Source organism: Pseudoroseomonas sp. WGS1072 (genome assembly GCF_049340465.1).
Classification (GTDB): Bacteria; Pseudomonadota; Alphaproteobacteria; order Acetobacterales; family Acetobacteraceae; genus Pseudoroseomonas.
In genome coordinates this window covers 2,487,060-2,542,232 of sequence record NZ_JBMPSU010000001.1, presented here as the reverse complement: position 1 = coordinate 2,542,232, position 55,173 = coordinate 2,487,060, and the positions used below count along the sequence as shown (strand labels likewise).

The 55,173-nt window shown below is 73.5% G+C and carries 49 protein-coding genes (2 of these 49 running past the window's edge); 19 read left to right on the top strand and 30 right to left on the bottom strand.

The window, feature by feature from the left end:
• The 3 genes in view from ACF3NH_RS12040 to ACF3NH_RS12030 are tightly spaced (at most 50 nt apart) and all read right to left on the bottom strand, a layout consistent with a single transcriptional unit that may run on beyond the window.
• A protein-coding gene (locus ACF3NH_RS12040) for a hypothetical protein (protein ID WP_422923067.1) crosses the window boundary here: on the bottom strand, positions 1-661 show its 5' portion. It extends 311 nt beyond the left edge of the window; the window shows 661 of its 972 coding nt (coding positions 1-661); its start codon is at positions 659-661; its stop codon lies off the left edge, out of view.
• A complete protein-coding gene (locus ACF3NH_RS12035; protein ID WP_422923065.1) occupies positions 658-1,668 on the bottom strand; it encodes a hypothetical protein in 1,011 nt (336 codons plus the stop codon). The genes ACF3NH_RS12040 and ACF3NH_RS12035 overlap by 4 nt, the downstream gene beginning before the upstream one ends.
• A gap of 50 nt (positions 1,669-1,718) precedes the next feature.
• On the bottom strand, positions 1,719-2,549 hold the full coding sequence (locus ACF3NH_RS12030) for an aldo/keto reductase (RefSeq protein ID WP_422923063.1): 831 nt from the start codon (positions 2,547-2,549) through the stop codon (positions 1,719-1,721).
• A 35-nt stretch (positions 2,550-2,584) separates the two neighbouring features.
• Between ACF3NH_RS12030 and ACF3NH_RS12025 the strand changes: the two genes are divergently transcribed.
• Positions 2,585-3,229 carry a hypothetical protein gene (locus ACF3NH_RS12025; RefSeq protein WP_422923061.1) on the top strand — a complete coding sequence of 215 codons (645 nt, stop codon included), beginning with the start codon at positions 2,585-2,587 and terminating at the stop codon, positions 3,227-3,229.
• Between the two features lie 26 nt (positions 3,230-3,255).
• Here the strand turns inward: ACF3NH_RS12025 and ACF3NH_RS12020 are convergent, their stop codons facing one another.
• The 3 genes from ACF3NH_RS12020 to ACF3NH_RS12010 all read right to left on the bottom strand — a co-directional run bounded on the left by ACF3NH_RS12020 (position 3,256) and on the right by ACF3NH_RS12010 (position 6,162).
• Positions 3,256-3,432 (bottom strand): hypothetical protein, encoded by a 177-nt coding sequence (locus tag ACF3NH_RS12020; RefSeq protein ID WP_198366477.1) that lies wholly within the window; start codon positions 3,430-3,432, stop codon positions 3,256-3,258.
• A 65-nt stretch (positions 3,433-3,497) separates the two neighbouring features.
• Positions 3,498-4,661: a pyridoxal phosphate-dependent aminotransferase gene (locus ACF3NH_RS12015; protein WP_422923059.1), complete on the bottom strand. Its 1,164-nt coding sequence runs from the start codon at positions 4,659-4,661 to the stop codon at positions 3,498-3,500.
• A gap of 22 nt (positions 4,662-4,683) precedes the next feature.
• Entirely contained in the window at positions 4,684-6,162 is a 1,479-nt protein-coding gene (locus tag ACF3NH_RS12010) for a gamma-glutamyltransferase (RefSeq protein WP_422923057.1), read from the bottom strand.
• A gap of 257 nt (positions 6,163-6,419) precedes the next feature.
• Here ACF3NH_RS12010 and ACF3NH_RS12005 point away from each other — a divergent pair, with 257 nt between their 5' ends.
• The 5 genes from ACF3NH_RS12005 to ACF3NH_RS11985 all read left to right on the top strand — a co-directional run bounded on the left by ACF3NH_RS12005 (position 6,420) and on the right by ACF3NH_RS11985 (position 11,581).
• Positions 6,420-7,205: a DsbA family protein gene (locus ACF3NH_RS12005; RefSeq protein ID WP_422923055.1), complete on the top strand. Its 786-nt coding sequence runs from the start codon at positions 6,420-6,422 to the stop codon at positions 7,203-7,205.
• Positions 7,206-7,314: 109 nt separating this feature from the next.
• Positions 7,315-8,289 (top strand): M14 family metallopeptidase, encoded by a 975-nt coding sequence (locus ACF3NH_RS12000; protein ID WP_422924786.1) that lies wholly within the window; start codon positions 7,315-7,317, stop codon positions 8,287-8,289.
• A gap of 180 nt (positions 8,290-8,469) precedes the next feature.
• The gene (locus tag ACF3NH_RS11995; protein ID WP_422923053.1) at positions 8,470-9,567 is read left to right on the top strand and encodes an Ldh family oxidoreductase; all 1,098 of its coding nucleotides are present in this window, start codon (positions 8,470-8,472) and stop codon (positions 9,565-9,567) included.
• 123 nt (positions 9,568-9,690) lie between these two features.
• Entirely contained in the window at positions 9,691-10,674 is a 984-nt protein-coding gene (locus tag ACF3NH_RS11990; protein WP_422923051.1) for a Bug family tripartite tricarboxylate transporter substrate binding protein, read from the top strand.
• A 10-nt stretch (positions 10,675-10,684) separates the two neighbouring features.
• On the top strand, positions 10,685-11,581 hold the full coding sequence (locus tag ACF3NH_RS11985; RefSeq protein WP_198366470.1) for an NAD(P)-dependent oxidoreductase: 897 nt from the start codon (positions 10,685-10,687) through the stop codon (positions 11,579-11,581).
• A 12-nt stretch (positions 11,582-11,593) separates the two neighbouring features.
• Here the strand turns inward: ACF3NH_RS11985 and ACF3NH_RS11980 are convergent, their stop codons facing one another.
• From ACF3NH_RS11980 to ACF3NH_RS11970, 3 genes are all read right to left on the bottom strand, one after another.
• Positions 11,594-12,358 carry a competence/damage-inducible protein A gene (locus ACF3NH_RS11980; protein WP_198366469.1) on the bottom strand — a complete coding sequence of 255 codons (765 nt, stop codon included), beginning with the start codon at positions 12,356-12,358 and terminating at the stop codon, positions 11,594-11,596.
• Between the two features lie 159 nt (positions 12,359-12,517).
• Positions 12,518-13,522: a bifunctional GNAT family N-acetyltransferase/(deoxy)nucleoside triphosphate pyrophosphohydrolase gene (locus ACF3NH_RS11975; RefSeq protein ID WP_198366468.1), complete on the bottom strand. Its 1,005-nt coding sequence runs from the start codon at positions 13,520-13,522 to the stop codon at positions 12,518-12,520.
• Positions 13,523-13,583: 61 nt separating this feature from the next.
• Positions 13,584-16,685 carry an Rne/Rng family ribonuclease gene (locus tag ACF3NH_RS11970; protein WP_422923048.1) on the bottom strand — a complete coding sequence of 1,034 codons (3,102 nt, stop codon included), beginning with the start codon at positions 16,683-16,685 and terminating at the stop codon, positions 13,584-13,586.
• Between the two features lie 752 nt (positions 16,686-17,437).
• Here ACF3NH_RS11970 and ACF3NH_RS11965 point away from each other — a divergent pair.
• Positions 17,438-18,607, top strand: coding sequence for an N-acetylmuramoyl-L-alanine amidase (locus tag ACF3NH_RS11965; protein ID WP_422923046.1), 1,170 nt, complete (start codon positions 17,438-17,440; stop codon positions 18,605-18,607).
• A 19-nt stretch (positions 18,608-18,626) separates the two neighbouring features.
• On the opposite strand, the gene secA is transcribed toward ACF3NH_RS11965, so the two are convergent.
• Together secA and ACF3NH_RS11955 are read right to left on the bottom strand one after the other, a co-directional pair.
• The gene (gene secA, locus ACF3NH_RS11960; protein ID WP_422923044.1) at positions 18,627-21,383 is read right to left on the bottom strand and encodes a preprotein translocase subunit SecA; all 2,757 of its coding nucleotides are present in this window, start codon (positions 21,381-21,383) and stop codon (positions 18,627-18,629) included.
• A 264-nt stretch (positions 21,384-21,647) separates the two neighbouring features.
• The gene (locus ACF3NH_RS11955) at positions 21,648-22,652 is read right to left on the bottom strand and encodes an ATP-grasp domain-containing protein (RefSeq protein ID WP_422923042.1); all 1,005 of its coding nucleotides are present in this window, start codon (positions 22,650-22,652) and stop codon (positions 21,648-21,650) included.
• Between ACF3NH_RS11955 and ACF3NH_RS11950 the strand changes: the two genes are divergently transcribed.
• The 3 genes from ACF3NH_RS11950 to argJ all read left to right on the top strand — a co-directional run bounded on the left by ACF3NH_RS11950 (position 22,629) and on the right by argJ (position 25,182).
• Positions 22,629-22,856 (top strand): hypothetical protein, encoded by a 228-nt coding sequence (locus ACF3NH_RS11950; RefSeq protein WP_422923040.1) that lies wholly within the window; start codon positions 22,629-22,631, stop codon positions 22,854-22,856. The genes ACF3NH_RS11955 and ACF3NH_RS11950 overlap by 24 nt on opposite strands.
• Complete coding sequence (locus tag ACF3NH_RS11945) at positions 22,856-23,815, top strand: peptidylprolyl isomerase (RefSeq protein ID WP_422923038.1); 960 nt, start codon at positions 22,856-22,858, stop codon at positions 23,813-23,815. Before ACF3NH_RS11950 ends, ACF3NH_RS11945 begins: the two co-directional genes overlap by 1 nt.
• 131 nt (positions 23,816-23,946) lie before the next feature.
• Entirely contained in the window at positions 23,947-25,182 is a 1,236-nt protein-coding gene (gene argJ, locus ACF3NH_RS11940) for a bifunctional glutamate N-acetyltransferase/amino-acid acetyltransferase ArgJ (protein ID WP_422923036.1), read from the top strand.
• A 43-nt stretch (positions 25,183-25,225) separates the two neighbouring features.
• Here the strand turns inward: argJ and ACF3NH_RS11935 are convergent, their stop codons facing one another.
• Positions 25,226-25,999 (bottom strand): SDR family oxidoreductase, encoded by a 774-nt coding sequence (locus tag ACF3NH_RS11935; protein ID WP_422923034.1) that lies wholly within the window; start codon positions 25,997-25,999, stop codon positions 25,226-25,228.
• Between the two features lie 116 nt (positions 26,000-26,115).
• Between ACF3NH_RS11935 and ACF3NH_RS11930 the strand changes: the two genes are divergently transcribed.
• Complete coding sequence (locus ACF3NH_RS11930) at positions 26,116-27,036, top strand: LysR family transcriptional regulator (protein WP_422923032.1); 921 nt, start codon at positions 26,116-26,118, stop codon at positions 27,034-27,036.
• 36 nt (positions 27,037-27,072) lie between these two features.
• Here ACF3NH_RS11930 and ACF3NH_RS11925 read toward each other — a convergent pair whose 3' ends face one another.
• From ACF3NH_RS11925 to ACF3NH_RS11905, 5 genes are all read right to left on the bottom strand, one after another.
• The gene (locus ACF3NH_RS11925; protein ID WP_198366597.1) at positions 27,073-27,816 is read right to left on the bottom strand and encodes an ABC transporter ATP-binding protein; all 744 of its coding nucleotides are present in this window, start codon (positions 27,814-27,816) and stop codon (positions 27,073-27,075) included.
• 35 nt (positions 27,817-27,851) lie between these two features.
• On the bottom strand, positions 27,852-28,886 hold the full coding sequence (locus ACF3NH_RS11920; RefSeq protein WP_198366458.1) for an ABC transporter permease: 1,035 nt from the start codon (positions 28,884-28,886) through the stop codon (positions 27,852-27,854).
• Positions 28,886-29,965, bottom strand: a complete 1,080-nt coding sequence (locus ACF3NH_RS11915) for an ABC transporter substrate-binding protein (protein ID WP_198366457.1) — start codon at positions 29,963-29,965, stop codon at positions 28,886-28,888. Before ACF3NH_RS11915 ends, ACF3NH_RS11920 begins: the two co-directional genes overlap by 1 nt.
• Before the next feature lie 185 nt (positions 29,966-30,150).
• Positions 30,151-32,148, bottom strand: coding sequence for a DUF6212 domain-containing protein (locus ACF3NH_RS11910; protein WP_422923029.1), 1,998 nt, complete (start codon positions 32,146-32,148; stop codon positions 30,151-30,153).
• Positions 32,145-34,802, bottom strand: a complete 2,658-nt coding sequence (locus ACF3NH_RS11905) for a glycosyltransferase (protein WP_422923027.1) — start codon at positions 34,800-34,802, stop codon at positions 32,145-32,147. Before ACF3NH_RS11905 ends, ACF3NH_RS11910 begins: the two co-directional genes overlap by 4 nt.
• A 134-nt stretch (positions 34,803-34,936) precedes the next feature.
• Here ACF3NH_RS11905 and ACF3NH_RS11900 point away from each other — a divergent pair, with 134 nt between their 5' ends.
• Positions 34,937-36,148 carry a glycosyltransferase gene (locus ACF3NH_RS11900; protein WP_422923025.1) on the top strand — a complete coding sequence of 404 codons (1,212 nt, stop codon included), beginning with the start codon at positions 34,937-34,939 and terminating at the stop codon, positions 36,146-36,148.
• 45 nt (positions 36,149-36,193) lie between these two features.
• On the opposite strand, the gene ACF3NH_RS11895 is transcribed toward ACF3NH_RS11900, so the two are convergent.
• The 4 genes from ACF3NH_RS11895 to ACF3NH_RS11880 all read right to left on the bottom strand — a co-directional run bounded on the left by ACF3NH_RS11895 (position 36,194) and on the right by ACF3NH_RS11880 (position 38,888).
• Positions 36,194-37,150, bottom strand: a complete 957-nt coding sequence (locus ACF3NH_RS11895) for an acetyl-CoA carboxylase carboxyltransferase subunit alpha (RefSeq protein ID WP_198366452.1) — start codon at positions 37,148-37,150, stop codon at positions 36,194-36,196.
• A gap of 124 nt (positions 37,151-37,274) precedes the next feature.
• Positions 37,275-37,670: a GFA family protein gene (locus ACF3NH_RS11890; protein WP_198366450.1), complete on the bottom strand. Its 396-nt coding sequence runs from the start codon at positions 37,668-37,670 to the stop codon at positions 37,275-37,277.
• A 37-nt stretch (positions 37,671-37,707) separates the two neighbouring features.
• A complete protein-coding gene (locus ACF3NH_RS11885) occupies positions 37,708-38,598 on the bottom strand; it encodes a site-specific tyrosine recombinase XerD (protein ID WP_422923022.1) in 891 nt (296 codons plus the stop codon).
• A gap of 143 nt (positions 38,599-38,741) precedes the next feature.
• Positions 38,742-38,888: a hypothetical protein gene (locus ACF3NH_RS11880; RefSeq protein ID WP_198366448.1), complete on the bottom strand. Its 147-nt coding sequence runs from the start codon at positions 38,886-38,888 to the stop codon at positions 38,742-38,744.
• Positions 38,889-38,923: 35 nt separating this feature from the next.
• On the opposite strand from ACF3NH_RS11880, the gene aroB reads away from it, so the two are divergent.
• A complete protein-coding gene (gene aroB, locus ACF3NH_RS11875) occupies positions 38,924-40,672 on the top strand; it encodes a 3-dehydroquinate synthase (RefSeq protein ID WP_422923020.1) in 1,749 nt (582 codons plus the stop codon).
• Between the two features lie 55 nt (positions 40,673-40,727).
• Here the strand turns inward: aroB and ACF3NH_RS11870 are convergent, their stop codons facing one another.
• Positions 40,728-41,159, bottom strand: coding sequence for an organic hydroperoxide resistance protein (locus tag ACF3NH_RS11870; protein WP_198366446.1), 432 nt, complete (start codon positions 41,157-41,159; stop codon positions 40,728-40,730).
• A gap of 249 nt (positions 41,160-41,408) precedes the next feature.
• On the opposite strand from ACF3NH_RS11870, the gene ACF3NH_RS11865 reads away from it, so the two are divergent.
• Positions 41,409-41,969, top strand: a complete 561-nt coding sequence (locus ACF3NH_RS11865; protein ID WP_198366445.1) for a DUF2889 domain-containing protein — start codon at positions 41,409-41,411, stop codon at positions 41,967-41,969.
• A 10-nt stretch (positions 41,970-41,979) separates the two neighbouring features.
• Here ACF3NH_RS11865 and ACF3NH_RS11860 read toward each other — a convergent pair whose 3' ends face one another.
• Positions 41,980-43,671: a tetratricopeptide repeat protein gene (locus ACF3NH_RS11860; protein WP_422923017.1), complete on the bottom strand. Its 1,692-nt coding sequence runs from the start codon at positions 43,669-43,671 to the stop codon at positions 41,980-41,982.
• A gap of 21 nt (positions 43,672-43,692) precedes the next feature.
• Positions 43,693-43,977: a BolA family protein gene (locus ACF3NH_RS11855; RefSeq protein ID WP_198366442.1), complete on the bottom strand. Its 285-nt coding sequence runs from the start codon at positions 43,975-43,977 to the stop codon at positions 43,693-43,695.
• A gap of 97 nt (positions 43,978-44,074) precedes the next feature.
• Between ACF3NH_RS11855 and ACF3NH_RS11850 the strand changes: the two genes are divergently transcribed.
• The 4 genes from ACF3NH_RS11850 to ACF3NH_RS11835 all read left to right on the top strand — a co-directional run bounded on the left by ACF3NH_RS11850 (position 44,075) and on the right by ACF3NH_RS11835 (position 48,759).
• Complete coding sequence (locus ACF3NH_RS11850) at positions 44,075-44,704, top strand: J domain-containing protein (protein ID WP_198366441.1); 630 nt, start codon at positions 44,075-44,077, stop codon at positions 44,702-44,704.
• 84 nt (positions 44,705-44,788) lie between these two features.
• Positions 44,789-45,796 (top strand): cobaltochelatase subunit CobS, encoded by a 1,008-nt coding sequence (gene cobS, locus ACF3NH_RS11845; RefSeq protein ID WP_198366440.1) that lies wholly within the window; start codon positions 44,789-44,791, stop codon positions 45,794-45,796.
• Positions 45,797-45,874: 78 nt separating this feature from the next.
• Complete coding sequence (gene cobT / locus ACF3NH_RS11840) at positions 45,875-47,746, top strand: cobaltochelatase subunit CobT (protein ID WP_198366439.1); 1,872 nt, start codon at positions 45,875-45,877, stop codon at positions 47,744-47,746.
• Complete coding sequence (locus tag ACF3NH_RS11835; protein WP_422923014.1) at positions 47,743-48,759, top strand: esterase-like activity of phytase family protein; 1,017 nt, start codon at positions 47,743-47,745, stop codon at positions 48,757-48,759. Before cobT ends, ACF3NH_RS11835 begins: the two co-directional genes overlap by 4 nt.
• Here ACF3NH_RS11835 and ACF3NH_RS11830 read toward each other — a convergent pair.
• The 6 genes from ACF3NH_RS11830 to ACF3NH_RS11805 form a co-directional block, all read right to left on the bottom strand.
• The gene (locus ACF3NH_RS11830; protein ID WP_198366437.1) at positions 48,716-49,480 is read right to left on the bottom strand and encodes a sensor histidine kinase; all 765 of its coding nucleotides are present in this window, start codon (positions 49,478-49,480) and stop codon (positions 48,716-48,718) included. The genes ACF3NH_RS11835 and ACF3NH_RS11830 overlap by 44 nt on opposite strands.
• A 104-nt stretch (positions 49,481-49,584) precedes the next feature.
• Complete coding sequence (rpmB, locus tag ACF3NH_RS11825) at positions 49,585-49,890, bottom strand: 50S ribosomal protein L28 (RefSeq protein ID WP_198366436.1); 306 nt, start codon at positions 49,888-49,890, stop codon at positions 49,585-49,587.
• Between the two features lie 130 nt (positions 49,891-50,020).
• Entirely contained in the window at positions 50,021-50,284 is a 264-nt protein-coding gene (locus ACF3NH_RS11820) for a hypothetical protein (protein WP_198366435.1), read from the bottom strand.
• Between the two features lie 58 nt (positions 50,285-50,342).
• Positions 50,343-52,307: an ABCB family ABC transporter ATP-binding protein/permease gene (locus ACF3NH_RS11815; protein ID WP_422923011.1), complete on the bottom strand. Its 1,965-nt coding sequence runs from the start codon at positions 52,305-52,307 to the stop codon at positions 50,343-50,345.
• Positions 52,308-52,435: 128 nt separating this feature from the next.
• Entirely contained in the window at positions 52,436-53,590 is a 1,155-nt protein-coding gene (locus ACF3NH_RS11810) for a GGDEF domain-containing protein (RefSeq protein ID WP_198366434.1), read from the bottom strand.
• A 190-nt stretch (positions 53,591-53,780) separates the two neighbouring features.
• On the bottom strand, positions 53,781-54,995 hold the full coding sequence (locus ACF3NH_RS11805) for an aminotransferase class V-fold PLP-dependent enzyme (protein ID WP_422923009.1): 1,215 nt from the start codon (positions 54,993-54,995) through the stop codon (positions 53,781-53,783).
• On the opposite strand from ACF3NH_RS11805, the gene ACF3NH_RS11800 reads away from it, so the two are divergent.
• Positions 54,994-55,173, top strand: partial view of an NUDIX hydrolase gene (locus tag ACF3NH_RS11800; RefSeq protein WP_422923007.1) — the beginning only. It continues 687 nt past the right edge of the window; 180 of the gene's 867 nt are visible here — the first part of the coding sequence; it begins with the start codon at positions 54,994-54,996; its stop codon lies off the right edge, out of view. The two genes, ACF3NH_RS11805 and ACF3NH_RS11800, sit on opposite strands and share 2 nt — an antisense overlap.

The following is a 55,173-nucleotide window of genomic DNA, read 5'->3' as shown; positions in this document are numbered from 1 at the left end:
GGCCGGCCTCATCCGCCATCTCGATGGCGCCGCAGTAGCGTGAGGCGACGCGAGCCCGCGCCAGGCAGCGCGGCGGCTCCTCCCCCTCCAGCAACAGCTCGAGACGCATGCCCTCCAGCACCAGGCTGCCCGCGGCGTAGCGCAGCGTCGCGGCGCCCTCGGCGGGCACGTCGCCGGCGGGCAGGGCGGCGCAGGGCAGACCGTCGGCGCGCAACGAGAGCGAGCCGCCCGGCGGCAGGTCCTGCAGCCGGCAGCGGAGATGATGACGGTCGGCGAAGTCGATCCGCGCCGCCGGCGCGCCGGGCGATTCGGCCGGAAGCCGTTCCTGCACCCCGGGCGGCAGCCGCCAGGCGGAGCCGCCGCCGAGGCGAAGCGGGCGCGGAAAGCGGGCCGGCGCGGCCTCGCCGAGGCGGATGTCGAGCGTCTCCCCCTCCCCCTCCAGCACCACCGTGAGAGCCGCCGCCGCCGCTTCCGGCGGCAGGGGCAGACGGAACTCCGGGCCCCATCCCCCCGCCGCGTCCGGCGTGTTGACGACCAGCCAGCCGGCGGACGGGCGCGGCTTCAGGTGCAGCAGGATGGCCTCCCCCGCCATCAGGTCGATGCCGCGCTCGCCGAGGACGGCCGGCGGCAGGATGCGCAGCTCCTGGCGGTGGCGCGTCACCCTTCCTCCCGCAGCGGCTCGAGGGGCGAGGCGCTGGCCCGGCCCAGCCGCCAGGGCGAGTTCCGCAGCTCGATCCCCGTCCCCGCGACGCGGACCGTCACGGCGCGGTCCTCACCCGGAGGGATGTCCAGCGGCTCCGGGAAGTGGAAGAGGAAACCCCGCCGTGCGAGATCGGGGTCGGCGGCGGCGAGATCGGGGCGGGGCCGGTCGGCGCGGGCCTGGCCGAGCGGGCGGCCGTCCACCAGCACCTCCAGCAACAGGGGCGGCCCGCCCGCGGCGTCGAGCGGCGCCGCCCAGCCCCGCACGCCGCGCCGGCCGCAATGCTCCAATGCGCCGCGCAGCCGGCGGGCGAAGCGCGCCTCGCCCAGCGCCACCTCGTCCCCCTCCGCGCCACGGCAGAGGAAGCGCAACGCCGCGCCGCCGGCCAGCCCCTCCGGCGCCGGGACGGCGAAGCGGCGGGGCCCAGGTCCGGGGGGAAGGGCCAGCCGCGCCACCTCCTCCTCCGCCACCCGCAGATGCAGGGTGGCGGACACCTCGCCGAACCCGCCCACCCGGCCCCGGATGCCGCCTGGCGCATGACAGGCGTCGAGGCGCAGCCAGGGGCCACCCTCCACCCGCGGCGGGCGGAGCCGGCTGACGCCCGCCGTGCCGCGCAACCGCCGCGCCTCGCAAAGATCACCGCGCAGCGGGCCGTGCCGCAGCCGGCAGCCGGCCGCCTCGACCTCTACGGTGGCGCCGATCGTCAGCGCCACCTCCAGCCCGTTCAGCGCTCCGGCGGGCAGCGTCAGCCCGGTCTCGGTGCCCCAGCCTCCGTCGATCCGGTCATTGACAACGAGCCGCGCGGTCGCCGGACGGAGGCTCAGATGCAGGAGGATGTCGTCGCCGTCGAGATAGTCGAGGGTCTCCGGCCCCTCCCCCAGCACCGAGATGCGGAAGAGATGACGCTCGCCCGGCCGGAGAGGATCGGAAAGGGATTCCTGCATCGCCGCAACCATACGGCGAGCCACGACACCTTTCCACCCGCCTCCTTACCTTTCCGGGTAAATCTTCATGAAGCTTACAGCATTTCCAAAGGTTGCTTGCGCTTCGGCGGTGGGAAGGCACCGTCCAGCTCCGCCAGGTCCTCAGGCGTCAGCACCACCTTCCAGACCTCGGTGTTCTCCCGCAGATGCGCCTCCCCGGCGGCCTTCGGAATGCTGATGACGCCGCCGTCGCGGAGCGACCAGGCCAGCGCCACCTGGGCCGGGGTCAGACCCTGCCGAGCCGCCACCCGACCCAGCACCGGATGCCGCAGCAGGGCGCCGCCCTGGCCGACGGGCGAATAGGCCATGACCGGCATCTTCAGCCGCGCGGCATAGGGCAACAGATCGAACTCCACGCCCCGCGCGCCGAGATTGTACAGCACCTGATCGGTGGCGCAGTTGGCGAGGCCGGGACCCAGCTCCTCAAGGTCGGCCACATCGAGGTTGGAGACACCCCAGCGGCGGATCTTGCCCTGCGCCACCAGCGCCTCCATCGCCTCGACCGTCTCGGCCAGCGGCACGCTGCCGCGCCAGTGCAGCAGGTAGAGATCGAGCGCATCGGTCCGCAGCCGCCGCAGGCTCTGCTCGCAGGCCTGGGGCAGCCGCCGGCGGGAGGCGTTCTGCGGATAGGCCTTGCTGACCAGGAACACCTCCTGTCGCCGCCCGGCGATCGCCTCCGCCACCACCTCCTCCGCCCCGCCATCGGCATACATCTCGGCGGTGTCGATCAGCGTCAGCCCGAGGTCGAGCCCGAGCCGCAGCGTCCGCGCCTCGGCCGCCCGGTCGGCGCCGCGTTCGCCCAGCTTCCAGGTGCCCTGGCCGAGCCGCGGCACCGCGGTTCCGTCCGGCATGTCGATGGTGTTCATGGTAAGCTCCTTTCGGACATCCTATCTTCGACGCCATGCGCCGCCACGCCCTCCTGCTGCCCGCCCTCCTCGGCCTCGCCGGGGCGGCGCCGGCCCCGCCGCCCGCCACCCCCGATCCGGTGCCGGCGGTGGAGCAGTTCGGCCCCTGGCTGCTGACCTGCAGCACCGATCCGATGACCGACCGCGCGCAGTGCCGCCTGACGCTCGACCGCCCCGTGGAACCGGCGCGGGAGGGACAGGGCCCGCTGGCGCTCGAGGTCGCCCCCCGCCGCGGGCGGATGGTGCCGGTGGTGACCGCGCGGGACCTGGCGCTGGACAACGCCATGCGCGGGCTCCTGGCGCTGACAGGCACGGTGCAGATGCGCTTCCCCCCGAACCCGTTCTTCGAGATGCCTTGCGGGCTGGAGGGACGCTCGGTGGTCTGCGCCCCGCGTCCCGAGGACGCCGCCCGCGCGGCGCAGGAGCTGGCGGCGGCGGACCGCGTGCTGGTGCGGGTGCTGGGCCTGGGCCGGGCCACGGCGGAGGGCACCCCGCATGAGCTATCGCTCGCGGGCACGGCGGCGGCGATCACCGCCTTCCGGGCCCGGGTGCCCGCCGAGCAGACGGAAGAGCCTCCGCCGCCCTTCAACCTGCAGGACCTCCTGCAGCGGCTCCAGAGCTTCTTCCTCCCCCGCCCCTGATCCGGCGCTGCCGCCGGGCGCGCCGCCTAGGCTTCACGGCCCCGTGGCCGGCGCGGCGGCGGCGCGGATGGCGCTGGCGCGCGACGGGGCGCCAGGGCGAGGGCCAGCACGGCATTTCCCGTCGTCCGGTCGCGCGTGGCACCCAGGAAGGGTCGCCGGGTCAGGAAGCCCGGCAGGCGGCGGTCGCTGCGGCTCATGGTCATCGGCCCGTCTCCATGGCGATGCATGATGCTGCAACAGCCGGCGCGCGCGGCGGTTGCGCCCGCCCTCAGCCGCGCAGCCAGCGCCGCAGCCGCTCCGGGGCCTCGGCCATCGCCGGCTCCGCCCCGCAATAGGACAGGCGCAGGAAGCGGTGGCCGCGCTCACGGTCGAAGTCCACGCCCGGCGTCGCGGCGATTCCCGCCTCGGCCAGCATGCGCGCGGCGAAGGCCACGCTGTCATTGCTGAGATGGCCGATATCAGCCCAGAGATAGAAGGCACCGTCGGCCTCGGCCAGCCGGTCCAGCCCCGCCCCGGGCAGGCTGGCCAGCAGGACATCCCGGTTGCGGCGATAGACCGCCTTGTTGGCCTCCAGCTCCTCGGCGCAGTCGAAGGCGGCCTCGGCGGCGATCTGCGCGACATGGGGCGCGCTGATGAACAGGTTCTGCGCCAGGCACTCGACGGGCCGCAGCAGATCCTCCGGCAGCACCAGCCAGCCGATGCGCCAGCCGGTCATCGAGAAGTACTTGCTGAAGGAGTTCACCACCACCGCGCTCTCGCTGACGGCGGCGGCGGTGGCCTCCTTCATGCCATAGGAGAGCCCGTGATAGATCTCGTCCGAGACCAGGCGCACGCCATTCGCGTGGCACCAGCGGGCGATCGCCGCCAGCGCCTCCGGCGACAGCATGGTGCCGGCGGGATTGCAGGGCGAGGCGAGGATCAGCCCCTCCGGGCGTGGATCGAGCGCCTCCAGCATGGCGAGGGTGGGCTGGAACCGCGTGGTGGCGTCGCAGGGCAGCAGCTGCGGCACCATGCCGAGCGCGGTCAGGATATTGGCGTAGGGCGGGTAGAACGGCGCCGCCATGGCGACGCGGTCGCCGGGATCGAAGGCGGCGAGAAAGGCCAGCGGAAAGGCGCCGGAGGCGCCGACGGTGACGGCGATGCGCCCGGCCGGCACCACCGCCCCGTACTTGTCGGCATAGTGCCGCGCGATGCGCTCGCGCAGGGAGCGCAGGCCGAAGGCCTCCGTGTAGCCCATGGGCGCGCCGGCCCGCAGCGCGCGGATCGCCGCCTCGGCGGCGCCGCGCGGCGCGCCGGTGGAAGGCTGGCCCACCTCCATCCGTAGCACGCCGGGCGCGCCCGGCGGCAGGGCGGCGGCGCGCGCATTAGCGGCGGTGATGACATCCATCACCAGGAAGGGCGGCGCCTCCGCGCCACGTCCGGTCTTCAGCATGGCCCCACCGCGACGATCGCCCTCATGGCGTGCCCATCACCGCCAGCCCCGCGCCGCGCGGATCGGTGGCCGCCGCGCACTGCGCCGCGCTGCCGGGCAGGTAGCGGCCGCAGGCGATGGCATTGGCCCGCCCCGGCTCCGGCACGCTGGCCACGGCATCGGCCAGGGGCGTGCCGTTCAGCAGGTGGCGCGCCGCCGGCAGGGCGAGGGCGATGGGCGCCGCCGCCTGGCCCGAGGCCGCGCCGGCATAGCGGAAGGCCCGCAGGCTGGTGTTGTGCGCCAGCGCGGCGGCGAGCAGCGGCGGCTCCACCCGCCCGACATCCGGCGCCGCCGCGAGCAGGAAGCCCATCTGCGGCAGAACGCGACCGGTGCCGAAGAGGTTGTTCAGGCTGAAGGCGCAGGAGACCGCATTGCCCTCGCGGTCCAGCGTCACCAGGCTGGAGGAGGCCGGCAACTGCGGCGCGCCGAAGGCCGCGCCGGGCGCGCTCGCCAGCAGCGCCGCCGGATCGCCGCCCCGCTGGCGCCAGGCCATGGCGGTGGCGAGGCCCTGCTGCGCGGCGGCATCGACGCCGGCGCCGCCCTGCAGGGCGCGGAAGGCGGCGGCTCCCGCCAGGCCGCCATCGGCCGGGACCGGCAGGAAGGAGAGGACGTCGTTGCCGACGGTCATCTGCAGCGGCACGCCCATGGTCGGGATCGCCGGTCGCGTGTCCTCCAGGGTGAGCCCACCGCCGATGCGCGGCGAGACCTGCTCCAGCCGGCGCGCCAGGGCACCCTGATAGAGATCGCCCACCCCGGCCGTGCGCAGCGCCGCGAGCGTGCTGCCCAGGTCCGGCTGCACCAGCCGCTCGCCCTCGCGCAGCGGCTGGCCGCCGGGCCCGGCGAAGATCGCCCGCGCGCCGGGATCGGCCGAGAGCGGGCCCGCCACCGCCGCCAGGTCCTGCGCCAGGGCGCGCGAGGTGGTGGCGCCGAAGCGGGCGAGCTGCTCGGCCGGAGCCATCAGCTCCTCGAAGGGGCGCCGGGGATTTCGGGTGTGCAGGGCGAAGAGGCCGCGCGCCAGCATCGGCACCGCCGCCGGGCGGTCGCCCCGGGCCTGCGCCGGCCGAACGGCGGGGAACAGCACCGCCTCGGTCTGGTTGCGGCCCCGGTCATAGACCAGGCAGGCGCCGCCGGCACCGAGTCCGCTGCGCGAGGGGAGCGTCACCGCCATGGCGAAGCCGGCCGCCACCGCCGCATCCGCCGCGGTGCCGCCGGCCGAGAGCACATCCCGCGCGACCAGGGCGGCGCGCGGCTCATCCGCCACCGCCGCGCCGAGGAAGCCGCGCACGTGACCGGCCTCGCCCTCGGCCGGGCCGGCATTGCCGACGAGGCCGCCCACCGTCTCCCCCAGGCCACAGCCGGACAGGGCCAGCAGGCCGAGGCCGAGAAGGCCGCTCCGGAAGGCCGGGATCCCCGCCGGGCCGGTGGGAGGACGGCTCGACCGGTTGCGCGCGCTGCTCTTCATGCTGGCCTGTTTCACTCCGGTGCTGTCGGGGCCCGCGCCACGGCGTGGGCCGGATGGGTCCGGCACGAGGGTCCGGTACGAAAATCCAGTACGAAAATCCAGTACGGGCCACGCCCGGCCAGGCCGGGTTGTCGCCCGGCCATAGACGCCTTCGGCGAGGGCGGCAACCGCCTCCGCGCGCCGGCCGATGCCGCGATCCTGACCGCCGCCGCGCGAGAGGGGGGGGCAGCCGCCCGCCGGCGCGCTAGGCTGGCGCCATGTCGCGCATTCCGCCCCCCTCCGCCCGCCGCCCCCGGCGCCTCGCCGTCCCGCTGCTGCTCGCCGCCATCTCCCTGGCGGCCGCGCCCGGCCTCCCCGCCTCGCCCGCGGCGGCGCAGGCGCTGACGCCGGAGCAGCGGCGCGAGGTGGTCCAGGTGATGCGCGAGGCGCTGCGGCAGGACCCGAGCATCCTGCGCGATGCCTTCGCCGCGCTGGAGGAGGCGGCGCGGCAGCAGGCCAGCGAGGGCCGCGCCGGGGCGATCCGCGCCGAGGCCGGGGCGCTGTTCCGCGATCCCGCCGATCCGGTGAAGGGCAATCCGCGCGGCGATGTGACCCTCGTCGAGTTCTTCGATGCCCGCTGCGGCTACTGCAAGGCCCTGCACCCGACGCTGGAGGCGCTGCTGCGGGCCGATCCGGGCGTGCGCATCGTCATGAAGGACCTGCCGATCCTGGGCCCGGCCAGCGTGCTGGCCAGCCGCGCCCTGCTCGCGGCGCAGCGGCAGGACAGGTATGTCGAGTTGCAGGCCGCGCTAATGAAGCTGCGCGGCGAGCCGACCGAGGCGACGCTGCAGGCGGAGGCGAAGAAGCTGGGCCTGGACTGGGCCCGGCTGCGGCGCGACATGGAGGACCCGGCCATCGAGCGGCGGCTCCAGGAGCATCTGCGCCTGGCCCGCGCCCTTTCCATCGAGGGCACGCCGGCGCTGGTGATCGGTGAGACGCTGGTCCCCGGCGCCGTCGATCTGCCGACGCTGCAGCGGCTGGTGGCCGAGGCCCGCAAGGGCTGAGCCCCCCGGTTGCCCATCCCGCGCCCGTCTATACACTCCGTCTGTAGTGCAGTGCGATGGGGCTGGAGAAGGCAGGCATGTCCAATGAGGCCGCGAAGCGGTGAACGGCATGGCGGGCCATGGCTTCCTGCCGCATTTCCCCGTCCTCCTGCCGGTGCCCGACCTGCGCCCATGGCAAGCCGGAAACCTGCTGCCGGGCGTGTGGAGCTTCGACTCCGGCCGGCCCGGCCCGCATGTGGCGCTCTCCTGCCTAGTGCATGGCAATGAGTTCGCCGGCGCCCTGCTGCTGGCCCGCTGGCTCTCCCAGGGGCTGCGCCCGCAACGCGGCCGGCTGACCTTCATCTTCGCCAATCTCGCCGCCTTCGCGCGCTTCAACCCGGCCGATCCGACGCTCAGCCGCTTCGTCGACGAAGACCTGAACCGGGTCTGGTGCGACCGCGTGCTGGACGGCCCGCGCGACAGCCTGGAGCTGCGCCGCGCGCGCGCGCTGCGGCCGCTGATCGCCACGGTGGACGTGCTGCTCGACCTGCACAGCATGCTCTGGCCGTCCGACCCGCTGATCATCACCGGCGCCATGGCCCGGGCGCGCGATCTCGGCGCGCGGCTCGGCGTGCCGCCGCTGGTGGTGGCCGACCAGGGGCATGGCACCGGCCGGCGCCTGATCGACCACGCGACCTTCACCGCGCCGGAGGGCCACCGCCGCGCCATCCTGGTCGAGGGCGGCCAGCACTGGGAGCCGGAGACGCTGGCCACGCTCGAGGCCTGCGCCACCGCCCTGCTGCGCGAGACCGGGCTGATCGAGGCGCCGCCGCCGGCCGCGCCGGTCCCGCGCCCGGCCCCCAGCGTGGCGGAGGTGACCCGCACCGTCATCGCCGGCACGCACGGCTTCAGCTTCGTGAGGCCCTTCCGTGGCGGCACGGTGATCCGCGCGCGCAACACCCTGCTCGCCCTGGATGGCGAAGCCGAGATCCGCACGCCGCATGACGACTGCCTGCTGGTCATGCCGAGCCCCCGCACCATGCGCGGCCATACCGCCGTGCGGCTGGCGCGCTTCCTGCGGCCAGAGGATCTGGCGCCGCCCTGACCCTGTTCACGCGGCCCTCTCACCCGGTTCTTCCGGCGCGCCCCGGATTGCCGACAGTGAACACTCCGTGCGAAGCTTGCCCTGACGTCCAGGAAGCCTATCCACCGGAGGAGTTTCGCATGATCCATGGCTGCAGCATCGTCCCCCCGCCCCGCCGGGCCGGCGACTGAGGCGCGGGCCATGGCCGTTCCCGTCTCGCAGATTCCCGCCGATCAGGTTCACCGGCAGATCCTGGCGGTGCTGACCGCCTGGGGCATGGCGGCGGACCTCGCCGCCACCACCGCCGAGGCCATGGTCGAGACCGACCTGATGGGCATCGATTCGCATGGCCTGTCCATGCTGATGATGTACGAGACCCTGCGCGACGAAGGGCAGCTCGACCTCGCCGCGCGGCCCCGCGTGGTGCGCCGCAACGCAGCCACCGCGCTGGTGGACGGCGCCGCCGGGCTCGGCCATCCGGTCGCCGCCCTGGGCATGGAGCTCGCCGTGGAACTGGCCCTCGGCGGCGGTGTCGGTGCCGTCGGCGTGTTCAACTCGCACCATTTCGGCGCTGCCGGATACTATGCCCGGCTGGCGGCGCGGCGCGGCGTCATCGGTCTGGTGATGACCTCGGCGCGCAGCGTGCTGGTGGTGCCGACGCGCGGCGGCGTTCCGATGCTGGGCACCAACCCCCTGGCCCTCGCCGCCCCCGCCGGCCGCGAGCCCGCCTTCGTGCTGGACATGTCGAGCAGCACCGTCGCCGGCAACAAGGTCAAGGTCTACGACCTGAACGGCAAGCCGATGCCCGAGGGCTGGGTGATCGATGGCGAGGGCCGCCCGGTGACCGACGCCGCCGAGGGCATGGCCTATCTGTTCCGCCGGGCCGAGGGCGGGCTGACCCCGCTCGGCGGCGACGAGAGCGGCGGCGGCCACAAGGGCTATGGCCTGGCGCTGATGGTGCAGATCCTGGCCGGAACGCTGACCGGCGGCGCCCTGTCCGTGCTGCGCGACCGCACGCGGAAGGCCGGGGAGCCGGATAATATCGGACATTTCTTCCTCGCCATCGACCCCGCCGCCTTCCGCCCGGCCGAGGCCTTCGAGGAGGATCTCGGCACGCTGCTGGAGACCCTGCGCGCCACCCCGCCGGCCCGGCCGGATCGCCCGGTGCTGATCCCCGGCGACCCGGAGGCGGCCTCGCGGGCCGAGCGCCTGGCCGCCGGGATTCCGGTGCCGGAAACGCTGCGGGCGCTGGTGCGCGGCATCTGCGACCGCTGCGGCGCCGACTACCTGCTGGGCTGAGGGGGCGACGCCCCCGGCCGGACAGGGAACGACCCGATGCCGCTCCGGCGGGCGCGGCGCGGGTGGACGTGGACCGCGCGAAAAGACGGCCACGCATCACGCAAGACCGGGAGACCTTCGACAATGTCCAGGATGACGCGCCGCGCCCTCACGGCCGGCCTGCTCGCGGCGCCGGCGCTGCTCCGCGCCCACGGCGTGGCGGCGCAGGCGGGCGCCCAGGGCGGCTGGCAGCCCAGCCGCCGCATCGAGCTGATCGCCGGCTTCGCGCCGGGGGGCGGCAGCGACATCATCGCCCGCACCATCGCCGAGGCCTGTGCGCCGCTCTATCCGCAGCCCCTGGTGGTGGTGAACCGCCCGGGCGCCGGCGGGGCGCTGGCCGCGGAGGCGGTGGCTCGCACCGCGCCGGACGGCCACACCCTGCTGCTGGCCGGCGGCAGCGAAAGCACTTCCATCCCCGCCCATCGCGAGGTGCCCTACGACCCCAAGACCGCCTTCCGCGCCATCATCCGCCTGACCCGCAACGGGCATTTCATCTGCGTGCGCGGCAAGGGCGGGCGGTTCTCCGACATGCGGCAGGTGATGGCAGCGGCGAAGACGGAGCCGGGGCGCATCACCCATGGCTCGGCGGGGGCCGGCACCCTCTCCCACTCGCTCTTCCTGCTGCTGGAGCGGCGCGCCGATGTCGAGTTCCTGCATGTGCCCTACACGGGCGGCGGGCCGGTGGCCCAGGCGCTGCTGGCCGGCGAGATCGACCTCGGCGTGCAGGCCTCGGACGAGCTGGGGGGCCTGGCCGCCTCGGGCGACATCGTGCCGATCGCCCTCGCCTCGGCCGAGCGCTCGCCCGCCTGGCCGCAGGTGCCGACACTGCGCGAGCTGGGCTGGGACGTGCAGGCGGACAACCAGAAGGGCTGGGTCGGCCCCACCGGCCTCACCGACGCCATGGTCGCCTACCACCACGACCGCTTCCGCGAGGGCATGAAGGCGCCATCCTGGACCCGCTTCATGGAGCGCATCCGGGAAACCGACGGCTATGCCAGCGGCCCCGACTTCCAGCGCGCCATGGACACCCTGCTGGACGATATCCGCGGCGCGCTGCGCCGGAGCTGAGGAGAAGCGCATGACCCCGATCACCCCGCCCGCCCCGCTCGCCTTCATCGGCCTCGGCGTCATGGGCGCGGCCATGGCGGCCAATCTGCGCCGCGCCGGCTTCGCCCTGACCGTCCACAACCGCAGCCGCGGCAAGGCGGCGCCGCTGGAGGAGGCCGGCGCCGCCTGGGCCGGGACCCCGGCCGAGGCCGCGCGCGGCGCCGCCTGCATCGGCCTCTGCCTGCCGGACACGCCGGATGTCGAGGCCGTGCTGTTCGGCCCCGGCGGCGTGGCCGAGGGAATCGCCCCCGGCACGCTGCTGATCGACTTCTCCTCCATCGCCGCCGCCCCCGCCGCCGGCTTCGCCGCCCGGCTGCTGGCGGAGCGGGGCGCGCATCTGCTGGACAGCCCGGTCTCGGGCGGGCCGGCGGGGGCGCGGGACGGCACGCTGACCTGCATGGTCGGCGGCGACGCGGCCGCCTTCGCCGCCGCCGCCGCCGTCTTCCAGGCCGTGGGGCGGAGCGCCACGCATCTCGGCCCCGCCGGCGCCGGGCAGGTCTGCAAATCCGCCAACCAGCTCATCATCACCGCCACCATGCAGGCGGTGTTCGAGGCGCTGGCGCTCGGCCGCAAGGCGGGGCTCGACCCGGAGGCGATGCGCCAGGCGCTGCTCGGCGGCTCGGCCCGGTCGGCGGTGCTGGAAGCCCATGCCAAGCGCTACCTCGACGGCGCCCTGCAGCCCGGCTTCCGGGCCGAGCTGATGCGCAAGGACATGCGGCTGGCGCTCGGCGCGGTGCGCGATCACGGCGTCTTCGCGCCCGCCACGGCGCTCGCCGCGCAGATGATGGAGGCGCTGGTGAACAGCGGCCGCGGAGGTCTGGATTCCGCGGCGCTGGGCGCGCTGGTGGCGGAGCTATCGAAGGCCTGAGGGCGGCGCCCTTCAGCCCGGCTCGCCCTGGATCGGCGTGTAGCCCAGGCCGGCGACGAAGCGGGTGATCTCCGCCGCCGCCGCCTCCACCGCCGCCGCATCGGTGCCCTTGGCCACCAGCGCCACGCCGTTCCCCTCCGGCCGGTAATAGGGGTAGGAGCCGATATCGAGATCCGGGAAGCGGCCCTGGATCTCGCCCAGGCCCTGGGCGATGGTTCCCTCCATCATGCCATGCGCGTGCACGGCGCGGGACTGCACGGGAACCCCGCCGGCCAGCGAGGGCGCCAGCCCTTCGAACATCGCCTGCATGATGCGCGGCACGCCGGCCATGACATGGACATTGCCGATGATGAAGCCCGGCGCGATGGACACCGGATTGTCGATCAGCGCCGCGCCGCGCGGCATCGTCGCCATGCGCTGGCGGGCGGCGTTGAAATCGCCGGGCGGGTCCTGCCGGGCGTAATGCGCCGCCAGCCGCTCCCAAGCCACCGGATGCGGCTCCCACGGCACGCCGAAGGCGGCGGCGACGCATTCGGCCGTGATGTCGTCATGCGTCGGCCCGATGCCGCCGGTCGTGAAGACATAGGTGAACGCCGCCCGGACCTCGTTGACGGCGGCGACGATCGTCTCCCGCACATCGGGGATGATCCGCACCTCGCGCAGGGGGATGCCGATCTCGCCCAGCCGCGTCGCCAGGAAGCGGATATTGGCATCCTGGGTGCGGCCGGACAGGACCTCATTGCCGATGACGAGAAGACAGGCGGTGGGATTGCTCATGGCGGGCTCCGGGATTGGCGGCATCGGCATCATCCGCGCCCGCGCCGCCTCGTCCAGCCGGCCGTGGATCGCGGCGGGCCGGGGATGGCCGGGCTCCGCTCCCGAGGGTAGGCCAGATCGCGGCCGTAGTCGAAGCCCGGGCGACCGCCGTGCCGGCCTTCAGAGGAAATCCCGCAGCAGCGCGACCAGCGGCCTGTCCGCCGGCGGCATGGCGTAGTCGCCGAGCTTGTTCGGCCGGACCCAGGCCAGGGCCTGCCCTTCCCGCGCCACCAGGCTGCCCTCCCAGCGGCGGCAGAGATAGAGCGGCATCAGCAGGTGGAAGCGGCCGGCATCGTGGCTGGCGAAGGTGAAGGGCGCGAGGCAGGCGGCGGAGACATCGATGCCGAGCTCCTCCTTCAGCTCGCGGATCAGCGCCTCCTCCGGCGTCTCGCCCGGGTCGAGCTTGCCGCCGGGGAATTCCCAGAGGCCCGCCATCGGCTTGCCCTCGGGGCGGCGGGCCAGCAGCACCCGGCCATCGGCATCCACCAGGGCGCAGGCGGCGACCAGCAGCATCGGCTTGGCGCCGGGCGGCAGTTCCTCGGCCGCCAGCGGCTCCGGCACCGGAACCGGCGCGGTCAGATCCTCGCGCCCGGCCTCGAAGAGGATGACCGGCAGCACCCGGTCCAGCGCGCGCATGTAGCTCTCGGACCGCCCCTTCTCGACCAGGCCGATGCGCCGCAGCACCTTGCAGGAGCCCGCGTTCTCCTCCGTCACCTTGGCGGTGATCCGGTCGAGGTCGAGATGCGCCAGCGCCCAGCGCGCCAGCCGCCCGGCCGCCTCGGTGGCCACGCCATGGCCCCAGAAGCGCCGCCCCACCCAGTAGCCCAGCTCCGCCTCGCGGGCCTCGCCCTTGCGGGTCAGGCCGACGCAGCCGACCAGCACCTCGGTATCGCCATCCTGCCCGACGATGGCCAGGTGCCAGGCGGAGCCCTCGGCGATCTGCCGGTGGGTGGAGAGGATCCACTCATCGGCCAGCTCGCGCGGATAGGGGAAGGGCAGGCGGCTGAGGTTGCGCACCGTCTCCCAGTCATTGACCAGCCGGTGCAGCGCCGCCGCATCCTCGGCGCGCAGCGGACGCAGGGTCAGCCGCTCGGTCCGCAGCGGTTCGAAGTTCACGATGTCCATCACGCAGCCAGGCAGGAAGAAGAAGCCGGGGCCGCGGCGCGAGCCACGGCCCCGGAGGGCATCAACGCTTCCACCAGCCGCGCTTCTTCGGCGCGTCCGGCGAGGCGTCCACCAGCACGGGCTGGACCGGCGGGGCGGCCTGCGGCTCGGCCGCCCCGGCCTCCGTCACGGAGGGGTCCTCCGCCGGGGCAGGCTCGGCCGACTGGCGCGGGGCGGCCGCCACCTCGGCCACCGCCGGCTCAGCAACCGGCACCTCCGCAACCGGCGTCTCCGCCGGCGCCTCGGCCTTGCGACGGCTGCGGCGCGGCTTCGGCGCGGGCGCCTCGGCCTGCTCCGCCGCCTCCGCGACGCCGGCGGGCGCCACTTCGGCCTTCTTGCGGCTGCTACGACGCGGCTTCGGTGGCGCAGCAGCCTCCGTGGGCTCGGCCAGGGGCGCGGCCGGAGTCTCAGCCGGGGTGACGTCAGCCTTCTTGCGGCTGCGTGGCGCGCGGCGCGGCTTGGCGGCGACCGGAGCCTCCTCCCCCGCCTTCTCCCCGGCCGCATCCGCGGCGGCCGGCACCGGCTCGACACCGATCGGCGCGACCGCGGCGGGCGTCACCTCCGCGGCCACCGCCGGCACATCGGGCGCGGCGGCGGAAGGCGACACGGACTCCGGCGGCACCGGAACGACCGGCGCGACCTCGGCCGTCACCGCCTCCATCGCCGGGGCGGGACCACGCTCGGCGGCCTCCTCGGCGGCGGCCATGGCGTCGAAGATGTCGTCCAGCGTGCCGGCGAAGGGATCGGCCGGCGTCGGCCCGGCATAGCGGGCCTGCACCTGCGCCTCGCCCTCGGCACCGCCGCGCGGCCGGTTGCTGCGACGGCCACGGCGGCGCAGCCGGCGCTCCGTCTCGTCCGGCCCGGCCGGCGTCGCGGGCTGCGGCTCGGCGGCCTGCTCAGCCTCCGCCCCGACCTCCTCGGACTCGTCCTCCTCCTCGCCGCCCTCGCCGTTCTCATCGGCGCCCTGCAGCGGCTGGCCGTCCTCGCGGCGTCCGCCACGCCGGCGGCGGCGGCGGCGGCGGCGGCGGCCCTCGCCATTCTGGCCTTCACCGTTGCGGTCCTCGGGGGGGGCCCCGGCCGCCTCGCCAGCGGCCGGCGCCTCACCCGAGACCTCGGCCCTGGCGGCCGGCGTCGCCTCGGGCGCGGTCACGGCCGGCATCTCGGCCTCTTCCTCCGGCGCGTAGTCCATGCGGAGCGCCGCCGGGGCACTGGGCGGCTCGACCACCGTCTGCGCCCGCAGCGTCTCGATCCGGATCGCCGGCGGCAGCAGGGAGGCATCCGGCTGGAAGAACACCGACATCCCGTAGCGCGCCTCGATCTCGGCCAGGCGGTCGCGGCGGCGGTTCAGGATGTGCATCGCCAGGTCGGGGGCGATGTGCACGGCGATCTCGGCGGCGCGGCGGCGGCCGCCCTCCTCCTCGATCTGCCGCAGCACCTGCAGCGCGCTGCTCTCCGGCGTGCGGACGATGCCGAGGCCCTGGCAATGCGGACAGGTGACGAAGGAATGCTCGGTCACGCTGGGGCGCAGCCGCTGCCGGCTCATCTCCAGCAGGCCGAAATGGCTGATCCGGCCGACCTGGATGCGGGCGCGGTCGTGGCGCAGCGCCTCCTTCAGCCGGCGCTCGACCTGGGCATCGTTGCGCGAGGACTCCATGTCGATGAAGTCGATCACGATCAGCCCGGCGAGGTCGCGCAGGCGCAACTGGCGCGCCACCTCGTCGGCGGCCTCCAGGTTGGTGCGCAGCGCCGTGTCCTCGATGTGCCGGTCCCGCGTGGCGCGGCCCGAGTTCACGTCGATCGAGACCAGCGCCTCGGTCTGGTTGATGACCAGGTAGCCGCCCGACTTCAGCCGCACGGTGGGCGACATCATCGCGTCGAGCTGGGCATCGACGCCATGGCGCGCGAAGAGCGGGACGGTCGGGTCCTTGTACAGCCGGATCTTGCGGTCGTTGTGCGGCATCAGCATCCGCATGAACTCGCGCGCCTGGCGGTAGGCGTCCTCGCCCTCGATCTGGATCTCCTCGATGTCGCGGCCGAAGACGTCGCGGATCGAGCGCTTGATGAGGTCGGCCTCCTCATAGATCAGCGCGGGGGCGACCGAGTCCAGCGTGCGCTCGCGGATATCGTCCCACAGCCGCAGCAGGTACTCGCAGTCGCGCCGGATCTCGGGCTTGGGCCGGCCGGCGCCGGCGGTGCGGACGATCAGGCTCATGCCGCGCGGCATGCCGAGTTCCTGGATCACCTCGCGCAGCCGCTTGCGGTCGGCGACCGAGGTGATCTTGCGGGAGATGCCGCCGCCGCGCGGGCTGTTCGGCATCAGCACGGAGAAGCGGCCGGCCAGGCTGATATAGGTGGTCAGCGCCGCGCCCTTGTTGCCGCGCTCCTCCTTGACGACCTGCACCAGCATGATCTGCCGGCGGCGGATCACCTCCTGGATCTTGTAGTGGCGCAGGAAGCGCGGCGGGATGCGGCGCTCGGCCCGGCCCTCGTCGGAATCGCCGTTGCGGCTCTCGCCCTGGTCCCGGCCGCCCAGCGTCTCGGGCGCGGCCTCGGGCTCATCCTCGCCGCCCTCCTCGTCGGCCTCGGCCAGCAGGGCCTCCGGCTCGGCGCTGCGGTGCTCGGCCGTCGTCATGGGCTGGGCGCGCGGCGTGCCGGGCCGGCCGGCCTCGTCGTCGCCGCCCTCGGCCTCTCCCAAGGTCCCGTTGCCCTCGGCGGGGGCGTCATCCCGGCGCGGCGCGCCGGCGTCGTCGGCGAACCGCTCGATGGCGGCGGCCATGGCCTCCGCCTCGTTCTCGCCGACGGGCTCGTCGTCCTCATCCTCCTCGTCCTCGGCCGCCTCGGCGGCCTGCAGGGCGAGCAGGCGCTCGCGGTCGGCGACGGGGAGCTGGTAGTAGTCGGGGTGGATCTCGCCGAAGGCCAGGAAGCCATGGCGGTTGCCGCCATACTCGACGAAGGCGGCCTGCAGGCTGGGCTCCACCCGGACCACCTTGGCCAGGTAGATATTGCCCTTCAGGGGCCGCTTGTTCTCGGTCTCGATGTCGAATTCGTCGAGCCGGTTGCCGTCCAGCACCACCACGCGAGTCTCGTCGCTGTGGGATGCATCGATCAGCATGCGCTTGGTCATGAACCGGGATGCTCCGTGCCGCCGGCGCAGTCGCGCGGCCGACGGCGGCAATAGGTGGGCAGGCCCGAGGCTACGGGGTCGCGCAGGCGGCGTGGCGGCTTGGGTGCCATGCGGCTCTGGTTCCGACCTCTCGTCTCGGCGGGCCGCGCCCCTGGAAAGAGGGGGGGCCCTGATGTTGAGCGCGCCGCGCGCAGGCCCCGGGACCGCGCCCCTGGATCGCGCGACGCGATACCCTTCGGCACGAACGGGCCAGCGGCTGGCGGGTCCAGGACAGCCGGCCATCGGCCGCGCCACCCTTCCACGCCATTGGATTCCGCGCCGGTGGAGTGGACAGCGGGATGCCGGCGCGCTGAAAGGCCGGAACCCCGCAACACGGGGGCAGCCTCCTGCCGGATCCTTCGCGCCGCGCCGGTTTCGGCCCCGCCGGATGAGGCGGGAGCGGAAAAAGGCCGGGCGGCCGCGCCCGGAACCTCCACCGGCGGCGTCTGCCGCCGGGGCAAGGCACCATAGGCCCCCCCCTCGCCTTCCACAAGGCATTGCAAGGCTCAGATGTTACATGAAGTAATGCCGTGATCCCGCGAGACTGCCGTGTTAGAGGCGGGGCGATCCTGCCGGCGGCCTCTCGCCCTGGCGGCGCGTGGCGGCTTTTCCGGCCAGACCGCGCCCGGCGCGAGGCAGGACAGCATGGCGGTGGATCGGGGGGCGATCCCGGCATGTGGCGGCGGCGGGGCCTGGATTGGGGGAACCATGCCATGACCTTCTTGAGCGGCCGACGGGATCTGCTGGGCCTGGCGCTCGGCCTCGTCGGCCTTCCCGGCCTGGCCATCGCGGCGGTGACCGAGGCGCGGCTGGAAAGCGCGGGACGCGGGCGCGCTCGCCTGACCGTCAGCGCCAACACCGCGACCGCCTGGAAGCTGACCGCCACGGCGCGGCCGGCGCGTCTCATCCTCTCGCTTCCCGGCAGCACCTGGCGCGCGCCCGCGCGGCTGCGCGGCAGCGGGCCGGTGGACGCCGCCCGCTGGGACAGCGCCGGCCGGCGGCTGCTGATCGACCTCACGGGCCCGGTCTCGGTCTCCCGCAGCGCGAGCGGCAGCCGGCTGGTGATCGACATCGCCCCGGGCACCCAGACCAGCCATGCCCTGCTCGTGCGCAATGGCGGCGGCCAGGGAACCATCGGCGGGGCCGGCGGCGGAACCGGCGGCGGCCGTGGGACAACGACGGCATCGGGCCTGCCGCTGATCGTGCTGGACCCGGGCCATGGCGGCAAGGACCCCGGCACCATCGGCGTCGCCGGCACCTATGAGAAGCGCATCACCCTCGCCGCCGCCCAGGAGTTGAAGAAGCAGCTCGAGGCAAGCGGGCGCTGCCGGGTGGCGATGACCCGCTCGCGCGATGTCTTCGTGCCGCTGGATGGGCGCGTGGAATTCGCCCGCAAGCGCGAGGCGGCGCTGTTCATCTCGCTGCACGCCGATTCCGCGCCCGGCGCGCGGGGCGCCAGCGTCTACACCCTGTCCGACCGCGCCTCGGACGGGCTCTCGGCCCGGCTGGCGCAGAGCCAGAACGCCGCCGACGCCGCCGGGGGGCTGCGCCTGCCCCCGGTCTCACCCGAGATCGAGCGCATCCTCTATTCGCTGGTGCGGCAGGAGACCAAGATCGGCTCCGCGCGCATGGCGCGCTTCGCGGTCGAAGGTCTGGGCCGCTCCGTCACGCTGCTGCCCAACACCCATCGCCAGGCTTCCTTCGCCGTGCTCAAGGCGCCGGAGGTGCCGAGCATCCTGGTCGAGATGGGCTTCCTGAGCGACCGGCGCGACGAGGCGGCGCTGAACCGGCCGGCTCACCGCAGGCAGCTGGCCGTCGCGCTGTCGGGCGCGGTGCAGGGCTGGCTGGCCCAGCACCACGCCGGGCTTGTCAGCACCGGCTAGGTGGCGGGCGCCGGCCGTCTCAGCCGGCGCGGCCGTGGCAGTGCTTGTATTTCCGGCCCGAACCGCAGGGGCAGGCCGCGTTGCGCGGCGTGCGATACCATGTGGCGGGATCCTGCGGATCGACGCCCTCCGGCGCGCGCGACGGGGCGGGCGCGAAGGCGGCACCCGCGGGCGCATGCTCCCAGCCGGCCGCGCCACCGGCCGCACCGGCCACCTCCAGCCCCGCCATGTCCGGCTCGGGGTGGCGCATGTCGGTCACCATCACCGGCTCCGGCATCGGCGGCGGCGCGTTCGGCGCCAGCTCGATGCGCAGGAGCAGCGAGGTCACCCGCTCACGCAGGTCCTGCAGCATGCTGGTGAAGAGATTGAAGGCCTCGCTCTTGTACTCGTTCAGCGGATCGCGCTGGCCATAGGCGCGCAGCCCGATTCCCTGGCGCAGGTGGTCGAGGTTGAGCAGGTGCTCCTTCCAGACCGCGTCGAAGACCTGCAGCAGCACGCTCTTCTCGACCATCCGCATCAGGTCCGGGCCGATGTTGGCGGCGCGCGCCGCGGCAGCCTGGTCGGTCGCCTGCTCCAGCCGCTCCCGCACCGCGACCTCGTCGATGCCCTCCTCGCGGCCCCATTCCTCCACCGGCAGGTCGAGGCCGAGCTGCTCGCGCACCTGCGCCTGCAGGCCGGCCAGATCCCACTGCTCGGGATAGGCATTCTCCGGGATGGCGCGGGCGACCATGGCGGCGACGGTCTCGCGCCGCATCTCCTCCACCGTCTCCGACACGTCCTGCGCCTGCATGAAGGCGCGCCGCTGGGCATAGACCTCCTTGCGCTGGTCGTTCATGACGTCGTCGTATTTCAGCAGGTTCTTGCGCGTGTCGAAGTTGCGCGCCTCGACCTTCTTCTGCGCCTTCTCCAGCGCCCGGTTGATCCAGGGATGGATGATGGCCTCGCCTTCCTTGAGGCCGAGCTTCTGCAGCATGCCGCCCATGCGGTCGCTGCCGAAGATCCGCATCAGGTCGTCTTCCAGACTGAGGAAGAAGCGGCTGGCGCCCGGATCGCCCTGGCGGCCGGAGCGGCCGCGGAGCTGGTTGTCGATGCGCCGCGATTCATGCCGCTCGGTGCCGATGACGAAGAGGCCGCCGGCCTGCTTCACCGTCTGCTCGTCCTGCCGGACCTCGGCGCGGAAGCGCTCCAGCGCCGCCTCGTACTCCGGCCCCTCGTGCACGCCGCCGAGGCTCTGCTGCGCCAGCATCTCGGCATTGCCGCCGAGCTTGATGTCGGTGCCGCGCCCGGCCATGTTCGTCGCGATGGTGACGGCGCCCGGCCGGCCGGCCTGGGCGATGATGCCGGCCTCCTGCTCGTGGTAGCGCGCGTTCAGCACCTTGTGCGGCACGCCCTCCTTCTTCAGCAGCTCGCTGATCAGCTCGGACTTCTCGATCGAGGTGGTGCCGACCAGCACCGGCTGGCGGCGCGCCTGCGCCTCCTTCACCAGCGCGGCGACGGCGGCGTACTTCTCGCCGGCCGAGCGGTAGACCTCGTCATCGCCATCCTGGCGGATGACGGGCACGTTGGTCGGGATCTCGACCACCTCGAGCTTGTAGATCTCGGCGAACTCATCGGCCTCGGTCGCCGCCGTGCCGGTCATGCCGGACAGCTTCGGATAGAGGCGGAAGTAGTTCTGGAAGGTGATCGAGGCGAGCGTCTGGTTCTCCGGCTGGACCTCAACGCCCTCCTTCGCCTCCAGCGCCTGGTGCAGGCCCTCGGAGTAGCGGCGGCCCTCCATCATGCGGCCGGTGAACTCATCGATGATGATGAGCTTGCCCTCGCGGTTGACGATGTAGTCCACGTCGCGGGCGAAGAGCACATGGGCGCGCAGGCTCTGGTTGACGTGATGCACCAGCGTCACGTTCTGGAAGTCGTAGAGATTGCCCTCGGTCAGCAGCCCGGCCTGGGTCAGCATCTCCTCGACCCGCGCCGTGCCCGCCTCGGTCAGGTTGGCCGCGCGCTGCTTCTCGTCCTTGTCATAGGTCTCCTTGTCCTTGACCAGCTCGCGCACCACCGCGTCGACATTGCGGTAGAGGTCCGAGCTGTCCTCGGCGGGACCGGAGATGATCAGCGGCGTGCGCGCCTCATCGACCAGGATGCTGTCCACCTCGTCGACGATGGCGTAGTTGAAGTCGCGCTGGACCATGTCCTCCAGCCGGTACTTCATGTTGTCGCGCAGGTAGTCGAAGCCGAACTCGTTGTTGGTGCCGTAGGTGATGTCGCAGGCATAGGCCGCGCGCCGCTCCTCGTCGGTCAGCCCATGGACAATGACACCGCAGGACAGGCCGAGGAAATTGTAGAGCCGGCCCATATGCTCGGAATCGCGCGTGGCCAGGTAGTCGTTCACCGTGACGACATGCACGCCCTTGCCGGCCAGCGCGTTCAGATAGACCGCCAGCGTCGCCACCAGGGTCTTGCCCTCGCCGGTCTTCATCTCGGCGATGCGGCCGGAATGCAGCACCATGCCGCCGATCATCTGCACGTCGAAATGCCGCATGCCGAGCACGCGCTTCGAGGCCTCGCGCGCCGTGGCGAAGGCCTCCGGCAGCAGGTCGTCCAGGCCCTCGCCCGCGGCCAGGCGCTGCTTCAGCTTCGGCGTCTGGGCCTGCAGCGCCTCGTCCGAGAGCGCGGCGAGCTGAGGCTCGAAGGCCGTGATGGCGGGCAGCCGGGCGCTGAACTGCTTCAGCATGCGGTCGTTGGCTGAGCCGAAGACGGCGCGGGCGAGGCGGGCGAACATGGGGCTGCGAAAATCTCCGAGGGCCGCCCTTGCCCCCGCCCGGCCCGCCGGTGGCGGGCGGCCGAGGGCGCGCCGGGGTCTGTCCGGAAGGCGGGACCGGACCCATGGCGGGCAACAGGCTGCTTTGGGGTGAACAGATAGGCGGCGACCGGACCAGGGTCAACGAAAGGAGGAATGACAGCCCGGAAAGTCATCCTCGCACGGGAGGGGGCGCCGCCCCTGGTGCCCCCTCCCCTGGTGCCCCTCTCCCCTGGCGCGCCGGCCTCAGGCCGCGGCGGGCAGGCCGCGGCGCAACTCGGCGGCCAGATAGGCGGCGAGCGCGCCCGGGCCGGAGCCCGGCGTACCGGCCAGGCCGGCCGCCTGTTCGGCCGCCTCGTTGTAGTTGGTGTTGGTGTTCACGTCGTAGACCAGGGTGCGGCCGGCCGGGTCGCGGATGAACTCGATGCCGGCGACGTCCACCCCCGCCTGGGCCAGGAAGCCCTCCAGCCGCGCCCGGAGCGGCGCCTCGATGCCGTCCCGCAGCACGGTGAAGCGCGGCGCCGCCAAGGCCGGCACAGTGGCCGGCGCGGCGGCGGGCGCCTCGCCGGCGGGGCAAAAGGCCTCGCCCACGGCGCAGACATCCGCCGGGCAGAGTTCGAAGCCCGCCGTGGTGTCGACCTCCACCGCATAGACGAAGCGGCCGCCGACGAATTCGGCCCGGGTGATCACCGGGCGGGCGGCGCGCACATAGTCCTGCAGCAACCAGAGGCCGTCCACCGGCGCCTCGTCGGACGGCGCGGTGTCGAGATGGGCGGCCAGCGCCTCCACCGAGGGGAAGAGCCGCACGCCCAGCCCCTTGCCACCGCGGTTCGGCTTCAGGATCAGCGGGCCGGGCGCGAAGTGGCGGCGGGCGGCGGCGACGAGTGCCTCCGGCGCGTCGTGCACCAGGACGGTGCGCGGCACCTCGAGGCCGGCCATCTCCAGCGCCGCGTATTGCCGCGCCTTGCTGATCTCGAGGTCGAGCGCGCGGGGCCCGTTCACCACCCGCCGGCCGTATCGCGTCAGCCAGGCCAGCACCGCCGCGGTCAGCTCGGCCGAGTAGCGATGGCCGCGCGTGTGGGAGGAGGCGCTCATGCGGTTGTAGTAGACCCCCTCGGGCGGCGGGGCGGAGAGGTCGAAGCTGCCGCGCGAGAGGTCCATCTCGGCCCAGGGGAGACCGGCGCGGTCGAAGGCGGCGGCCAGCGGCGGCAGCCAGGCGGGGTTCTCATGGATGACATGGATCTTGGACATGCCCAGGCTCCGATCGTGATTCTCGGGATTAACGAATTGATTTCGCAAATACAGGGGAATGCCGTCCGCTTCAAGCGGATCACGCCGCGGAACCCGGTCCCGCCCTGGCCTCCTGGCCATTCCGGGCGCAACAAGGCCGCGATTGTGGCGGCGGCGCGCTTCCGGCATCTTGAAGCCTCTCTTCGCGAAGGCACATGCGGTTGATGCGTTTGACCCGACTGACCCGACCTCTTCTCCTGCTTCCCTTCCTGCTCAGCCCCGCCCTGGCCCAGGCTCCGGCGAGCCCGCCGCCCGGCGCCCCCACGCCGCAGCCGCCCTCGCCCCAGTCCACGGCCCCGGGCTCCACCCTCCCGGCCGAGGGCAATCCGGTCGTCGCCCGCGTCGATGGCGAGGAGCTTCACCTGGCCGATGTCCAGGCCGCCATCGCCGAGCTGCCGGAGCAGCTGCGGGGCGCGCCGGGTCCGATGCTCTTTCCCCTGGTGGTCGATCAGCTGATCGCGCAGAAGGCCCTCGTCGCCGCCGCCCGGGCGCAGAAGCTCGACCAGGAGCCGGCCGTGCAGCGCGCCATCCGCCGGGCCGAGGAGGAGCAGTTGCAGCAGGCCCTGCTGCGGCGCGAGATCGCCCCGGCCCTGACGCCCGAGGCGCTGCGCGAGCGCTACCAGAAGGAGATCGCCTCCAAGCCGGGCGAGGAGGAGGTGCATGCCCGCCACATCCTCGTCAGCTCCGAGGAGGAGGCGCGCAAGCTGCTGGCCGAGCTGCGCAAGCCCAACGCCGATTTCGCCGCCGTGGCGAAGAAGTTCTCGAGCGACCGCAGCGGCCAGGAAGGCGGCGACCTCGGCTTCTTCAAGAAGAGCGACATGGTGCCGGAATTCGCCAATGCCGCCTTCGCGCTGAAGAAGGGCGAGACGAGCCGGGAGCCGGTGCGCAGCGCCTTCGGCTGGCACATCATCAAGCTCGAGGATCGCCGCACCGCCGCGGTGCCGAGCTTCGAGGAGAGCGCCGAGACGCTGCGCCAGGCGGCTTTCGAGGAAGCGGTGAACGAGGCGGTGGAGCGCGTGCAGGCCGCCGCCACGATCGAGCGCTTCAACATGGACGGTTCGCCCCGCGCGCCGCAGCCGGCGCCTTCCCTGCTGGACGGCGCCGCGCCGCCGCCGAGGAAGTAGGGCGGGCATCGCGGAGGCCCTCCGGACGGGGCGCGATGGGGCCGGGCGCGGGAAATCACCGCGCCCGGCCTTTTTCATTGGCCAAAGCCAGGGTAACGCTGCCGCGCGCATTGATGAGGACGGACGCGCCCATGGCCAAGGATCTCCCCGTTTCCCCCCTCGCGGTCCCGCTGCCGCCCCTGCCGCCCATCGCCGGGGTCCGGCTGGGCGTGGCGGCCGCCGGCATCCGCTACCAGGGCCGCAACGACCTCACCCTGATGGAGTTCGCGCCCGGCACCACGGTGGCCGGCGTCTTCACGCGCAACAAGTGCCCCGGCGCGCCGGTGGACTGGTGCCGCGCGGCGCTGAAGAGCGGCAAGGCGCGGGCGCTGGTGGTCAATGCTGGCAATGCCAATGTCTTCACCGGCCAGGCGGGGCGCGACGCGGTGCAGGCCAGCGCCGAGGCGGCCGCGGCGCTCGCCGGCTGCAAGCCGCGGGAGGTGTTCCTGGCCTCCACCGGCGTGATCGGCGAGACGCTGCCGCATGCGAAGCTGACCGCCGCCCTGCCCGCCCTGCACGCGGCCCTGTCGGAGGATGCCTGGGCCGACGCCGCGCGCGGCATCATGACCACGGACACCTTCCCCAAGGGCAGCGTCCGCAAGGCTATGATCGGCGGGGCCGAGGTCACCATCGCCGGCATCGCCAAGGGCAGCGGCATGGTGGCGCCCGACATGGCGACGATGCTCTGCTTCATCGCGACCGACGCGAAGATCCCGGCCGCCGCGTTGCAGGCGGTGCTGAGGAAGGGCGTGGACGCCAGCTTCAACCGCACCACGGTCGATTCCGACACCTCGACCAGCGACACGGTGCTGGTCTTCGCCACCGGCCAGGCGAAGCACCCGCGCGTGCCGGCGGAAGGCGGTGCTGTGCTGAAGGATTTCGCCCGCGTCCTGCACGAGCTGCTGCTCGATCTGGCGCTGCAGGTGGTGCGCGACGGCGAGGGCGCGCAGAAGTTCATCCGCATCGACGTGACCGGCGCGACCACCGCGCGCTCGGCGCAGCGCATCGCCATGGCCATCGCCAATTCCCCGCTGGTCAAGACCGCCATCGCCGGCGAGGACGCCAACTGGGGCCGCATCGTCATGGCCGTGGGCAAGGCCGGCGAGCCGGCCGACCGCGACCGGCTGTCGGTGGCCGTCGGCGGCACCTGGATGGCGCGGGAGGGCGGCGTGGTGCCGGGCTATGACGAGGCGCCCGTCGTCGCCCACATGAAGGGGCGCGAGATCGAGATCGCCGTCGATCTCGGCCTCGGCCGCGGCAAGGCCACCGCCTGGACCTGTGACCTGACGCACGGCTACATCGACATCAACGGCTCCTACCGCTCCTGAGCGGCGGGGCGCGCGGTGGGCGCGGCCGCGCGCCACAGCCGCCTTACTTGGTCGTGTAGCCGCCGTTCACCAGGATGGTCTGGCCGGTCATCCACCAGCCTTCCGAGACCAGGAAGCGGATGAAGGGGACGATGTCCTCGATATCGGTCAGGCCGGTCCGGGAGAAGCGCGACAGGGCCGCCGCCGTGCGGTGATAGGCCACGGCGTCCTCGCCCTCGGCCGGGTAGAAGAAGGGCGTGTCCATCGGGCCGGGGCCGATGGCGGTGACGGAGATGCCCCGCTCGCCGAATTCCTTCGCGGCCGCGCGGGTGAAATGCTCCACCGGCGCCTTGGTGCCGGCATAGCTGGCGTAGAAGGGCGTGAAGGCGCCGAGCAGCGAGGTGACGACCGTGACCACCTTGCCCTGGTCGCGCAGGTTCCGCCCCGCCTCCTGGAGGAAGAAGAAGGCGGCCTTGGCGTTCACGGCGCTCATCTCGTCGTACTCGGCCTCGGTGATCTCGACGATCGGCTTCTTCAGCACCTTGCCGACCGTGTTGATGGCGATGTCCGGCGCGCCGAAGGCCTCCCGGGCGGCGTCGAAGAGGGCCTTCATGCCGCCGGCCGTCGTCAGGTCGCCCTTGAAGGCCGCCGCCTGGGCCCCGGCCGCCTTCACCGCCGCCAGCGTGGCCTCGGCCTCCGCCCGCGAGGCGGTGCTGTTGTAATGGATGAACACCGCCTTCGCGCCCCGCGCGGCGAGATCGCGGGCGACGAGGCCGCCCAGATTCTTCGCCCCGCCCGCGATGAGGATGGTCTTATCCCGGATTTCATGATCGGCCATGGTGCCTGCTCCTCGTCTTTCCCGATGACCGGAACAGGCTAAGATCCGAGGACGACGCATAAAGCCGCGAGTTCTGCCAGAACCTGTCAGCCAGGGCGAACAATCAGGCCAGGCCCATGGACCGTATCGAGCTCTACCGCATCTTCGCCAAGGTCGTGGACTGCGCCAGCTTCACCCGCGCGGCCGACATGCTGGGCCTGCCGCGCTCCTCGGTCTCGGCGGCGGTGCAGGAGCTCGAGGGCCGGCTGGGGACACGGCTGCTGAACAGGACCACGCGGAAGGTGGCGCCCACCAGCGACGGGGCGGCCTTCCACCTGCGCTGCCTCCGTCTGATCGCCGATGTGGAGGAGGCCGAGGGGCTGTTCCGCCAGACGGCCACGAGCCTCGCCGGCACGCTGCGGGTCGATGTGCCGGGCCGCGTCGGCCGCCTGATCGTGGCGCCGGCCCTGCCCGACTTCCTGGAACGCCACCCGGGCCTGCAGATCGAACTCGGCGTCACGGACCGTGCGGTGAACCTCGTCGAGGACAGCCTGGATTGCGCGCTGCGCGTCGGGCCTCTGGCGGAATCCAGCCTGATCGCGCGCCCGCTCGGCGCCCTGCCGCTGATCAATGTGGCCAGCCCCGCCTACCTCGCCCGGCATGGCACGCCGCGCGGCCCGGAGGAGCTCGGCGCGCACTGGGCGGTGAACTACATCTCGCCCACCAGCGGCCGGACCGAGCCCTGGGAATGGCAGGAGGGAGGGCGCCTGCGCGATTGTCCGATGCGAAGCCGCGTCGCCGTCAACAGCGCCGAGGCCTACATTGCCTGCTGCCTGGCGGGGCTCGGCATGATCCAGATCCCCGCCTATGACGTCCGGGCGGAACTCGGAAGCGGTGCCCTGACCGAGATCCTGCCGGAGCACCGCGCCGCGCCGATGCCTCTGACCCTGCTCTATCCGCACCGCCGGCACCTGTCGCGCCGCGTGCAGGCCTTCGCCGGCTGGCTCGCCGGGCTGATGCAGCGGGAGGCGCTGCTCGAAGCGGGCGGCGGCGCCTGATGCCCCGCCGCCCGCGTCGTCGCGCCCCGGGCCCTCTCAGTCCGCGAGCCCGAGCAGCCCCAGCGCCTCGCGCCGCAACGCGACCAGATGCGGGTCGTCGCGGTGGCGCGGATAGGGCCGGTCCACCACCAGCTCGGCGGTGATCCGCGCCGGGCGGGGCGAGAAGACGATGACCCGCTGCGCCAGGACCAGCGCCTCCTCCACGTCATGCGTCACCAGCAGCGCGGTCAGGCCGCTGCGCTGCCAGAGCCGCACCAGCTCGGCCTGCATCGACAGCCGCGTCAGGCTGTCGAGCTTGCCCAGCGGCTCGTCCAGCAGCAGCAGGCGCGGATCGTTCACCAGGGCGCGGGCCAGCGCCACGCGCTGCGACATGCCGCCCGAGAGCTGGTGCGGATAGGCGGTCTCGAAGCCGGTCAGCCCGACCAGGTCGATCGCCTCCTGGATGCGGTGGCCGTGGCTGCGCAGCAGGCCGCGCGCCTCCAGCCCGAGCGCGACATTCGCCCGCACCGTGCGCCAGGGGTAGAGCGTCGGGTCCTGGAAGACCAGCACGCGGGAGGGGTCGGGCGCGGTGATCGGCGCGCCATCGCCCAGCACCCGCCCGGCCACCGGCGCGTCGAGCCCGGCCAGCAGCCGCAGCAGGGTGGACTTGCCGCAGCCCGAGGGGCCAAGCAGTGCGACGAACTCGCCCGGCCGCACCGTGAGGCTGACATCGTCCAGCACCGGCAGCGGCCGGCCCTCCAGTTGGAAGGCCTGGCTGGCGCCCTCGATCTCCAGCGCCATGCCGGCGGCGGAAAGCTCCTGCCGCGAGGTCGCGCCTACCACCGCACCGTCCCCTTCTGCCAGGCGAGCAGGCGGTCGCGCGACTTGAACAGCAGCGTCGTCAGCCCGGAGCACATCAGCGCCATGACGATCAGCGCCGCGTACATGTTGCCATAGGCGGCCCAACCCTGGGCCCATTGCAGGTACCAGCCGAGCCCGGCCTTGACCCCCAGCATCTCGGCCACCACCAGCACGGAGAAGGAGGCGCCGAGGCCCATGAAGAGGCCGACGAAGACCTGCGGCAGGGCCGCCGGCACCGCCACCTTCAGCACCAGGAAGGCCTGGCTGGCGCCGAGCGTCCGGGCGATGTCGTAATAGGCCTTGTTGACGCCGGCGACGCCGGACCAGGTCAGCACCGTGACCGGGAACCAGGCGGCCAGGGCGACGAGGAAGGTGCTGGCGCTGCCGCTCGACGGGAAGACGAAGAAGGCGACCGGCAGCCAGGCGGTGGCCGGGAGGGGGCCGATCAGCCGCAGCACCGGATGCACCCAGTAGCCGATGGCGCGCGACCAGCCGAGCGCCACCCCCGCGACGAAGCCCGCCGCGGCGCCGAGGGCATAGCCGGTGGCGAGCAGCCAGAGCGAGCGCAGCACGCTCTCGCCGAGCCGCGGCCAGTCCTCCAGATAGACCTCCAGCAGCCCCTGCGGCGAAGCGAAGAAGGGCAGCGGCAGCAGGGCGAACTTGGCGGTCAGCAGCTCCCAGCCGATGAGGCCGAGGCCAAGCACGGCGAGCCAGGGCCCGAGCGGACGCAGGCGCTCGCCCGCCCGGCCGGACCAGGCCGCCGCCAGCCCGGCCAGCAGCAGCAGCCCGCCCAGCAGTGCCGCCAACAGCGCCAGCTCCTGGGTGCGGCCGACCTCGATCCGATCCTCCGGCAGGGCGATCACCGCCGCCGCCGCCAGCCAGACCAGCCCGGCCGCGAGGCCACCGAGCCACAGGCCGGGACGCGCCGCGCCCCGCGCCGTGGCGAGATCCCCGGATGCATCCCTGGCGGCATCCCCTCGGGATCTCAGGGCAACTCCCGAGGCGCTCATCACACGCTCAGCACGTCGGCGGTGACGCGCTCGGCGAAGCGCTTCGGATCGGTGCGCGGGCGCATGACGCCGACCTCCTTCAGTTCGCTGGCGTAGAACTCGATCTCGCGCCGGATGTCGCCGCCGACCGGGCTGTGCCCATGGGTGTGGGTCTGGAGGATGGCCAGGAGGTCGTCGCGATTGACGCGGCCGGGGGCGTATTCGAGGAAGGCCTCGACCGCCAGCTCGGGCCGTTCGGCGGTCAGGTGCTGCGCCTCGATCAGCGCCCGGGTCAGGGCGGCGGCCGTCTGCGGCTCCTCCTTCACCAGCCCGCCCGAGACGCCCAGGATGCAGCAGGCCTTGTCGGCCCAGACGCCGCTCAGATTGGTCGCCACCTCGACCAGGTTGTTGTCGCGCCGCAATGTCCAGGCCACCGGGTCGCCCAGCGTGTAGGCGTCGGCCTCGCGCCGCTGCAGCGCCAGGCCGAAGACATGCGCCGGGAAGACGCGCCAGGTCACGTCCTTCTCCGGGTCGATGCCGGCGCGCTTCAGCACCATGGCGAAGAAGTTCTTGTCGGCCGCCGCCATGTCGGTCACGGCGATGGTCTTGCCGCGCAGCGAGTCGAGGTCGGTGGTGATGCCGGCCGCGGGGTCGCCCACCAGCCGCATGCAGCCGCCATGGGTGCCGGCGGTGATCTTGACGTCGAAGCCCATCTCCAGCGGCTTCAGCCAGCGCAGCGCCATGCCGACGCCGGCATCAGCCTTGCGCGTGGCGATGGCCTCCAGCAGTGCCTCGGTCGAGCCGCCGAAATTGATCAGCTCCACCTCCAGCCCGTGCCGGGCCAGGATGCCGTGCTTGCGCGCCACCTCGATCGGTGAGGTGCAGATGGAGGTGGCGTTCCAGGCGATGGTCAGCTTGCGCGTCGCGCCGCCCGCGCCGGCCGCGGGCAGGGGCGTGAGGCAGCGGGAGCGCGCCAGCATCGCCTCGAAGGCGCGGCGGTCGGCGCCCATGGGCGCGAAGCCGGCCAGTGGCAGGGCGAGGCCGGCGGTGCCGAGGGCGGCCAGCACCCCGCGGCGCGGCAGGCTCGGAGCTTGCGGCATATCCAGTCTCCCATCATGAATCACGATTCAGAATCGCGATAAGGACGGGATATTCAGAATTTAACTATTCATATGAGTCAATGTGATTTTGTAACAGCACAAAATTCCGGGGAAATATCGTGCTCTGCAGCCGTTTCCTTCCCTTTTTTGCGATCGCCACAGGGAGATTCCACTCCGGCACCCGCTCAGGCCGGCAAGGCATCCGGCAACGTCGCCAGGAAGCGGCCGCCGGCCTCCCGCCAGAGCCCGGCTTCCGCCCCGAGCCCGGCCTGCCGCGCCGCCTCGTCGGCGATGAGCGGCAGCAGGTCCAGCAGCACGGCGAGCAGGGCCGCGTCGCGCGGATGCGACAAGGCCCCCGCCAGCCGCCCGACCTCCGCCGGCCGCAGCCGCATCACCGGGCCGAACCGGTCGCTCTCCCGCCCTGGCCATTCGATGAAGGCCTCCGGCCAGTCCCGGGCGCGGCGGAACTCCAGCAGGGGGGTGTCGTTGTTCCGCGCCAGCTTGAAGCGCAGGCCCGGCCAGTGCTGCCCGCCGCCCGCCAGATCGCGGAGGCCGATGTCGAGATGCTCGTAGCCCGGGCGGCCCCGCAGGTGCTGGTGCAGCTCCACCGCTCCCACCACCGGCACGCCGGCCTCGGCGAGCGGCTCCGGCGCGCGCTCCGCCTCGGCCCGTGCCCGCGTGGCGAGCAGGCGCTCCGGCGCCCGGCCCGGCAGCAGGCTCAGGGCGCTCAGCTCGACCTGGAGATCGCCGCCCTCGGCGCCGCGCAGCAGGATCAGCGCCTGCGCCTGCCAGCCAAGGCCGAGCGGCAGCGTCATGGTCAGGCTGCCGGCGGCCAGATCGCGCCAGCCGGAGAAGCAGCCCAGCGCCAGGGCGGCCGCCGGCCCGCGCACCACCGCGTCCCGGTCCAGCAGGCAGAGGCCGATCCCGGCCCCCTCCGCCTCGCCCAGGCGCAGCGACCAGTCGAGGCGCAGCACGTCATGCCCGGCGAGCGTCAGGCGCGGCAGCAGCAGCGCCGCCTCCTCCGCGCCGCGCAGCCGGGCGGACAGGCGCGGCGCCTCGCCGCCGAGGTCGACCCTCCCCCATTGCCCCGCCACCCGCCGCGCCGCATGCCAGGTCCCGGGCGCGATGGCCTGCGGCACGCCCTCCAGCGGCAGGCTGGCCCCCGCCTCGTCCCAGTTCCAGTGTTCCGGCACGATGAAGCGCTCGCCCGGCCCGGCGGTCCAGAGGCGCAGGGCAAGGGCGCGCGCCTCCGGCTCGGCGGCGGGTGGCAGGCCGGCGACGGCGCAGGCCAGGTGGGCCGGCACCCAGCCCTCCTCCAGCGACAGCACCAGCCCCGCCGCGAGCCCGCCCTCCGCCACCAGTTCCAGCGCCGCGCTCTCCCGCTCCGGGCCCAGCGGGCAGGGCAGGTCCAGCGTCAGCCAGCCCGGCGCCAGGGCTCCGGCGGGGAGCGTCCAGGCGGCGAAGATCCGGCCGCTCTCCTCGCCGCGCAGCCGCAGCCGCATGGCTCCGGCCGGCTCCGAAGCCGTTTCCCCGCCCTCTCCTCCGGGCAGCGCGGCGAGATGCAGCGCCAGGGCGGCGATCCCCTGCAGGCGCAGGCCGAGCGGCTGGCGCAGCGCCAGGCGCGCCTCCCCCGCGGGGCGCCGCAGGCGCCCGGGCCCCGGTTCCAGCGCCAGGGCGAGGCTCAGCGGCGATGGTGGACGATGGCCAAGGCGGCGCGACAGCGCGGCCACCACCTCGCGCGTCTCCTCATAGTCCCGCCGGGTCTGCACCAGGCTGCGCTCGAGCGCGACGGCGCGGGCCTGCGCGCCTTGCAGCGCGTCCAGCAACCGCGCCGCCACCGCCGCCCCGGCCGCGGCGGCATCCGCCGCCTCGATCAGCGGCGGCGGCAGGCCGGCGGCCGCCTGCCACCAGGCGGCCAGCGCCGCCGCGGCCGCGGCCTTCTCCGGCAGGATCACCGCCAGCGCGCCGGCCGGCGGCAGGGCCAGGGCCTCCCAGCCCTCCTCCTCCGGCCGGGCCTCCTCCGGCACCAGGCGAAAGGCGTCGCCCGCCGCCACCAGCCGCCACAGCGCCAGGCCGGGCCGCCGCAGGGACTGCCAACCGGGCAGCGTCTCCGCCACCAGGATGGCCGGCGCGCCGGACATCAGCGCCGGCAGGTCCGCGGCGCGGGCCAGCAGGCCGCTCATGCCGCCGGCCCCGGCGGGATTTCCAGCGGGAGTTCCAGCGGGAGTTCGAGCCGCGCCAGCCATTCCGCCATGTTCCTTTCCCAGTTCGCCGCCGAGACGCGGGCCGCGGCCGCCTCGCCCACCGCGCGGCGCAGCGCCGGCGCCGCCGCCAGACGCTCGAGCAGGGCCACCGCATCCTCCACCACCGCCGCCTCGCCCCGGTCCGTCCGGAGCAGGAAGCCGTCCCGGCCGTCCTCGATGATCTCGGGCACGGCGCCGACATCGGTGGCGACGACGACGCAGCCGAAGCGCTGCGCCTCCAGCACCGTCAGCGGCACGCCCTCGAAGCGCGAGGGCAGCAGCACGACGTCGGCCCAGGCATAGAGGGCATCCAGCCCCGCCGCGTCCATGGCGGGCGGCTCCACGGCGATGCCGGTCTGCCCGAGGTCCAGGGCCGAATCGCCCAGCACCGCCTGCCCGGCGAGGCGCCAGGCGAAGCGCGGCCCGCGCGTCCGCAGGATGATGTCGCGCAGCCGCTCAAGCCCCTTCTGCGCGTCCAGCCGGCCGAGGTAGAGCAGCCGCAGCGGCGCCTCCGCCGGCCGCGCCGCGCGGGCCGCCATGGCCTCCGCCGGGCGGCCCGGCACAGGCTCGTAGGACGGCGCGTTGAGCACGCGGACGATCTTCCCCGCCGGCACCGCCTGGCCGACGCACCAGTCGCGCAGCTGGTCCGAGATGACCACAACGCCGTCATAGGCGCCCTCATAGGCCAGGGCGATGTGCGGGTTGCCGAGCGGCTGGCCGAAGGGGCCGCGCTCCACCAGATGCAGGCCGAGCCAGGTGCGCACCCCCTGGCCGCGCAGCGCCTGCATCAGCCCATGCCCGCCCAGCGCATGGGTGTTCACCACCACATCCATCCCGGCCAGCAGGCCGACGGCGTCGCGCGTGTCCTTCCATAGCGCGAAGCCCGAGACGCAGGCGCCAAGATGCAGCCGATCGTAGTCGCCGCCCTCGATGCTCTCGCCGGGAAAGAAGTTCAGGCTCTCGAAGACGGCGGCGTGCCCCGGCATCGGCTGGATGCGGCGCGCCCCGGTGATGAAGAGATGCGGCCGCCAGCCGCGCCGCCGCAGCACGGCGGCATAGTTGAACACCACCTTCTCGACACCGCCGAAGGCGAAGAGCGGCAGCAGGAAGGCGATGTCCCGGCCATCCTCCGGCGCCAGATAGGGCAGCGGCGGGCCGCAGCCCGCCAGTTCCGGATAGGCCTCCAGCGCCTGCGCGCGCGGCCGCCGCCATTCGGCGCGCCAGTCCGCCGGCATCGCCGAGCGGCGGCGGACGAGGTCGCGCAGGCCGGCGGCGGCGGCGCGCAGCAGCGGCAGGGCCGGCGGCGGCGCCTCTCCACCTCCCGTCACCGGTTCCGGCAGCCCGACGCGGAAGCCGGCCATCCCCGCCGGGGCCGCCTCCAGGGCGCGCTCCAGCCCGTCCGGCTCGGGATCGAGCGCCCAGTCCTCCAGCAGCCGGCTGCGCGCGAAGAGCAGCGGCGCCGCCTCGGCCCCCGGCGCGGCGGCGGCCAGGGCCAGACCTCCGTCCGGCTCGGCCTCCAGGCTCACCGTCACCAGCGCGGCCTCGCGCAGCGCCAGCATCGCATGGTGAAAGACCGTGCGGAGCAGGCCCGCCTCCGCCAGCCGCGCCAGCGTGCCGGCCTCGGCGAAGACGCAGACGGGCGGCGCGTGCACGGCCTGCGGGCTGCGGAAGCTCTCCGCCAGACGGGCATGCGCCCTCGGCCAGTCCAGCCGCTCGGCCGGCTCCGCCGCCGGATCGAGCAGGAAGGCGACCGCCTCCTCCCCGGCGAGGTGCAGGGCGAAACGCGGCGCCTCGGCCGCCTCCAGCCGGAGGAGCGCGCGCGCCCGCTGCGCCGCGCCATAGCGCCCGCGCATGGTGGCGAGCAGGGCGGCCCGGCGCCGCTCGGAGCCGGCCAGCATGCTCTCGGCGCGCTTGCGGTAGAGGAAGCCGGCCCGCGGCAGGTGCCGGCCCCGGAAGCCCCGATGGCTCGCACGCAGCCAGAAGTCCCAGTCCTCGAAGCCGTCGCGCATCGTCTCGTCATAGCGCAGCCCGGCCTCGAAGACGGCGCGGCGGATCAGGCTGCCGGCCTCGCAGTGGTTCTCCAGCTGATGCAGCAGGGCGCTGTAGGCGCCCCGCGCCGAATAGTTCTCGGCGAAGCCGAAGAAGTCGAAGTCCGGATAGACCCAGCCCACCTCCGCCGGGCTCTCCTCCAGCAGCGCCAGGGCGCGGGCCAGGAAATCCGGGTGCAGCCGGTTGTCGGCGTCGAGCGGATAGAGGGCGCGGCAGCCCGGCCAGGCGCGCAGCACGAAGTCGATGCCGGTGTTGCGCGCGGCGCTGAGCCCGCCATTGGCGCGGCGCAGGTAGAAGATCCGGTCCGGGTGGCGCCGGGCGAAGGCCAGGCCGGTCTCGCGCGTCTGCGCGAAGGGGCAGCCATCATCCACCACCACGGCGGCCAGACGCGGCGCCCCGCCCCCGGGCGCGCGCTGCGACAGCACAGCCTCCAGCGCCTCCGCCAGGAAGCCGGGCTGGCGATGGGCCGGGATGACGATGCCGATCTCGATCCCGCCGGGGCGGCTGTCCTGCGGCGCCGGCCATGATCCGGCTGCGATGTCCATGCGGCACGTCTCTCCGATCCGCTGCGGCTCGCTTCCGACACTCGATTGTCGGGATGGCGATGATCGCTACCATGAAGAATGGTAAAGAGAAACTCCACAACCTTCGCACAGGCCGCGCCGGAGCGCCTCGAGGCATGCCCGAACCCGTCCCGCCGACCCCCGACGCCGCGCTGCCGCCGGCCCGCCGGCTGCGCCGCGCGCTGATGCTCCTGCCGAGCCGCGGCTTCGGCGGCACCGAGCGGCACAGCCTGGCCCTGATGGCGGCCCTGATGGAGGCGGGCTGCGCCGTCGCCTGCGCCGCCGCCCCGGAGCTTCATCCGGCGCTGCTGGCCGCCTGGCCGGGGCGGGAACCGCCGGACCTGCGCCCTGCCGACCTCGCCTGGCATCCCGGCCGCACGGCGGAAAGCCACGCCGCCCAGCACCACGCCACGCGGGCGCTGCTCGCCGACGGGACGCCGGATGTCGCCATCCTGCCGCTGCCCTGGCCGGAGGCCGGGCTCGGCTGCCTGCGGGCCCTGGCCGAGACCGGGCAGCCCAGCCTCGCCATCGGCCATCTGGCGCCTCGGCAACGCGCCTTCCTGCCGCTGGACGATGCCGGCCAGCGCGACGCGGCGCGGCTGGTCGGCGGCTGGGTGGCGGTGTCCGCGCCGGTGCGCGCGGGGCTGGCTTGGCGCTTCGCCCTCCCGGAGGCGACCATCGCCCTGGTGCCGAACGGCGCCCGGCCGCCCGCCGGCGGCGACCGCGCCGGGCGGCGGGCCAGGGTGCGGCAGGATCTCGGCCTGGCGCCGGGCACCCGCCTCGCGCTCTTCCTGGGCCGGCTCGATCCCGCCAAGGGCGCCGATCTGCTACCGGACATCGCCCGGCGCCTGGCGGCCGGCCCGCCGGCGGTGCTCGCCGTGGCCGGCGCCGGGGCGCCACCGACACTGGAGGCCGCCCTCCGGCGGGCCGCCCGTGGCGACAACCCCCCGCTGCGGCTGCTCGGCTTCCGCCAGGATGCCGGCGCGCTGCTGGAGGCGGCGGATGCGCTGCTGCTGCCCTCGCGGCTGGAGGGCTATCCCCTCGCCTTCCTCGAGGCGGCGCTGCGGCGCTGCCCGGTGGTGGCGAGCGAGGCGGCGCTGGAGGGGCTGGGCGAGGAGGCCGCGGAGGTCGCCTGCCTGGCCCCCACCGGCGACGCGGCGGCCCTGGCCACGGCCCTGGCCACGGTGCTGCGGGGCGGGGCGGAGGTGGCACGGCGGCAGGCGGCGGCCGAGGCCCTGGCGCTGCGGCAGGACGAGGCGGCGATGTGCGCGCGCTACCTCGGCCTGCTGCGCGGGGTGCTGCTCGGCTCCACGGGGGCGGCCCGCTGAATCCGGGCTCGTGACCGCTGGAGAAGGCCGGTGCGGCGGGCCTTCTCAGACGACGCCGTGGCGGCCCATCTCGAGGAACTTCTCGCGCCGCCGCGCCTTCAGCCGCCCGCCATCCAGCGCCAGCAGCGGCTCCAGGCATTCCCACATCCGCGCGCCGAGGGCGGACATCGCCGCCGCCGGGTCGCGGTGCGCGCCGCCCAGCGGCTCGGGCACCACCTGGTCGATCAGCCCGAGGCGGGAGAGGTCCTGGGCGGTCAGCTTCAGCGCATCGGCCGCGGTGCTGGCCTGGGCGGCATCGCGCCACAGGATGCTGGCGCAGCCCTCGGGGCTGATCACCGAATAGATCGAGTGCTCCAGCATCAGCACCCGGTCGGCGGCGGCGAGCGCGATGGCGCCGCCCGAGCCGCCCTCGCCGATGATCGCCGAGACCACCGGCACCGGCGCGTCCAGGCAGGCCTCAATCGAGCGGGCGATGGCCTCGGCCTGGCCGCGCGCCTCGGCCTCGATGCCGGGGAAGGCCCCGGCGGTGTCGACGAAGCTCAGCACCGGCAGGCCGAAGCGCCCGGCCAGCTCGATCAGCCGCCGCGCCTTGCGGTAGCCCTCCGGCCGGGCCATGCCGAAATTGTGCTTCACCCGGCTCTCGGTATCGGTGCCCTTCTCGGTGCCGAGCACCATCACGGCGCGGCCGTGGAAGCGCCCCATGCCGCCCACCACCGCCGCGTCATCGGCGAAGGCGCGATCTCCGGCCAGCGGCACGAAATCCTCGATCAGCGCCGCGACATAGGCCAGCGCCTTGGGCCGGTCGGGGTGGCGGGCGACCTGGGTCTTCTGCCAGGGGGTCAGCTTGGCATAGGTCGCCGAGAGCAGCTTCGCGGCCTTGTCGGACAGCTTGCCGACCTCCTCCGCCACGTCGATGCCGCCGGCATCCGTGGTGCGCCGCAGTTCCTCGATCTTGCCTTCCAGCTCGGCCAGCGGCTTCTCGAAATCCAGAAAATGGCGCATCGCGATCCCGTGTCCAGGCGGCGCCCGGTTCAGCCCCCGGGCGCGGAAGAGGGGGTGGCCTAGCGCAGACGGAACGGCAAGGCCAGGGGGGAGGCCATGCGGGAAGGCCGCGCGCGCGACCGCCTCAGCCTGGATAGCGCTCGAACGCCGGCAGGCCATCGAGCGCGGCCATCCAGGGCAGCCGCTCCGCGACCTGGATCTGCGCCCCCGGCGGCAGGGCCGCGGGATCGTCCAGCGTGCCGGTCTGGATATCTACCAGGCCGGGCAGGTTCTCCTCGTTGGCATAGAACAGGCCGGTGCCGCAGTCCGGGCAGAAGCTGCGGCGGCCCCGCGCGGAGGAGGCATAGACCTTCGGGCTGCCGTGGACGACGAGACTCTCCGCCGGCACCATGGCCCAGCCGACCATCGGCGCGCCGGCATGGCGGCGGCAATCCCCGCAATGACAGAGGGCGTGATGCAGCACCGCCTCCCGCGGCACCGCGTAGCGGATGGCCCGGCAGTGGCAGCGTCCGGTCAGCATGGCCTCGACTCCCTCCTCGGTTGGACCGACGAGCCTGTCACGACGGGCCGGTCGAGGCCAGCGGGTGGTGGGTCTCCACCAGCAGGCGCAGCCGCTCCTCGAGCACCCGGGTGTAGATCTGCGTCGTCGCGATATCGGCGTGGCCGAGCAGCATCTGCAGCGCCCGCAGATCGGCGCCGCCCTCCAGCAGATGCGTGGCGAAGGAATGGCGCAGCACGTGCGGGCTGACGCGGGCGGGATCGAGCCCCGCCGTCAGCGCGGCCTGCTTGGTCAGCAGCACCAGGCTCTGCCGTGTCAGATGGCCGGAGGCGCCGTAGGACGGGAAGAGCCAGCGCCCCGGCCCTCCGCCCTCGCGCAGCGCCAGGACCGCGGCGCGGGCCCGGGCCGAGACCGGCACCAGCCGCTCCTTTCCGCCCTTGCCCCGCACCAGGATCAGCGGGCTCTCCTCGGAGAGGGCGTTGCCCGGCAGGCCGACCAGCTCGCTGGCGCGCAGCCCCGAGGCATAGAGCATCTCCAGGAGCGCGACGGCGAGCGGGCCGCGGCGGCCCGGCAGGCCGGCGGCCGCCTCGAGCAGGGCCGTGACCTCCCCGACCCGCAGCGCCTTCGGCACCGGCTGCGGCTGGCGCGGGCGGTCGAGCAGCTCGGTCGGGTCGTCCGGCCGGACGCCCTCCCGCGCCAGGAAGCGGAAGAACTGCCGCAGCGCCGAGAGCCGCCGCGCGGCGGTGCGCGGCGAGAGGCCGGAATCGGTCAGCCCGGCGAGATAGTCGCGCAGCGGCGCCTCCCCGGCGGCCGCCAGGGCGGTGCCGTGGCGGCGGCGCAGGACACCGGCCGCCTCCTCCAGATCGGCGCGATAGGCGGCGAGGGTGTTGCGCGCCGCCCCCCGCTCGGCGGCCAGCATCTCCAGAAAGGCTTCCAGGTGGCGGTCCATGCGCGGCGCCTCAGCGGGGCCGGCGGCCGGAACGGGCCGGCGGCGCCGGGCGATGGAGGGGTCTCAACGGATCGCGTCCTCCCCGGCCGGTGGACGGCGCCCGGCGCGGGCCGCCGGATACCTGGCTCACCAGGGCGCCTGGCTCACCGCGTGCCGAAGCGCTCGTTGGGCAGGGTGCGCTCGACCGCCTGCGGCGTCACCGCCGGCGGAAAGGCGGCCATCACCAGCAGGCCGCCCAGCAGGGCGACCACGAGGACCAGGACAAGGAGCAGAATCGGACGGCGGAACATGGCAGCCGGGGGTATCCTCGCGCGCGGAGCGTGATGTGCTACCTTCCGCCACCGTGTCACGCAACCTCAGCCTCACCATCGTTCCGCCCGCCGCACCGCCGGCCCCCGGTCCCGCCCCCGCGCCGGCCGCCACCCCGGTCCCCGCCCCGGCCGCCGCGCGCGCCGTGGTGCTGATCGGCATGCCCGGCGCCGGCAAGTCCTCCATCGGCAAGCGCCTGGCGCAGCGCCTGGGCCTGCCCTTCCGTGACGCCGATACCGAGATCGAGGCCGCCGCCGGCCAGCCCATCACCGAGATCTTCGCCCGCTACGGCGAGCCGCATTTCCGCGAGGGCGAGCGCCGCGTCATCAGCCGCCTGCTCGCCGGCCCGCCGGTGGTGCTGGCCACCGGCGGCGGCGCCTATGCCGATGCCGAGACCCGCCGCGCCATCCGCGAGGCCGGCGCCGTCGCCGTCTGGCTGCGCTGCGCCCTGCCGGTGCTGCTGCCGCGCGTCTCCGGCCGGGCGACCCGGCCGATGTTCCTGAACCAGGACCCGGTCGAGGTCCTGCGGCGGCTGATGGCCGCCCGTCATCACCTCTATGCCGAGGCCGATCTGATCGTGGACTGTCTGGACGAGAACCCCGAAGCGACCACCGACCGCGTCCAGGGCGCCCTGGACGGCTTCTCCCCGCCGGCCCGCCTGCCGGTCGGCCTCGGCGCGCGGGGCTATGACGTCGTGGTGGGCGAAGGGCTGCTGGCCCGCGCCGGTGCCCTGCTCGCCCCCGCCTTGCCGGCGCGCCGGCTGGCCATCCTGAGCGATGCCTCCGTCGCCGCGCTGCACCTGCCGGCGCTCCGCGCCGGGCTGGAGGAGGCGGGCATCGAGATCCGCGCCAGCCTCACCGTGCCGCCCGGCGAGGCCAGCAAGGGCCTCGCCACCTACGGCTCGGTCCTGGAGGACATGCTGGCCGCCGGCATCGACCGCGGCACGGCGGTGCTGGCGCTGGGCGGCGGCGTCGTCGGCGACCTGGCGGGCTTCGTCGCCGCCACGGCGCTGCGCGGCCTGCCCTTCGTGCAGGTGCCCACCACCCTGCTGGCCCAGGTCGATTCCTCGGTCGGCGGCAAGACCGGCATCAACCTGCGCGCCGGCAAGAACCTGGCCGGCGCCTTCCACCAGCCGCGCATCGTGCTGGCCGATACCGGCGTGCTCGCCACCCTGCCGCCCCGCGAACTGCGCGCCGGCTATGCCGAGGTGGCCAAGCACGGGCTGCTGCAGGGCCCGCTCTGGACGTGGTGCGAGGCCGAGGGGGCGAAGGCGGTGGCCGGCGATCCCGCCGCGCTGCGCCATGCCGTTATGGAGAGCTGCCGCCTGAAATCCGCCGTGGTCGCCGCCGACGAGCGGGAGGAGAGCGCCGAGGGGGGGCGCGCCCTGCTCAACCTCGGCCATACCTTCGGCCACGCCATCGAGGCCGAGTGCGGCTATGACGGCAGCCTGCTGCATGGGGAAGGCGTCGCCATCGGCCTCGGCCTGGCGGCGCGGCTCTCCGGCCTGCTGGGCCTGTGCGATCCGGACCTGCCGGGGCGGGTCGAGGCGCATCTGCGGGCTGTCGGCCTGCCGGCGCGGCTCGGCGACCTGCCGCGCCGGTTCGCGCTGGAGGCGCTGATGCGCCGGATGCGGAAGGACAAGAAGGTGCGCGACGGCCATCTGCGCTTCGTGCTGCTGCGCGGCCCCGGCGAGGCCCTGACCCAGGAGGGCGTCGATCCGCAGATCGTGGAGGCTCTGCTGCGCGCCGAGGGCGCCCTCGGCTGAGAACCCTTGGGCTGAGGCGCCGCCCCGCGCGGCGGGGCGGTCGCCGTCCGCGGGGTCAGGCGCGGGTCGTCGTCTTGACGTCCACGCTGGCCTTGATGGCGTTGGAATAGGGGCAGATGTCGTGCGTCGTCTCGACGAGCCGGCGCGCCTCTTCCTCCGGCAGGCCGGGCAGATAGACGTCGAGTTCGGCGGTGATGCCGAAGCCGCCCTCCGAGCGCGGGCCGATGCCGATCGTCGCCGTCACCGTCGAACCCTCGGGCAGCTTGATCTTGGTCTGGCCGGAGGCGACGCGCATGGCGCCGAGGAAGCAGGCGGAGTAGCCCAGCGCGAAGAGCTTCTCGGGATTGGCGCCGTCGCCGCCCGGACCGCCAAGCTCCTTGGGCACGGCGAGTTGCAGCGCCATGCTGCCATCGGCCAGGGCGGTCTTGCCGTCGCGGCCGCCGCCGGTCGCCGTGGCGGTGGTCTTGTACTTCGCTTCAACGGGCATGCTCTGCTCCTGCTCTCGAAAGGAAGGACGCGCAGCGGCGCCGCGCGCAGGCTACCGGAGGGAAGGCCGGATGTCGCCAGGCCGCCATCCGCTCCACGGGCTCGCGTTTAACCGGAGGCGGCGTGGAGCGTTGCAGCGCCACCGCTGCTTCTCCTCGGCGCCTCTCCCCTGGCGCCTTTCCCTGACCGCGTGCCCTGTGCCATAGGGAAAGGACCTTCTGTTGCGACGCATCAAAGCCGAGAGCCTGCCATGCCCCTCTCCCCGCCCGCCGCGCGCAAGCCCCTGCATCGCCGCCAGATCGACATGCACGGCTTCGAGCGCGAGGACGGCCTCTTCGATATCGAGGGCCACCTGACCGATACCAAGAGCTTCCCCTTCGACTCGCTGGACCGCCGCGTGGAGCCGGGCGAGGCGCTGCACGGGATGTGGATCCGGCTCACCATCGATGCCGAGATGGTCATCCAGTCCTGCGAGGCGGCGACGGATTTCAGCCCCTACGCCATCTGCCCGCAGGCGGCGCCGAACTTCGCCCGGCTCGCCGGCCTGAGGATCGGGCCGGGCTTCAACCGGGCGGTGCAGGAACGGGTCGGCGGCACGGTGGGCTGCACGCATCTGCGGGAGATGCTGGCGCAGATGGCCACCGTCGCCTTCCAGACCAGCTACGCGCGGCGCCGCGCCGCCCGCCAGGAGGCCGGACGCGACGGCCGCAAGCCGGCGCAGATCGGCACCTGCCTCGCCTATGCGGAGGACAGCCCGGTGGTGGCCCGGCACTGGCCGGCCTATGTGGCGGGGCGGAAGGCGGCGGAATAGACCAGTTGCCTCAAGAGGCCTCGTCACGGCTGAAGAAGGCGGTGACCCAGCGGCGCAGGCGCGAGGGGGTTGGCCCCACCTCCGGCATGGGCGCGGCACTGGGCGGGCCGAGGCGCTTGGCGATGGCCTGGACCTTGGCATCCCGCGGCAGCCGCGCGGCGGCCTCGGCGGCGGTGCGGCGCGCCGCCTCGAGCCGACCGGTCCGCTCCAGCGCCCGAGCCAGGCCGATGGCGGCGGGGCCGCTGTCCGGCGCGCCGGCCAGGGCGTCGCGGAACACCGGCTCGGCCTCCGCCGGCTCGCCGATGAAGAGCAGCAGCTGGCCGAGCCAGAGGAAGGCCTGCGGATCGGTGTTGCCCTCGGCGATCAGCTGGCGCGCCACATGGATCGCCTCCTCGCGGTCGCCCCGGGCCGCCAGGGTGTGGCTCAGGCCCAGCAGGGCCTGCGAATTGTCGCCCGAGCCGTTCGGCCCGGCCTCAGACAGCCCGGCCTGGGACAGCACGGCGCGGAACTGCGCCTCGGCCTCGTCCACCTTGCCGTTGTTGAGCAGCAGATGGCCGAAATGCACCTGCAGCTTGGCATCGCCCGGCGCCTCCTTCACGCCGCGGCGGCAGAGCGTGATGGCTTCCGCCATGCGCCCCTGGGCGCCCAGCACCAGGGAGAGGCCCTGATAGATGTGCCCGACATCGCCGCGCAGCTTCAGCGCGGCGCGGAACGGCGCCTCGGCGGCCTCGGCCTCGCTCATGCCGAGCAGGGCGTGGCCGGCCTGGGCCTGGGAGGCGAAGTCCTCCGGCCGCAGCGCCGCCTGCTGCAGGGCGACATCGCGCGCGGCCTCGCGCCGGCCGGCATCGCGCAGCCGCCGCATCCGCTCGCGCAGCAGCCGGCCCAGATCCTGTTCCGTGACGCCGGGCGGCAGGCCGAGCGCCAGCGCCTTCCGCCACAGCCGGTTGGCCATGGCGACATGGCCGCGGCGGAAGGCGGCATTGCCGGCATGGCGGAACCAGTGCGGGCTGGCATGGCGCCGGGCCCGCAGCAGGCCGGTCAGCCCCTCCAGGTCGGAGGCCAGGAGCCGTTCCAGCACCTGTCGCAGGAAGCCGCTCTCGACCAGCAGCCAGATCGCCGCATGGTCCATGAAAGGGGTCCGCAGCCAGTGGACCCCTGCCTCGTCGCGCAGGCGGGCGGCATGGCGCCGGTCCTCCGGCATGTAGGGATCGGCCAGCAGCACGGCGAAGGCGCCGGCCTCGCCGGGCGCCACCGACATGCCGGCATGCAGCACGGGGTGGTGGAAGCGATGGAAGCGGGCGTCCCACGGCACCTCGCCCGGCGCGATCGAGCTTTGCGGGCAGACCGCCAGGGCATGGCCGGCGCCGACCAGGGCGGCGTACTTCAGCGCCGCGTAGCCGCCCATGCTGTAGCCATAGGTGGCGACCCGGCCGCGCAGGGCGGCGCGCACCGCCGGCGCCGCGGCGGCGACGGAGGCGGCGGGGAACCAGTTCTCCCGCCGCGCCACGAAGCCGATGGTGTTGCAGCCGAGCTTGCCCGCCACCTCCTGGCCCCAGACCTTATCGCCATTGGGGCGGAAGGTGAGATCGGCGAAGGTGACGAGGGTGAGCGCCGCCGCGGCCTCTCCGGCGCCGGGCCGGTGGATCACCACCAGGTGCTCGTCCTCGTACAGCGTGGTGTTGGCGAGGGTGGCCTGGGACATGGCCGGACCGGGCGCGGCGGCTCAGGCCGCCTGCCCCGCCTCCTCGGGCGTCAGCAGGCGGAGCGAGAGGGCGTGCAGCCCGCTGCCGAACTCGGCGGCCAGAGCATCGTGCACGGCGCGCGAGCGCGCCACACGGCTCATCCCGCGGAAGTCGGGCGTGACGAGTTGAACGGTATAATGGGTCTGGCCGCCGGGCGCGGCGCCGGCATGCCCGGCATGCCGGTGGCTGTCATCGGCGATCTCCAGTTCGGCCTCCTGGAAGGTCCGGAGCAGGAGGTTTCGCATGCGTTCGGCACGTGTGCTCATAGGTTGTGCTTTTCCACGACAACTCGCCTGACGCCAAGCAAAAGGTTTGCAATCTGGCGGCTTGCGGCCATCACGATACGCGACCATAAACCTTCAAATGGCCCGCCGCGGCGAACGTCCCAGATCCGACAGCCCCACCCCGACCCAACTGTGCGAAGCGCCCGGTTGCGAGGCAGCCGGGGAATTCCGCGCGCCCCGCGACCGCTCGCGGCTGCGCGATTATTATCATTTCTGCCTCGAACACGTCCGTGCCTACAATCAGGCCTGGGACTACTACAAGGGCATGAAGCCCGAGGAGATCGAGCAGAACCTGCGCGAGGACAGTGGCTGGCAGCGCCCGACCTGGCCGCTGGGCCGCCTTGGCAACACGCGCATCAATGCCGATCTGTTCAGGGATCCGCTGGGTCTCTTCGGTCAGGCGCCGCCGACCCCGCGCAAGAGCGCCCGTGAGGCGCCGCCCGAATTGCGCGCCGCGCTCGATATGCTGGGCCTGGGCTGGCCGCTGGAGCAGGCGGCGCTGCGGGCCCGTTACAAGGAACTCGCCAAGCGCTACCATCCGGACACCAACGGTGGCGACAAGGCGGCCGAGGAACGGCTGAAGGACATCAACCGGGCCTATAGCCTGCTGCGCCGGAGGCTGGCCGACACGGCGGCCGAACACCCGCCCGAGGCGCGGCCTGGCGAGGAGAGGCCCGGCCGGGCCCGCGCCGCCAGCCGCGCCGCCTGATGCAGCACAACTCGAGCAGAGACCGATCGCACCACGACCGATCCCGCCGCCCGTAATACGAGAGCCGAGAGCGAAGAGAGCCCTATGAACAAGGTCGCTACCCTTTCCGACGCCCGCCCCACCTCCGCCATCAACCTGCCGGACATCACCGTCAAGGCGCGCGAGGTGTTCGGCATCGACAGCGACCTGGAGGTGCCCGCCTTCTCGGTTCGCACCGAGCACGTGCCGGAGGTCGACCCCACCTACCAGTTCGACCGCGACACCACCCTGGCCATCCTGGCGGGCTTCGCCTTCAACCGCCGCGTCATGGTCCAGGGCTATCACGGCACCGGCAAGTCGACGCATATCGAGCAGGTGGCGGCGCGGCTGAACTGGCCCTGCATCCGCGTCAACCTCGACAGCCACATCAGCCGCATCGACCTGATCGGCAAGGACGCCATCGTCCTGAAGGACGGCAAGCAGGTCACCGAGTTCCGCGAGGGCATCCTGCCCTGGGCCCTGCAGCACCCCTGCGCCATGGTCTTCGACGAGTACGACGCCGGCCGCCCGGACGTGATGTTCGTCATCCAGCGCGTGCTGGAGGTCGAGGGCAAGCTGACGCTGCTCGACCAGAACCGCGTCATCCATCCGCATCCGGCCTTCCGCCTCTTCGCCACGGCGAACACGGTGGGCCTGGGCGACACCACCGGCCTCTATCACGGCACCCAGCAGATCAATCAGGGCCAGATGGACCGCTGGAACATCGTGGCCACGCTGAACTACCTGCCGCATGCGCAGGAGAGCGCCATCGTCGCCGCCAAGCTCGGCATCGACCCGAAGGATGCCGCGGCGAAGAAGCGCATCGACGCCATGGTGGCGCTGGCCGACCTGACGCGGGCGGGCTTCATCGCCGGCGACATCTCCACCGTCATGTCGCCGCGCACCGTCATCACCTGGGCCGAGAACACCCGCATCTTCGGCGATGTCGGCTTCGCCTTCCGCCTCTCCTTCCTCAACAAGTGCGACGAGGCGGAGCGCTCGACGGTCGCCGAGTACTACCAGCGCTGCTTCAACGAGGAAGTGCCGACCGGCCTGCTGGTCCGCAAGGGCTGAGGGCCGGCCCGGGGAGGCCCGCCCTCCCGGGGCCTTCGGGGCGACCGGCCCCGTGTGATCGTTGAAGGGGCGAGCGCGATGAGCGGCAGCAGCAAGGACCTGACGCGTCAGGAAGAATTCAAGCGGGCCACCGCCGGCGCGCTGCGCGCCATGGCGCGCAATGCCGAGGTGCAGGTGGCCTACCAGCCCGGCCCCTCCGGCCTCGCCGGCAAGCGGGCCCGCCTGCCCCTGCCGACCCGCGCCCTGCCGCCCTCGGAGATGGCGCGGCTGCGCGGCGCGGCGGATGCCATCGCGCTGCGGCTGCGCCACCATGACGAGGCCGCCCACGCCGCCCGCACGCCGCAGCGCCGCGAGGCGCGCGAGGTGTTCGACGCGCTGGAGCAGGCGCGCGTCGAGGTCGTCGGCAGCCGCAGCATGCCCGGCGTCGCCGCCAACCTGCAGGCCCGGCTGAACGAGACCTGCGAGGCCGAGGGCTACGACCGCATGACCCGCAAGGACCAGCTGCCGCTGCCGGCGGCGCTGTCCCTGCTGGCGCGCGAGCGCCTCTCCGGCGAGGTCGCGCCGCAGGCCGCGCAGCGCATCCTGGAGCTCTGGCGCGGCACCCTGGGCGAGCAGGCGGACGCGGCCCTCGAGGAGATGGCCCGCTTCGGCGAGGACCAGGACCGCTTCGCCCGCGCCGCCCGCAGGCTGCTCTCCGCCCTCGACCTCGCCGAGGCCGAGGTGGAGGCCGAGGCGGAGGAGGACGAGGCCGGCGAGGAAGGCACGGAGACCGCCTCCGAGCAGGAGAACTCGGCCGAGGGCGAGGCGCAGAGCCAGGATTCCGATCCCATGATGGGGGCCGAGCCCGAGACCATGCAGGGCGAGGGCGCCGAGGAGGATGGCGAGGCCGAGGAGGAGGACGGCGTGGCGGCCGAGGGCGAGGACCGCCCCGGCGGCCCGCAGCAGCGCAAGGAGGTCGCCCCCTCCGACGATTCCTCCGCCTACCGCGCCTTCACCCGGAAGTTCGACGAGGAGATCTCCGCCGAGGATCTCTGCGACGCCGAGGAGCTGGCGCGGCTGCGCCAGCAGCTCGACCAGCAGCTCAGCCACCTGCAGGGCGTGGTCTCCAAGCTGGCCAACCGGCTGCAGCGCCGGCTGCTCGCCCAGCAGCAGCGCGCCTGGGAGTTCGACCTGGAGGAGGGCACGCTGGACGCGGCGCGCCTCGCCCGGATCGTCGCCAACCCCATGCTCTCGCTCTCCTACAAGCGCGAGCGCGAGGCGGATTTCCGCGACACCGTCGTCACCCTGCTGATCGACAATTCCGGCTCGATGCGCGGCCGGCCGATCTCGGTCGCCGCCATGTGCTCCGACATCCTGGCCCGCACGCTGGAGCGCTGCTCGGTCAAGGTCGAGATCCTGGGCTTCACCACCCGCGCCTGGAAGGGTGGGCAGAGCCGGGAGCGCTGGGTGCAGGAGGGCAAGCCGCGCAATCCCGGCCGCCTGAACGACCTGCGCCACGTCATCTACAAGGGTGCCGATTCGCCCTGGCGGCGGGCGCGCAAGAATCTCGGCCTGATGCTGCGCGAGGGGCTGCTCAAGGAGAACATCGACGGCGAGGCGCTGGAATGGGCCTATCGCCGCCTGCTCGCCCGCCCCGAGCGGCGCCGCATCCTGATGGTGATCTCGGACGGCGCGCCGGTCGATGACAGCACCCTCTCGGTCAACCCCGGCAACTACCTGGAGCGTCACCTGCGCAAGGTGATCCACGACATCGAGCAGCGCGACATCGTCGAGCTGATCGCCATCGGCATCGGCCACGATGTCACGCGCTACTATCGCCGCGCCGTCACCATCGTGGATGCCGAGGAGCTGGGCGGCACGATGATGAAGAAGCTGGCCGAGCTGTTCGACGAGGATGCCGCCGCCGCCTTCCAGCGCGCCGCCACCGAACGGTCCCCCCTGGTCGCGTGATCCTGTTGAACCGCCGCAGCCTCCTCCTCGGGGCGGCGGCGGCGGCCGGGCTGGGGGCCTGCGCCACGCTGCGGCTGGCCGGGGCGCCCGCCACCCCCCTGCCCCCGCTTCCGCTGCCCGAGGACGCTCCCCTGATCTCCCAGGGCGGCCTGCTGCTGAACCGGCATGTCATCGGCTTCGGCGGCATCTCGGCCCTGCATGTCGATGATGCGCTGACCCTGACCGCCATCAGCGATCTCGGCCACTGGATGCAGGCCGGGCTGGAGATCGATGCCGGGGGCCGTCCGCGGGGGCTGCAGGCGCTGCGCACGGGCCGGCTCGATACCGGCTTCCCCCTCCACCTGCCCGGCGTCTCGCGCGATGCCGAATCCCTCGCCCGCACGCCCGAGGGCGGCTGGCTGGTGGGCTTCGAGCGCTGGCACCGCATCGTCGCCTATGACCGGCTGGATGGGCCGGGTCGGCTGGTGGAGAAGGCGCCGCCGGGCCTCGGCGCGCAGCCGAACAACGCCGGCCTCGAAAGCCTCGCGGTGCTGGCCGACGGGCGCTGGTGGGCGGTGAGCGAGGGCCTCTGGCAGGATGAGGGCACGCTGCGCGCCTGGCTGGGCCGGCCCGGCGGCTGGACCCTGCTGCGCTACCGCCCGGCGCGCGGCTTCGTGCCCACCGACGCCGCCCCCCTGCCGGACGGCGGCGTGCTGATGGTGGAGCGCCGCTTCAGCCTGAGGACACCCGGTTTCAGTGGCCAGCTGCGCCGCATCCCGGCCGCGCAGCTGGCCTCCGCGACGGCGGAGAGCGTGATCGAGCCGGAAACCCTGCTGCCCGCGGCGGCCCTGCCGCACGAGAACTGGGAAGGGGTCAGCGCCTTCCACCATGCCGGCCGGCCGTGGATCGCCATGGTGGCGGACGACAACGAGATGTTCTTCCAGAAGGGCCTGCTGCACCTCTTCACCCTGCGGGCCGCACCGGAGGCCCTCAGCGGCCGGAGGACGGCACCAGGCGCTGCTTCGGCAGGGTGAGCCAGGCCCGGGCGCCGATGCCCCGCACCGCCTCCAGCCGCAACTCGCCGCCATGCGCCTGCAGGAGCTGCCGTGCCACCGCCAGGCCAAGGCCCAGGCCGCGCGTCCCCTCGCCCCGCGCCGCCGGGCCCAGATCGGCGGCGGCGAGGCCGGACCCCTCATCCTCCACCACGATGGCGAGCACAGCCTCGGACCGAACCAGGCGAAGGCCGATCGGGTCGCCCTCCCGGCTGTGGCGCACGGCGCGGGTCAGGACCTGCATCACCGCGCCGCGCAGCGCCCGGTGATCCGCCCGCACGGCGACCTCCTCGAACTCCGGTGCGATCTCCCAGTGCCGCCGGCCGGGCGCCAGGGCCAGGGAGACCTGCTCCACCGCATCCCTCAGCAGGGCCGCCAGGGACAGCGTCTCCTCGCGGAGCGCCCTTGGGCCGGCGGCGGCGGCGGCACAGTCATGCGCGTCGGCGGCCAGGCAGAGCAGGGCGCGCGCCTGCCCGTCCGGCGGCAGGTCGCCGCCGGTGCCGGCCCGCCCCAGCAGCGCCAGGGCCCGGCCATGCAGCTCCTGCGCGAAGAGGTCGAGCATGCGGCTGCGCAGCGCCAGGTCCCGCGCCAGGGCGTCCGCGCGGGCCTCGGCCCTGCGGCGCAGGCGCCATTGCGCCAGACCGCTGGCCAGGAGGGCGAGCAGGCAGAGGATGAGCAGCAGGTCGGTCAGGTGCGGCGGCATGCGCTCATCCTGCGCGACAACCGCTAAGGAATCACAAAAGGCGCGCCCGCCAGCGGCAGGACACGCCTTCGTGACAGCATGAGGGCCCCGTCGGGCCCTCCGCCTCAGGCCGCGGAAGCGGCCGCCTTCTTTTCCTGGGCGCGCTGGATGCGGCGCTTCAGGGTCAAGGCCTCGCCCGGCAGCTTGCGGTCGGCGGTGCCGAGCAGGAAGCTGTCCAGGCCGCCATTGTGCTCCACGGTGCGGATGCCGTTGGTGGAGAGGCGGAGCTGGATCGAGGTGCCCAGCACGTCGGAGAAGAACGAGGTCTCCTGCAGGTTCGGGAGGAACCGGCGACGCGACTTGTTGTTGGCGTGGCTGACGTTGTTGCCCGTCAGCACGCCCTTGCCGGTGATGCCGCAACGGCGAGCCATGGCGCTAACCCTTCAAACGACTTCAGGGTCGCGGCAGTGGCCACGCACCCGAGATGAGAACAGAGGGGGGCGTATGGCCCGCCCCCCGGTCGAAGTCAAGGATTCGGGAGGGGATTCGGGCCGGAGCGGTTCAGAACTCCTGCCCGCCGGGCGGGGTGCCACGCATCTCCTGCAGCTCCCCCGCCTCGACCGAGGCCAGCGCGCTGCGCAGCACGTTGGCGATGGCGCGGTCCTCCATGCTGCGGGCCATCAGCCCGAGCGCGCCGCCCAGCAGGGCGGACGCCACCGAGATCGGCGCGATCTTCTGCTCGATCATGTATTCGATCGCCTTGTCCACCACGGAACCGGCATGGCTGAGATCTTCCGGGGCCACCCCCTGCGGATCGAGTTGCATCTGGTGCCTCCTGGATACTCCGGCGTCACATAGTCAGGCCGGCGGCCGAGCGAAAGGGTCAGCGGGCGGGGGTCGGCTCTGCGCCGCGCGGGGCGGGGCGCCCGCCGTTCGGCTTGTGTCCGATGCTGTCCCGGGCGCCCTCCCCGGCGCCATCCTGCGGGCGGTGCGCCGGGCCGGCATCGGGATCGACGCCGCTGGCCGCGGCCTTGGCCGCCGCCGCCGCCGCCGCCTCGGCCGCCGCCACCGCCTCGGACTGGCGCCGCCACATCTGGGCGTAGAGCCCATCCTCGGCCAGCAGCACGGCGTGGCTGCCCCGCTCGGCGACGCGGCCCTCCTGCAGCACGATGATCTCGTCGGCCTCCACCACGGTCGAGAGGCGGTGCGCGATGACCAGGGTGGTCCGCCCGCGCGCCACGCCGCGCAGCGCCGCCTGGATCTCCTGTTCGGTGCGGGTGTCGAGGGCGCTGGTCGCCTCGTCCAGGATCAGCACGCGGGGGTCCTTCAGGATGGTCCGCGCGATGGCGACGCGCTGCTTCTCGCCGCCCGAGAGCTTGAGGCCGCGCTCGCCGACGCGGGTGTCGTAGCCCTCCGGCAGGCGCATCACGAAATCATGCACCTGGGCGAGCCGCGCCGCCGCCTCCACCTCCGCCTCCGAGGCGCCGGGGCGGCCATAGGCGATGTTGTAGCGGATGGTGTCGTTGAACAGCACGGTGTCCTGCGGCACGACGCCGATGGCGGCGCGCAGGCTCTCCTGCGTCACCTGGCGGATGTCCTGCCCGTCCAGCAGGATGCGGCCGGATTGCAGGTCGTAGAAGCGGAACAGCAGGCGGGAGATGGTGGACTTGCCCGCCCCCGTCGGCCCGACGATGGCCAGCATCCGCCCCGCCGGCACATGGAAGGACACGCCCTTCAGGATGGTTCGGTCCGGCCGGTAGCCGAAGCGGACCTCCTCGAAGACCAGCTCGCCCGGCCCGGCGGCCAGCGGCCGCGCATCCGGCGCGTCCGCCACCTCCTGCTTCTCGCGCATCAGGGTGAACATCGCCTCCATGTCCACCAGCCCCTGCTTCAGCTCGCGATAGACGAAGCCCAGGAAGTTGAGCGGCAGGTAGAGCTGGATCAGGTAGGTGTTCACCAGCACGAAATCGCCGACCGTCATGCTGCCGTTCGAGACGCCGCGCGCCGCCATCAGCATGACGACGGTCAGCCCGATGGCGATGATCCCGGCCTGGCCCATGTTGAGGTAGTTCAGCGTCACTTCCGAGCGGGTATAGGCCTTCTCGTAGCGCGCCAGCGTGGCGTCGTAGCGGGCCGCCTCATGCTTCTCGTTGCCGAAGTACTTGACGGTCTCGTAGTTCAGCAGGCTGTCGATGGCCTTGGTGTTGGCCTCCTGGTCCATCTCGTTCATCGCCCGGCGGAAGCGCAGCCGCCAATCGGTGAAGACCAGCGTGAAGGCGATGTAGAGCCCGATCGTCACCAGCGTCACGGCGGCGAAGGAGAAGTCGAACATCCCCCAGAGGATCCCCGCCACGAGCAGGATCTCGATCAGCGTGGGGACGATGTTGAACAGCATGAAGTCGAGGACGAAGTTGATCCCCCGCGTGCCGCGCTCGATGACGCGGGACATGCCGCCGGTCTGCCGGTCGAGGTGGAAGCGGAGCGAGAGCGCGTGCAGGTGGCGGAAGACATTCAGCGCGATGACGCGCCCGGCCCGCGCCTGCACCTTGGTGAAGATGGCGTCGCGCAGCTCGGCGAAGGCGGAGCTGGCCATCCGCAGCAGGCCATAGCCCACCACCAGCGCCACCGGGATGGCGACCATCGCCGCCGCCCCCTCCCGCGGGCCCAGCGCGTCGACGGCGCGGGCATAGGCGATCGGCACCAGCACATTGGCGCCCTTGGCCAGCACCATCAGCACCAGGGCGATCACCACGCGGGTGCGCAGCCCGGTCTCGTTCTTCGGCCAGAGATAGGGCGCGAGGGTCAGCAGCGTCCGGCCATGGCCGCGTGGAGAGGAGGAAGCAGGCAAAACGGGATGTCTCCGGTCGGGTCGGCGGTTACATGGCGGCCGGGGCGCCGGGCGGCAATGCGGGGCTGCTGCGCGCCAGGGTGGCGGCAGGCGGCGGCTCCCTCGGAAGCGCGGCCGCGGGCCTGGCCTCAGGCGCGGCTCAGGGCCGGATCGTCGAAGCGCCGGCCGATGCCGCGCCCGCCCTGCTTCGCCGCGTAGAGCGCGGCATCGGCCCGCAGGCGCGCCTCCTCCAGCGTCGCCGCATCCTCCGGGATGCAGGCCCAGCCCAGGCTGACGCCCACGCGCAGCAGCATCCCCTCGACATCGTAGGGCCGGTCCGCGATGGCGGAGACCAGGCGTTCCGCCACCTGCTGCACCGCCTCGGGCTCCATGTCGCGGATCACGACGACGAACTCGTCACCCCCGGTCCGGGCCACGAGGTCGGCCGGGCGGAGATTGCGCGACAGCCGTGCCGCCACCTCGACCAGCAGCTTGTCGCCCACGTCATGGCCATGGGTGTCGTTGATCGGCTTGAAGCCGTCCAGATCGAGGTAGAGCGTGGCCAGCCGGCTGGCGCCGTCCATCCGCGCGCCGAAGGCAGCCTCCAGGCCGAAGCGGTTCAGCAGCCCGGTCAGCCGGTCGTGCTGCGCCAGATGGCTGCTGCGGGCCTCCGCCGCGAGCGAGCCCACCAGCGTGTGCTGGAAGGTCCAGATGATCTGCCAAGTACCGAGGAAGAAGGGCACGGCCATGACCGGCAGCAGCAGCAGCCAGGGATCGCCGGACAGCGCCGCCCCGGTGACGAAGGGCAGCACGCAGAGCGCCACGAGGAGCATCGCCAGGCGCGGGGCGGAGAAGTTGCGCGCACAGACCGAGCCGACCACCGCCATGATCAGGCTGGCGGAGAGGATCATCAGCGTGGCATCGCCACTGCGCATGGCGGCGAAGGACATGCTGCCCTGCAGGGCGCACCAGAGCAGCGAGAGCAGGATCGCGCCCTCGATGCGCGGCCGCAACCCGGCCGCCCGGCTGCGCTGGATGCCGCGGATCACCGTCAGCCGGCCGAACAGGATCAGCAGCTCCAGCGCCAGGAACAGGCTGAAGAGGGGGACCTCCTGACGCAGCAGGCAGACGCCGGCGACGACGACGCCGTTGAACGCGCCCATCACCACCGCCATCGGCGACGAGACGAGCTGGCCGAGCAGCAGGGGCCGGGCACCCTCCGGCACGGCGCAGGCCGGATCGGTCAGCCAGGACAGGGCGGGGCAGCGCCAGATGATGCGGGCGGTCGAAGGGTGACCCATCATGTCTCGGACTCTGTCCCCCGCGCGGACATGGCCTGCGCCTATCCTCCTGCTCGGCGGATCGGCCAGGAGACCGGGATCAGGTTCTAGGCCCGGATATACACTCTATGGTTGCATATCCTCCTCGATATCGCAAGATGCGCGGTGTATCGCTCCGTTATCCACGCATTGCGGAGATGGCCGCTCCCGTCGCTCAGGCGGCGCAGAGGGTGAGCAGGCGATCGATCTCGTCCTCGGTATTGTAGTAGTGCGGCGAGGCGCGGAGGACGCTGCCGAGGCCCCGCCTCTCGGCGTCGATGCGCGTGCTGGCGGGCTCCGAGGCGCCGATCACGATCCCCGCCCGCGCCGCCTCGGCGACCATGTCGCGCGCCGCCCGCCCCGCCAGGGTGAAGCTGACGATGGCCGAGGGGCTCCGGCCGAGATCCCGCACCACGGCGCCGGGGATGCGCGCCAGGCCCTCGCGAAGCCGCGCCGAGAGCGCCTGGCATCGCGCCTGGATCGCCTCCAGCCCGAGGCCCAGCGCATAGTCCACCGCCACGCCGAGCCCGGCGCGGGCGGCGTAGTTGTTCTCCCAGGTCTCGAAGCGGCGCGCGTCGTCGCGCAGCCGGTACTCCTCCCGCGCCACCCAGGGCGCGGCGAAATGGTCGATCATCGGCGGCTCCAGCCGCTGCAGGAGGCCGCGCCGGACATAGAGGAAGCCCGTGCCGCGCGGCCCGCGCAGGAACTTCCGCCCCGTGGCCGAGAGCATGTCGCAGCCGATGGCCTCGACATCCACCGGCATCTGCCCCACCGCCTGGCAGGCATCGAGCAGGTAGGGGACGCCGTGCCGCCGGGCGATGCGGCCGATCGCGGCGGCCGGATTGGTCAGCCCGCCATTGGTCGGCACCCAGGTGATGGCGATGAGCTTCACCCGCGCGTCGATCATCGCCTCCAGCGCCGCGGTGTCGAGCTCGCCCGTGGCGTCGCTCGGCACCACGGCGATCTCGGCACCGGTCCGCCGCGCCACCTGCAGGAAGGCGACGTAGTTGGCGGCGTACTCGGCCTCGGCGGTCAGGATGCGGTCGCCGGGGGCGAAGCGCAGGGAATAGAAGGCCATCTGCCAGGCGACGGTGGCGTTCTCCACCAGGGCGATCTCCTCGCGCCCGGCGTTCAGCAGCCGCGCGACCGAGTCGTAGACCCCCTCCAGCCGCCCCGCCTCGGCCGCCGCCGCGGCATAGCCGCCCAGCTCGGCCTCCAGCTCCAGATGGCGCACCTGCGCCGCCAGCACCGGCGCCGGCATCAGCGCCGCCCCGGCATTGTGCAGATAGGCGCGGCGTGCGGCGGCGGGCGTCTCGGCCCGGATGCGGTCGAGGTCGATCATGCGCCACAGCCTTGCCGGGATGCCGCGCAGGGCGCAAGAGAGCCGCATGAACGGCTTCGCCCGGCATATCGCCGCCTGCAACAACCTCCCCTCCCCGGCCGGCCTGGTGCCCTTCCGCATCGGCGCCGAGCAGGTCGGCTGGCTGGAGCCCGATCTCGCCCGCTGGCTGGCCTTCCGCCCGCGCGACTTCCATTTCGACGGGCAGGGCGTCGCCCTGCCGGCGCGG

Bases quoted from the DNA above. Each gene is read 5' to 3' on its own strand.
- ACF3NH_RS12030 (WP_422923063.1), bottom strand. From the start codon at position 2,549: ATGAACACCATCGACATGCCGGACGGAACCGCGGTGCCGCGGCTCGGC.
- ACF3NH_RS12025 (WP_422923061.1), top strand. From the start codon at position 2,585: ATGCGCCGCCACGCCCTCCTGCTGCCCGCCCTCCTCGGCCTCGCCGGG.
- ACF3NH_RS12020 (WP_198366477.1), bottom strand. From the start codon at position 3,432: ATGACCATGAGCCGCAGCGACCGCCGCCTGCCGGGCTTCCTGACCCGG.
- ACF3NH_RS12015 (WP_422923059.1), bottom strand. From the start codon at position 4,661: ATGCTGAAGACCGGACGTGGCGCGGAGGCGCCGCCCTTCCTGGTGATG.
- ACF3NH_RS12010 (WP_422923057.1), bottom strand. From the start codon at position 6,162: ATGAAGAGCAGCGCGCGCAACCGGTCGAGCCGTCCTCCCACCGGCCCG.
- ACF3NH_RS12005 (WP_422923055.1), top strand. From the start codon at position 6,420: ATGTCGCGCATTCCGCCCCCCTCCGCCCGCCGCCCCCGGCGCCTCGCC.
- ACF3NH_RS12000 (WP_422924786.1), top strand. From the start codon at position 7,315: ATGGCGGGCCATGGCTTCCTGCCGCATTTCCCCGTCCTCCTGCCGGTG.
- ACF3NH_RS11995 (WP_422923053.1), top strand. From the start codon at position 8,470: ATGGCCGTTCCCGTCTCGCAGATTCCCGCCGATCAGGTTCACCGGCAG.
- ACF3NH_RS11990 (WP_422923051.1), top strand. From the start codon at position 9,691: ATGTCCAGGATGACGCGCCGCGCCCTCACGGCCGGCCTGCTCGCGGCG.
- ACF3NH_RS11985 (WP_198366470.1), top strand. From the start codon at position 10,685: ATGACCCCGATCACCCCGCCCGCCCCGCTCGCCTTCATCGGCCTCGGC.
- ACF3NH_RS11980 (WP_198366469.1), bottom strand. From the start codon at position 12,358: ATGAGCAATCCCACCGCCTGTCTTCTCGTCATCGGCAATGAGGTCCTG.
- ACF3NH_RS11975 (WP_198366468.1), bottom strand. From the start codon at position 13,522: ATGGACATCGTGAACTTCGAACCGCTGCGGACCGAGCGGCTGACCCTG.
- ACF3NH_RS11970 (WP_422923048.1), bottom strand. From the start codon at position 16,685: ATGACCAAGCGCATGCTGATCGATGCATCCCACAGCGACGAGACTCGC.
- ACF3NH_RS11965 (WP_422923046.1), top strand. From the start codon at position 17,438: ATGACCTTCTTGAGCGGCCGACGGGATCTGCTGGGCCTGGCGCTCGGC.
- secA (WP_422923044.1), bottom strand. From the start codon at position 21,383: ATGTTCGCCCGCCTCGCCCGCGCCGTCTTCGGCTCAGCCAACGACCGC.
- ACF3NH_RS11950 (WP_422923040.1), top strand. From the start codon at position 22,629: ATGGATGACATGGATCTTGGACATGCCCAGGCTCCGATCGTGATTCTC.
- ACF3NH_RS11955 (WP_422923042.1), bottom strand. From the start codon at position 22,652: ATGTCCAAGATCCATGTCATCCATGAGAACCCCGCCTGGCTGCCGCCG.
- ACF3NH_RS11945 (WP_422923038.1), top strand. From the start codon at position 22,856: ATGCGTTTGACCCGACTGACCCGACCTCTTCTCCTGCTTCCCTTCCTG.
- argJ (WP_422923036.1), top strand. From the start codon at position 23,947: ATGGCCAAGGATCTCCCCGTTTCCCCCCTCGCGGTCCCGCTGCCGCCC.
- ACF3NH_RS11935 (WP_422923034.1), bottom strand. From the start codon at position 25,999: ATGGCCGATCATGAAATCCGGGATAAGACCATCCTCATCGCGGGCGGG.
- ACF3NH_RS11930 (WP_422923032.1), top strand. From the start codon at position 26,116: ATGGACCGTATCGAGCTCTACCGCATCTTCGCCAAGGTCGTGGACTGC.
- ACF3NH_RS11925 (WP_198366597.1), bottom strand. From the start codon at position 27,816: ATGGCGCTGGAGATCGAGGGCGCCAGCCAGGCCTTCCAACTGGAGGGC.
- ACF3NH_RS11920 (WP_198366458.1), bottom strand. From the start codon at position 28,886: ATGAGCGCCTCGGGAGTTGCCCTGAGATCCCGAGGGGATGCCGCCAGG.
- ACF3NH_RS11915 (WP_198366457.1), bottom strand. From the start codon at position 29,965: ATGCCGCAAGCTCCGAGCCTGCCGCGCCGCGGGGTGCTGGCCGCCCTC.
- ACF3NH_RS11910 (WP_422923029.1), bottom strand. From the start codon at position 32,148: ATGAGCGGCCTGCTGGCCCGCGCCGCGGACCTGCCGGCGCTGATGTCC.
- ACF3NH_RS11905 (WP_422923027.1), bottom strand. From the start codon at position 34,802: ATGGACATCGCAGCCGGATCATGGCCGGCGCCGCAGGACAGCCGCCCC.
- ACF3NH_RS11900 (WP_422923025.1), top strand. From the start codon at position 34,937: ATGCCCGAACCCGTCCCGCCGACCCCCGACGCCGCGCTGCCGCCGGCC.
- ACF3NH_RS11895 (WP_198366452.1), bottom strand. From the start codon at position 37,150: ATGCGCCATTTTCTGGATTTCGAGAAGCCGCTGGCCGAGCTGGAAGGC.
- ACF3NH_RS11890 (WP_198366450.1), bottom strand. From the start codon at position 37,670: ATGCTGACCGGACGCTGCCACTGCCGGGCCATCCGCTACGCGGTGCCG.
- ACF3NH_RS11885 (WP_422923022.1), bottom strand. From the start codon at position 38,598: ATGGACCGCCACCTGGAAGCCTTTCTGGAGATGCTGGCCGCCGAGCGG.
- ACF3NH_RS11880 (WP_198366448.1), bottom strand. From the start codon at position 38,888: ATGTTCCGCCGTCCGATTCTGCTCCTTGTCCTGGTCCTCGTGGTCGCC.
- ACF3NH_RS11870 (WP_198366446.1), bottom strand. From the start codon at position 41,159: ATGCCCGTTGAAGCGAAGTACAAGACCACCGCCACGGCGACCGGCGGC.
- ACF3NH_RS11865 (WP_198366445.1), top strand. From the start codon at position 41,409: ATGCCCCTCTCCCCGCCCGCCGCGCGCAAGCCCCTGCATCGCCGCCAG.
- ACF3NH_RS11860 (WP_422923017.1), bottom strand. From the start codon at position 43,671: ATGTCCCAGGCCACCCTCGCCAACACCACGCTGTACGAGGACGAGCAC.
- ACF3NH_RS11855 (WP_198366442.1), bottom strand. From the start codon at position 43,977: ATGAGCACACGTGCCGAACGCATGCGAAACCTCCTGCTCCGGACCTTC.
- ACF3NH_RS11850 (WP_198366441.1), top strand. From the start codon at position 44,075: ATGGCCCGCCGCGGCGAACGTCCCAGATCCGACAGCCCCACCCCGACC.
- cobS (WP_198366440.1), top strand. From the start codon at position 44,789: ATGAACAAGGTCGCTACCCTTTCCGACGCCCGCCCCACCTCCGCCATC.
- cobT (WP_198366439.1), top strand. From the start codon at position 45,875: ATGAGCGGCAGCAGCAAGGACCTGACGCGTCAGGAAGAATTCAAGCGG.
- ACF3NH_RS11830 (WP_198366437.1), bottom strand. From the start codon at position 49,480: ATGCCGCCGCACCTGACCGACCTGCTGCTCATCCTCTGCCTGCTCGCC.
- rpmB (WP_198366436.1), bottom strand. From the start codon at position 49,890: ATGGCTCGCCGTTGCGGCATCACCGGCAAGGGCGTGCTGACGGGCAAC.
- ACF3NH_RS11820 (WP_198366435.1), bottom strand. From the start codon at position 50,284: ATGCAACTCGATCCGCAGGGGGTGGCCCCGGAAGATCTCAGCCATGCC.
- ACF3NH_RS11810 (WP_198366434.1), bottom strand. From the start codon at position 53,590: ATGATGGGTCACCCTTCGACCGCCCGCATCATCTGGCGCTGCCCCGCC.
- ACF3NH_RS11805 (WP_422923009.1), bottom strand. From the start codon at position 54,995: ATGCGGCTCTCTTGCGCCCTGCGCGGCATCCCGGCAAGGCTGTGGCGC.